The sequence below is a fragment of the Enterocloster aldenensis genome (genome assembly GCF_003434055.1).
Classification (GTDB): domain Bacteria; phylum Bacillota; class Clostridia; order Lachnospirales; family Lachnospiraceae; genus Enterocloster; species Enterocloster aldenensis.
Map to the genome: position 1 here is coordinate 113,470 of NZ_QVEX01000013.1, position 41,328 is coordinate 154,797.

At 52.0% G+C, this 41,328-nt stretch carries 41 protein-coding genes and 1 other RNA gene; 28 read left to right on the top strand and 14 right to left on the bottom strand.

Features of this window, described 5'->3' with window-relative positions; genetic code table 11:
• Positions 1-435: 435 nt before the first annotated feature.
• A complete protein-coding gene (locus tag DWX59_RS21040) occupies positions 436-921 on the bottom strand; it encodes a hypothetical protein (protein WP_117561102.1) in 486 nt (161 codons plus the stop codon).
• A gap of 240 nt (positions 922-1,161) precedes the next feature.
• Between DWX59_RS21040 and DWX59_RS29690 the strand changes: the two genes are divergently transcribed.
• The 4 genes from DWX59_RS29690 (at position 1,162) to DWX59_RS21060 (ending at position 3,447) form a co-directional block, all read left to right on the top strand.
• Positions 1,162-1,296: a hypothetical protein gene (locus tag DWX59_RS29690; RefSeq protein WP_264469857.1), complete on the top strand. Its 135-nt coding sequence runs from the start codon at positions 1,162-1,164 to the stop codon at positions 1,294-1,296.
• A 96-nt stretch (positions 1,297-1,392) separates the two neighbouring features.
• The gene (locus DWX59_RS21045; RefSeq protein ID WP_117561103.1) at positions 1,393-1,761 is read left to right on the top strand and encodes a desulfoferrodoxin family protein; all 369 of its coding nucleotides are present in this window, start codon (positions 1,393-1,395) and stop codon (positions 1,759-1,761) included.
• Between the two features lie 287 nt (positions 1,762-2,048).
• Positions 2,049-2,978, top strand: a complete 930-nt coding sequence (locus DWX59_RS21055; protein WP_117561105.1) for an N-acetylmuramoyl-L-alanine amidase family protein — start codon at positions 2,049-2,051, stop codon at positions 2,976-2,978.
• A 109-nt stretch (positions 2,979-3,087) separates the two neighbouring features.
• Positions 3,088-3,447, top strand: a complete 360-nt coding sequence (locus DWX59_RS21060; protein ID WP_117561150.1) for a hypothetical protein — start codon at positions 3,088-3,090, stop codon at positions 3,445-3,447.
• A 281-nt stretch (positions 3,448-3,728) separates the two neighbouring features.
• On the opposite strand, the gene DWX59_RS21070 is transcribed toward DWX59_RS21060, so the two are convergent.
• Positions 3,729-5,039, bottom strand: a complete 1,311-nt coding sequence (locus DWX59_RS21070) for an O-acetylhomoserine aminocarboxypropyltransferase/cysteine synthase family protein (protein ID WP_117561107.1) — start codon at positions 5,037-5,039, stop codon at positions 3,729-3,731.
• A 176-nt stretch (positions 5,040-5,215) separates the two neighbouring features.
• On the opposite strand from DWX59_RS21070, the gene DWX59_RS21075 reads away from it, so the two are divergent.
• The 6 genes from DWX59_RS21075 (at position 5,216) to ssrA (ending at position 8,965) form a co-directional block, all read left to right on the top strand.
• Positions 5,216-5,821: a hypothetical protein gene (locus DWX59_RS21075; protein ID WP_117561108.1), complete on the top strand. Its 606-nt coding sequence runs from the start codon at positions 5,216-5,218 to the stop codon at positions 5,819-5,821.
• A gap of 275 nt (positions 5,822-6,096) precedes the next feature.
• Entirely contained in the window at positions 6,097-6,438 is a 342-nt protein-coding gene (locus DWX59_RS21080) for a hypothetical protein (RefSeq protein ID WP_117561109.1), read from the top strand.
• Positions 6,439-6,559: 121 nt separating this feature from the next.
• Positions 6,560-7,216 carry a class I SAM-dependent methyltransferase gene (locus DWX59_RS21085; RefSeq protein ID WP_117561110.1) on the top strand — a complete coding sequence of 219 codons (657 nt, stop codon included), beginning with the start codon at positions 6,560-6,562 and terminating at the stop codon, positions 7,214-7,216.
• A 372-nt stretch (positions 7,217-7,588) separates the two neighbouring features.
• Entirely contained in the window at positions 7,589-8,071 is a 483-nt protein-coding gene (locus DWX59_RS21090) for a hypothetical protein (protein WP_117561111.1), read from the top strand.
• 208 nt (positions 8,072-8,279) lie between these two features.
• The gene (locus DWX59_RS21095; protein WP_117561112.1) at positions 8,280-8,546 is read left to right on the top strand and encodes a hypothetical protein; all 267 of its coding nucleotides are present in this window, start codon (positions 8,280-8,282) and stop codon (positions 8,544-8,546) included.
• Between the two features lie 79 nt (positions 8,547-8,625).
• Positions 8,626-8,965, top strand: a transfer-messenger RNA (tmRNA) gene (gene ssrA, locus DWX59_RS21100).
• A 70-nt stretch (positions 8,966-9,035) separates the two neighbouring features.
• On the opposite strand, the gene cutA is transcribed toward ssrA, so the two are convergent.
• Positions 9,036-9,374, bottom strand: a complete 339-nt coding sequence (gene cutA / locus DWX59_RS21105) for a divalent cation tolerance protein CutA (RefSeq protein ID WP_117561113.1) — start codon at positions 9,372-9,374, stop codon at positions 9,036-9,038.
• A 250-nt stretch (positions 9,375-9,624) separates the two neighbouring features.
• Here cutA and DWX59_RS21110 point away from each other — a divergent pair, with 250 nt between their 5' ends.
• A complete protein-coding gene (locus DWX59_RS21110) occupies positions 9,625-10,398 on the top strand; it encodes an SIMPL domain-containing protein (RefSeq protein WP_117561114.1) in 774 nt (257 codons plus the stop codon).
• Between the two features lie 177 nt (positions 10,399-10,575).
• Positions 10,576-11,454, top strand: a complete 879-nt coding sequence (locus DWX59_RS21115) for a DMT family transporter (protein WP_117561115.1) — start codon at positions 10,576-10,578, stop codon at positions 11,452-11,454.
• Between the two features lie 10 nt (positions 11,455-11,464).
• Here the strand turns inward: DWX59_RS21115 and DWX59_RS21120 are convergent, their stop codons facing one another.
• The 9 genes from DWX59_RS21120 to DWX59_RS21160 all read right to left on the bottom strand — a co-directional run bounded on the left by DWX59_RS21120 (position 11,465) and on the right by DWX59_RS21160 (position 20,679).
• Positions 11,465-12,232: an anti-sigma-I factor RsgI family protein gene (locus DWX59_RS21120; protein WP_235845128.1), complete on the bottom strand. Its 768-nt coding sequence runs from the start codon at positions 12,230-12,232 to the stop codon at positions 11,465-11,467.
• Positions 12,207-12,701, bottom strand: a complete 495-nt coding sequence (locus DWX59_RS21125; protein WP_117561117.1) for an RNA polymerase sigma factor — start codon at positions 12,699-12,701, stop codon at positions 12,207-12,209. Before DWX59_RS21125 ends, DWX59_RS21120 begins: the two co-directional genes overlap by 26 nt.
• 35 nt (positions 12,702-12,736) lie before the next feature.
• Positions 12,737-13,096 carry a hypothetical protein gene (locus DWX59_RS21130; protein ID WP_117561118.1) on the bottom strand — a complete coding sequence of 120 codons (360 nt, stop codon included), beginning with the start codon at positions 13,094-13,096 and terminating at the stop codon, positions 12,737-12,739.
• A 222-nt stretch (positions 13,097-13,318) separates the two neighbouring features.
• On the bottom strand, positions 13,319-14,689 hold the full coding sequence (locus DWX59_RS21135) for a uracil-xanthine permease family protein (protein WP_117561119.1): 1,371 nt from the start codon (positions 14,687-14,689) through the stop codon (positions 13,319-13,321).
• Between the two features lie 20 nt (positions 14,690-14,709).
• Positions 14,710-15,657 carry a carbamate kinase gene (gene arcC, locus DWX59_RS21140; protein ID WP_117561120.1) on the bottom strand — a complete coding sequence of 316 codons (948 nt, stop codon included), beginning with the start codon at positions 15,655-15,657 and terminating at the stop codon, positions 14,710-14,712.
• Positions 15,658-15,796: 139 nt separating this feature from the next.
• Positions 15,797-16,990: a knotted carbamoyltransferase YgeW gene (gene ygeW / locus DWX59_RS21145; RefSeq protein ID WP_117561121.1), complete on the bottom strand. Its 1,194-nt coding sequence runs from the start codon at positions 16,988-16,990 to the stop codon at positions 15,797-15,799.
• A gap of 342 nt (positions 16,991-17,332) precedes the next feature.
• On the bottom strand, positions 17,333-18,649 hold the full coding sequence (locus tag DWX59_RS21150) for a YgeY family selenium metabolism-linked hydrolase (protein ID WP_117561122.1): 1,317 nt from the start codon (positions 18,647-18,649) through the stop codon (positions 17,333-17,335).
• Between the two features lie 111 nt (positions 18,650-18,760).
• Complete coding sequence (gene dpaL / locus DWX59_RS21155) at positions 18,761-19,969, bottom strand: diaminopropionate ammonia-lyase (protein WP_117561123.1); 1,209 nt, start codon at positions 19,967-19,969, stop codon at positions 18,761-18,763.
• Positions 19,970-20,016: 47 nt separating this feature from the next.
• Entirely contained in the window at positions 20,017-20,679 is a 663-nt protein-coding gene (locus tag DWX59_RS21160; RefSeq protein WP_008717908.1) for a helix-turn-helix transcriptional regulator, read from the bottom strand.
• A gap of 338 nt (positions 20,680-21,017) precedes the next feature.
• Here DWX59_RS21160 and ssnA point away from each other — a divergent pair, with 338 nt between their 5' ends.
• The 8 genes from ssnA (at position 21,018) to DWX59_RS21200 (ending at position 32,834) form a co-directional block, all read left to right on the top strand.
• Positions 21,018-22,349: a putative aminohydrolase SsnA gene (ssnA, locus tag DWX59_RS21165; protein WP_117561124.1), complete on the top strand. Its 1,332-nt coding sequence runs from the start codon at positions 21,018-21,020 to the stop codon at positions 22,347-22,349.
• Between the two features lie 382 nt (positions 22,350-22,731).
• On the top strand, positions 22,732-25,716 hold the full coding sequence (ygfK, locus tag DWX59_RS21170) for a putative selenate reductase subunit YgfK (protein ID WP_117561125.1): 2,985 nt from the start codon (positions 22,732-22,734) through the stop codon (positions 25,714-25,716).
• 181 nt (positions 25,717-25,897) lie between these two features.
• Entirely contained in the window at positions 25,898-26,137 is a 240-nt protein-coding gene (locus DWX59_RS21175) for a putative Se/S carrier protein (RefSeq protein WP_117561151.1), read from the top strand.
• A gap of 38 nt (positions 26,138-26,175) precedes the next feature.
• Positions 26,176-28,758: a selenium-dependent xanthine dehydrogenase gene (xdh, locus tag DWX59_RS21180; RefSeq protein ID WP_117561126.1), complete on the top strand. Its 2,583-nt coding sequence runs from the start codon at positions 26,176-26,178 to the stop codon at positions 28,756-28,758.
• A gap of 90 nt (positions 28,759-28,848) precedes the next feature.
• The gene (locus DWX59_RS21185; RefSeq protein WP_117561127.1) at positions 28,849-29,364 is read left to right on the top strand and encodes a GNAT family N-acetyltransferase; all 516 of its coding nucleotides are present in this window, start codon (positions 28,849-28,851) and stop codon (positions 29,362-29,364) included.
• Between the two features lie 5 nt (positions 29,365-29,369).
• Complete coding sequence (gene hydA, locus DWX59_RS21190; RefSeq protein WP_117561128.1) at positions 29,370-30,752, top strand: dihydropyrimidinase; 1,383 nt, start codon at positions 29,370-29,372, stop codon at positions 30,750-30,752.
• Between the two features lie 162 nt (positions 30,753-30,914).
• Positions 30,915-31,670 (top strand): 4Fe-4S binding protein, encoded by a 756-nt coding sequence (locus DWX59_RS21195; protein ID WP_117561129.1) that lies wholly within the window; start codon positions 30,915-30,917, stop codon positions 31,668-31,670.
• A 42-nt stretch (positions 31,671-31,712) separates the two neighbouring features.
• A complete protein-coding gene (locus DWX59_RS21200; protein ID WP_117561130.1) occupies positions 31,713-32,834 on the top strand; it encodes a pyrroline-5-carboxylate reductase family protein in 1,122 nt (373 codons plus the stop codon).
• Between the two features lie 16 nt (positions 32,835-32,850).
• On the opposite strand, the gene DWX59_RS21205 is transcribed toward DWX59_RS21200, so the two are convergent.
• Both DWX59_RS21205 and DWX59_RS21210 read right to left on the bottom strand, forming a co-directional pair.
• Positions 32,851-33,438, bottom strand: coding sequence for a dipicolinate synthase subunit B (locus tag DWX59_RS21205; protein ID WP_117561131.1), 588 nt, complete (start codon positions 33,436-33,438; stop codon positions 32,851-32,853).
• Positions 33,439-33,474: 36 nt separating this feature from the next.
• Positions 33,475-34,299, bottom strand: a complete 825-nt coding sequence (locus DWX59_RS21210) for a dipicolinate synthase subunit DpsA (RefSeq protein WP_117561132.1) — start codon at positions 34,297-34,299, stop codon at positions 33,475-33,477.
• Between the two features lie 127 nt (positions 34,300-34,426).
• Between DWX59_RS21210 and dapA the strand changes: the two genes are divergently transcribed.
• The 8 genes from dapA (at position 34,427) to DWX59_RS21250 (ending at position 41,258) form a co-directional block, all read left to right on the top strand.
• The gene (gene dapA, locus DWX59_RS21215) at positions 34,427-35,335 is read left to right on the top strand and encodes a 4-hydroxy-tetrahydrodipicolinate synthase (RefSeq protein WP_117561152.1); all 909 of its coding nucleotides are present in this window, start codon (positions 34,427-34,429) and stop codon (positions 35,333-35,335) included.
• A gap of 173 nt (positions 35,336-35,508) precedes the next feature.
• Positions 35,509-36,570: a YedE family putative selenium transporter gene (gene yedE / locus DWX59_RS21220; RefSeq protein WP_117561133.1), complete on the top strand. Its 1,062-nt coding sequence runs from the start codon at positions 35,509-35,511 to the stop codon at positions 36,568-36,570.
• 18 nt (positions 36,571-36,588) lie between these two features.
• On the top strand, positions 36,589-36,798 hold the full coding sequence (locus tag DWX59_RS21225; RefSeq protein WP_117561134.1) for a sulfurtransferase TusA family protein: 210 nt from the start codon (positions 36,589-36,591) through the stop codon (positions 36,796-36,798).
• A gap of 200 nt (positions 36,799-36,998) precedes the next feature.
• Complete coding sequence (locus DWX59_RS21230; RefSeq protein WP_117561135.1) at positions 36,999-37,376, top strand: winged helix-turn-helix domain-containing protein; 378 nt, start codon at positions 36,999-37,001, stop codon at positions 37,374-37,376.
• Positions 37,343-38,416, top strand: coding sequence for a selenide, water dikinase SelD (gene selD, locus DWX59_RS21235; protein WP_117561136.1), 1,074 nt, complete (start codon positions 37,343-37,345; stop codon positions 38,414-38,416). Before DWX59_RS21230 ends, selD begins: the two co-directional genes overlap by 34 nt.
• Positions 38,417-38,448: 32 nt before the next feature.
• Positions 38,449-39,168, top strand: a complete 720-nt coding sequence (gene yedF, locus DWX59_RS21240) for a sulfurtransferase-like selenium metabolism protein YedF (RefSeq protein ID WP_117561137.1) — start codon at positions 38,449-38,451, stop codon at positions 39,166-39,168.
• 64 nt (positions 39,169-39,232) lie between these two features.
• Entirely contained in the window at positions 39,233-40,060 is an 828-nt protein-coding gene (gene yqeB, locus DWX59_RS21245) for a selenium-dependent molybdenum cofactor biosynthesis protein YqeB (RefSeq protein ID WP_166460277.1), read from the top strand.
• Positions 40,061-40,088: 28 nt separating this feature from the next.
• Positions 40,089-41,258 (top strand): aminotransferase class V-fold PLP-dependent enzyme, encoded by a 1,170-nt coding sequence (locus tag DWX59_RS21250; protein WP_117561139.1) that lies wholly within the window; start codon positions 40,089-40,091, stop codon positions 41,256-41,258.
• Positions 41,259-41,328 lie beyond the last annotated feature (70 nt).

Below are 41,328 nucleotides of genomic sequence, written 5' to 3' on the forward strand. Positions count from 1 at the left end.
TTTAAAAAAAATCAAAAAAGTTTCTGATTCCGGAAATTGAAAAGACCAGTCGGGGAACTGGTCTTTTCAGGAGAAGGTATTTCGTTTCTTATGGGGTGTAGCAAAAACTATATAATGTATTGGGGGGGTTTACGTTAATTATAATAGCATAGGTAATAAAAAAAGTGTGCACAAAGATTCGTTATTTCAAAAAAAGTTTATATGCATTATTACAGGGCCATGGGAAATGTGTCGGCCATGGCTGTACTTTTATAAGGTTTATATGTGAGACTTACCGGACATGGCTGGTAAGTCTCATTATTTTCACCTCGGAGTGTTTCCTTGGCCGGCTGACGGCAATGGGGCAGATGGCATAACAGGCAATGTGGTCACTGTAATTACCGGCCGGATGGAGCAATGGCCATCAGGGCCGGCAGAATACCATCCATATATACCTTAAGTGGCCTGGCACAGCACGATGATGCGTCCCGGGGCTGTCTGCGGGGGAATACTCCTTGTGGTGGCCGTGTAATAAACCAGAAGGTAATGATTGGCAGGTGAACATAGGTAGGCCTGGCCGTTCATGGTGGAAATGACAGTGGACTGGTACAGGTTCAGCTTCAGGGAGTTATCAATGGCGGTAAGGTTTTCATCAAAGTAACCGATGGCCACGTCCTCCTCAGGCCGCAGCACCGCAATCAGGTCAGCGCGGTACTGGGGCGGATAGATAAGAGGAACGGGCTGGGTGCTGTCATAGAAAGCAGCGATGCGCATTCCGGGGAAGAGGCGCATGGTGTCCACAACAAAGGTATCATGGGTCATGATGATATGGATCTGCTGTCCGTCCACGCTGAGGGAGACGAATTGGCTGCAGCAGTCATCATTATAAGCGGTAATGTCGGTGATGGTCCCCATCACAGGGGTAAGATGTTCAAAATTCATAAGGAAAAATCCTTTTTTGTTTATCATATGCAGATGTGGGGGAAAGGGGTACTGGTGTCTTGGGAAAGAACCGGAAAAGCCATAGAAAAAGGAGGAGGCCGGTAAACTATCTTTACCGGCCGAGTATTATGAAAAAAAGTTTTATTAGCATTAACTCTTTACAATATTTAGTATATCGGTAAAATGTGAGGAGAATTTTATCATTCTGTAACAAAATTATGAACAGAGTGTAAGGAGTTTGTGAATACGCAATCCAAGGAACCATGGATGCCAATCATCGGCCGGCCCGAACCGGACGCCTTCCTGTCCGCGGCGCCTCCTGTCCTTTGGTTTAAGGGGCGCCTGAAAATGGACATGGGGCAGGAAAAAGAATGACATTTTTGTTAAATATGGACATATGGCATTGTAAATTGTAATCAATGTGATAGACTTAGAATATATAATAAAATACATAAAGGAAGGAGCAGAAACATGAAATTTTATATTTGCAGTCATTGCGGCAATATTATTGCGTACGTAAAGAGCAGCGGGGTACCGGTTATGTGCTGCGGTGAAAAAATGCAGGAGCTGGTTGCCAACACAACGGATGCGGCAGTTGAGAAGCATGTTCCGGTGGTTACGGTGGACGAACAGAAGGTTACGGTTACCGTTGGGGCGGCAGAGCATCCCATGGCATCGGAGCACTATATCCAGTGGATTGCCCTTGCCACCGCACAGGGCAACCAGAGAAAGGAACTGAAGCCGGGCCAGAAGCCCCAGGCAGAATTCATGATATGCCAGGGCGACGAGGTTGAGGCGGTTTATGCATACTGTAATCTTCACGGGCTTTGGAAAGCATAAGTCTGTCAGGAGCAGAACAGAAGACAGGATTCTTTCGTCCGCAGGCATAAGCGGGCAGTGAAGGCCGGGACGGGGCAGCGGTTTCCGTCCCGGCCTTTTGCGTTCTGTTTTCCCGATGGAAGCTCCCGGCCTGCTGCCCGTCTTCCGTCCCGGACTCCTGCCTGTGCTCTGCCCCGGCCGGCCCCACCCAAACCGCCTTCTAAGCGTTCCCATGCCCTTTGCCTCCCCTTGGGACAATCCCGGATTTCCTGCGTATTATATACCATAATGGAAAGGGGATGTATAGCATGAAGATATGTTTAGACGCGGGTCATTATGGCAGATACAATCAAAGCCCGGCAGACAAGCGTTATTATGAGTCGGAAATTGTATGGAAGCTCCATCTGCTTCAGAAAAAATACCTGGAAGCATATGGAATCGAGGTAATCACTACCAGGGAAGACCGGGACACGGACAGGAGTTTGTATGACAGGGGAGCCGCTTCCAGGGGATGCGACCTGTTTATATCGGACCATACCAATGCAGTGGGGGATTCTGTTAACAATGCAGTGGATTATCCTGCGGCATACTGTGCCATTAACGGGAGCGCGGATGGGATTGGGATGGCCCTGGCACAATGTGTGGAGACGGTCATCGGAACAGGCCAGCCTGCGCGCATTGAACACCGCAGGGGAAGCAATGGGGATTACTATGGCGTGCTGCGCGGGGCAACGGCCGTGGGGACGCCGGGGCTGATTCTGGAGAACTCCTTCCACACCAATAAGGAGACAGTGAAGTGGCTGTTAAATGATGCCAACCTTGAACGTCTTGCCAGCGCCCAGGCCGATACAATAGCCCTGTATTACGGCATAACAGAACCCGTTAAGAAATCCGGCTGGGCGGAGGAAAACGGAGGCTGGAGATTCTATCTGGGCAATACCGGGGATTATGTGGCCAATGATTGGTATAAGGATGGGGATTACTGGTATTGGTTTGACGCTGCAGGCATGATGGTGCACAATGACTGGAAGACAGGCTCGGATGGAAAATGGTATTACCTTCAGGAAAATGGAGCCATGGCAAAGGACCAGTGGGTTATCTGGAAACATGAACTCTACCGCCTGAAAGAGGACGGAAGCATGTTTGAGGGCTGTGTATGTCTTGAAACAGATGAAAAAGGAGCCCTTAAGTTCCCGGACATGGGAACCCTCACGGAATGTGGGAAAATAGAAGAATAGAGGAGGGGATTTTTATTGTCCGGCGTTGAGGGATGGAGTATAATAGAAGGAGAAAATGCCTTCCATTGGCCTGATTATCAGCGGGCATGGAAGAAAAGGGGGATACAGCATGGTACTAAAATGTTTTTCAATGCCGGACGAAACCACCACACTGACATTTTATCCATGTAATGCGGATACCGGGCCAGGCGGCGGGTATGACACGTGTGCAGATACCCTGACCGTGTACCGGACAGACTTTATGAAACTGCTGCTTCCATATCTGCAGCATGTGCAGCCTGGGTTTGATGCCTGCCAGGATAACCGGATGGACAGGAGGCAGTGGAACAATCTGATTCAGGAGATGGAACGCGACATGGGCAATATACGGTTTGATGACACGGCCTTTGATTTCTATACTGGATTTGTGGGATGGATTACAAAGACATTGAGTGAGTATGAGGCCATTGTTGTGGGCAGTGACCATTGACGATATGTAAAGGACCCTTTGGTTCATTCGGTAAATACGTATGAATCTGACAGGACGGGCCGGGAAATGTGATTGGTTTCCCGGCCTGTCCTGTTGGGGTTTATGCTGCCTATGTTTCCTGATTCTGCTGGCCATATCCGTAATGCTGGCCATATCCGTAATGCTGGCAATATCCGCAATGCTGGCCATATCCGAATTACCAGCCATACCCGAATTACCAGCCATACCCGCATTACCAGCCCGCAATGCTGACCCGGCATTATTGACAGCTTCCTAAACAATCATTCAATGGCTTTAAATGCCTCCTCCAGGTCTTCCAGGATATCATCAATATGTTCGGTGCCGATGGACAGACGGATGGTTCCCGGCCGGATTCCCTGCTCCAGAAGCTCGGCCTCATTTAACTGGGAGTGTGTGGTGGAAGCTGGGTGGATGACCAGGGACTTCACGTCAGCCACATTGGCCAGCAGGGAAAACAGTTCCAGGTTGTCGATGAAGTTCCTGGCCTGCTCAGCGCCGCCCTTGATCTCAAAGGTGAAGATGGAACCTCCCCCATGAGGGAAATACTTCCGGTACAGAGCCTGCTGACCAGGATCCCGGCTGACGGACGGATGATGGACCGCTTCCACCAGGGGATGGCTTTTCAGGTAATCAACCACTTCCAGGGCATTCTCCACATGGCGTTCAACCCTGAGGGACAGGGTTTCCAGACCCTGGAGGAACATGAATCCATGGAAGGGGGAGAGGGTTGCGCCCGTGTCCCTTAACAGGATGGCCCTGATGCGGGTGACAAATGCAGCAGCGCCCACATCCTGTGCAAAGCGGATGCCGTGGTAGCTTGCATTGGGTTCTGTAAGTCCGGGGAATTTCCCGGAAGCAGTCCAGTCAAAGCGTCCGCCGTCCACAATGACCCCGCCTACCGTGGTTCCGTGTCCGCCAATGAATTTGGTGGCGGAATGGACCACGATATCAGCGCCATACTCAATGGGGCGTACCAGATAAGGGGTTGCAAAGGTATTATCGATTACCAGCGGGATCTGGTGGCGGTGCGCAATGTCCGCAATGGATTCTATGTCCGCAATGTCTGAGTTGGGGTTGCCGAGGGTTTCGATGAAGATGGCTTTTGTATTGTCCCTGACAGCCTCCTCCAGTCCCTTCAGATCAGCCGGGTCTACAAAGGTGGTTTCAACCCCGTATTCGGGAAATGTATGTGCCAGATAATTATAGGTCCCGCCGTAGATATGGCTGGATGCAACAATATGGTCGCCGGAGCGGGTCAGGTTCTGGAAGGTGTAGGCCAGGGCCGCTGCGCCCGAGGCAGTTGCCAGGGCCGCCACGCCGCCTTCCAGGGCCGCCATCCTTGCCTCAAATACATCCAGGGTAGGATTGGTCAGCCTGCTGTAGATATTGCCTGCATCGCTGAGGTTAAAGCGGGCCTGTGCATGGCTGCAGTCATCAAACACGTAGGAAGATGTCTGGTAAATCGGAACCGCCCTGGAGCCGGTGGCCGTATCCGGATGTTCCTGTCCTGCATGAAGCTGTGTTGTCTCAAATCTGAAATGTCTGTTTTCTCTTCTAAGTCTTTCTCCCATGATTTGTCCTCCATTCCATTCCTACTGTTTCTATAGGTTTAGTTGATGATAGCATGGGAGTTTTTTCCTGTCAAGAGTTTATTTTGCTGATAATATATATTTAAGGAGGGAATGAGGTGGTGGGACAGGGAGAGGTATGGTAAAATAAGGACAGATGAAAGAAAGGGCGGGTGCGGATGAAAGAAATCATAGACTTCATTGAAGAGAATGTGGATGGCAGGACACTGTCCACAAAGGAATTGGTTTACGAGCTGGAAAATGGAGCGCTGCAGGGGGTTTACTCTGACCAGATATCCTTTTCCAACCTGAAATATTCCAAAAGTGGGTTTCAGATGGATATGTTTATTGTATCTAACGAGAAAATCTGGCTGATTGGCAAGGAAGGACAACGGGAGAAATTAAGAAAGGATTTTAGCGCTGTATCCATGTTTCGGTTTGAACTGGCGAAACGGAAGAGTACGGACTCCATAACAGGCTGTTTTCGATTTATTTCAGCTTCAGGGAAACATGTTGCGGCAGAGGCTGTGGTAAGCGGGATTTATGATGTGCGTCTTGAGGACGGTGTGCTGAGGTTATCGGAAGACCAGGTCTTATATCGGGACCAGCCCATACAGGATGGGCGTCATAAGCCGGTTGCTTTTCAAGCGGAGCATTGTTTTTATTGCAGGGGAGGAAAACTGCACTATGAATACGATGGCAGGAGTTTTGATGTGGACGCAAAAACCTTGGAGCGCTGTGACAGCCCTGATACCTTCCCTCCGTTTATATCCGTAGAGCAGTAAGCCTGCCGATATTTAATGTAAGAGGGATGATGACAAGTGGAAGAAGCAGACGATAGTGATTAAAACAAACATAGTCATAAAACAAACCATAGTAATTAAACAGGAACCTGACCGGTATACCTATCACCGGCCAGGCTTTTTTATTTGGCCGGCCAGGAATCCGACATTAATTGACAATTTTCGACATCCGCGCGATGACAACAGAGGGAAGAAAAAAAATAGGAGGGGGATTATTGCACGGTTCATCCGTTCTATAAACATCGGAGGAATTAGGAATGAAAAAGTGTAAAATTTATCTCGCTGCGATATTCATAATGGCTGCCCTGTTTACAGCATATAAAACCTGGAGTCCGGAATACCGGATCTGCCGGTCATTTTCCTATTCATGTACGGATTACAGGGAGACGGAACTGTATGTAATCATCAACAGACCATGGGGAGTGGGGGAAACCATTGAAAAGATAGTAACCCAGTACAATAAAATGAACGGCACGCCGGACCGCCTTGTCATATGGTGCTACCATAATGAAGACGACATGGACCAGGGCAGGGAATTTTACAAGGCAGAGTTTGAGTGCGGGAAGGATATGGTAACGGAACCCCCGGAAGCATATTGATATAAGCCGGGCATCCGGCGCCGGATTCCGGCCTGCATCATGGAATAGGGTAGGAAAATCAAAACAGATGTGATAGAATGTTCTTTATAGTCAGGAGGGACGGTATGAAGAAGGAAAGGATATGCCGTGGGATTACGGCAGGATTGTACGCGGATATCTGAAACGCCATACCAGACTGCTGGATATTGATACGGGAGGCGGGGAGATACTGTTAAGCTTCAGGCATCCTTATGAATATACAAGCGCAACAGAAGGTTATCCCCCTAATGTGGATCTGTGTAAACAGGTATTTCTGCCCCTTGGAATTGATTTTCGGGAAGCTGGCGATGTGAGCCGCCTTCCCTTTGAAGACCGTTCCTTTGATCTGGTCATTAACAGGCATGGGGACTTTGATGCCGGGGAACTATACCGTGTATTAAAGCCTGGAGGCGCGTTTGTCACACAGCAGGTAGGGGCGGAGAATGACCGCGGTTTGGTGAATCTGCTGCTGCCGGACACAGAACTGCCATATCCGGAGCAATACCTGGACAAGGTTACTGAAACATTCCTGTCTGCCGGGTTTGAAATCCTAGAGTCCCAGGAGGCATTTCCTAAAATAAGGTTTTACGATGTAGGGGCGCTGATATGGTTTGCCCGGATCATCCAGTGGGAATTCCCGGGATTTTCCGTGGAATCCTGTTGGGATAACCTGTTGAAGGCACAGAAAGTTTTGGATGAAAATGGCGTGATAGAGGCATCGACCCACAGGTTCCTGCTGACAGCATTAAAAGCAGGATGAATGCAATGAAAAATGACCGGTCGGGGAACCGGTCATTTTAGGAGAAGGTATTTCGTTTCTTATGGGGTGTAGCAAAAACTATATAATGTATTGGGGGGGTTACGTTTATTATAATAGCATATGGCATGAAAAAAGTCTGCACAAACTTTATCAATTATGAAAATCTGTTTTGTGCATTTTGCAAAAAAAGGATGATGCCAAAAGAATGATACCAATAGGATGATGATTCAGGTATAAAAATGTTTCAGGTTTAGGACGGTCAAGGCAACAGCAGAATAGAGGAATACCGGAATAGCAGAATACTGGAATGACAGAATACCGTAATAGCAAAATATCAGGTATCAGAATAGCAAAATACCAGGAGGGATGTACTTGAAGAAGAGCTGTGTGGGGAAATTCTGTATTATGACAATGCTTGCCATGGAAGCGGGAATGATTCAGGCGTATGCCAATTCCCCGGCCCCTGTTAATTACAGGGGATATTTTGCCGGGACAGCCATCATACTGGTTCTGACCGTGCTTTTTAATGCTGGGATTGAAACAGCAGTCGGGGCCGTCATGGGCGTCGGGCCAAAATGGGTGATATTCCTTACGAATGTGGGCACCAACCTGGTTATGAATATTATATTAGGGTATCTGGATTTCACTTTCCGTCTGTATGTCCGGGGATATTATTTTCCCGTGATGTGTGTGTTTGAAATCCTTGTGCTGGCAGCAGAGTACCGGATTTATCTGCGCTTCATGGGGAGAAGGTTTCCGAAGAAGTCCATACTGAAGTATACGGCGGCTGCCAATGCCGTTTCCTTCCTTCTGGGGCTGCTGGCCCTCCAGTTGCTGGGAATGGGTGTTTTTTAAATATTAAGGGGATATATGGCGCAAAAATGAGGAATCTGATTGAACAGCTGTATCAATTAACACAGGACAAAGAAAGGCTGGCTATTAATGCGGCAGCCATTGATATCAGGAAATATAATGCACACGTCCATGACTTTTTCCAATATCCGCTGGGAGTTTCCTTTATTGGCGTGGAAAAGCCCCTGGTGGCTGGCAGGAAGCGTTTCCCGTGCTTTTCATTCTGGATCTGTACTACCAGAATGACTGGATATGCAGTGAGCAGGAGCGGACATCACCGGACCAGCTGGTGGTGGGGCGGATGCCGGAAAATGCCCCTGAGTCCGGGAAAAACCGGCTGGAACAGGAATTAGCGGGCACAAAGTGGGTCTGCTCATTATTTACAGGTGCATTTTATGACAAGTTCTTTGGGGAAACAGGAAATTATTATTTTTTTGCTGAATCAGGAGTATATGATTATTCCAAACTCAGCCCTTGACAACGGCCAAGGAAACTGCTATTATGTAGAAAGTGCAGGATTCGTTAGCATACCAGACACATGGAACACTGATTATTCAGGGGTTGTACTGGTTTCGACGGGGGTCATGCAGCTGGTGAAGCTATCCCCATGCGATGGGTTAAATGGCAAAAATAAATATAAACGCTAACGACGAATTAGCTATCGCTGCCTAATGGCAGCTGTCAGACTTAGAGCACCCGCACTTTAAGACCCTGGCATCGACTATGTGGGAAACGACTTATGCAAAGCTTTGAGCATATGGGCGTATGATGAAGCTACTGAAACCATCCGGGTGTCCTTTCCCTGATGGCAGAGGGAATGTCAAATAAAGGACTATGATAGTAGAAGAACAGGGAATTGGTTTTCGGACAGGGGTTCGATTCCCCTCAGCTCCACGCTGGGCAATGCCGGGTAGTCCTTAGGATATAAGGGCTCCGGCATTGTCTTTTTTTGTTGGGGAGCTGTTTTTCATCCATCCAGACCGGTCATGTACAGCGGGATTACGTGGATGACCGGCTCCTCATAGGGATGGACCTCTTTGATGGCCCGAAGTGTCTCCTTTACCTTTTCGGTCTGGCAGGTCACTTCCGCCTTTATTTCAGGTTCCGTGCTCACTTCCCCCATATGACCGATATAGGGCGTGCTTCCCTGTAATGGCCGCCAGCAGCCTGTTACAGGGCTGTATGACATGCAGCTGTCATATTGTCCGATATGCCCGGCATCCACTGCCTGAAGCGCTTTCTGAAGCGCGGACAGATGGGATGCGGGGATGAAGATCTCCAGCTTGCAGTTTGCAAATGCTTCCATGGTTGGTTCCTCCTTTCTTCTGATATGCCGGAACACGTCTGGTTCTGTTATCTTTTCTGCTTTCCATATAAATATAACACAGCTTGACATGAAAACATAGAATTGCCAGGAGCAATAATTTCGTATAAACTTTGTAAACAAATAAAACTTATTATTTAAGAGAAAAGAAATACCATAACCGGATGTTTCTGGTAATATAAGGGTGTAGAAAAAATATCTTCCATGACATGGAAAAAGGGAGGAATTGAACATGAAGATTAACATGAAGAGGACCATTTATACGGCAGGCCTGTCCGCAGCAGTGGCTGCGGCAGCTTTAGGGCTGGGAGGCTGCGGTACGGGGACACAGATACCGGATACCATTAAGGTACAGAACATGGATGCGGACAGCAATACCATCACAGTCATTGGCAAGGAAGAGGTGAAGGTGGTACCGGACATGGCGGAGATAGAGTATTCCATCTATACCAAAAAGGAAACGGCTGCCGAGTGCCAGTCAGAGAATGCCAAGGACCTGAATGCAGCCATTGAGAAGCTGAAATCCCTTGGGGTGGAGGAGAAGTCCATCCAGACCTCATCTTATGGACTGAATCCCATCCATGACTGGAATTCATCGGATCAGGCGGTTACGGGATACGAGATGACCACAAGGCTGACGGTTTCGGATATCCCCATCGACCAGGCGGGAACCATCCTGTCAGAGTCAGTGTCGGCGGGGGTCAATGGAATTGATTCGGTTACATATTTTTCAAGCGGTTATGATGCAAGCTACCAGGAGGCGTTAAAGGGGGCCATGGCAGTGGCCAGGGCCAAAGCAGACGCGCTGGCAGAGGCCAGCGGCAGGACCGTCGCCGGCGTTTCCCATGTGGAGGAATATGGGTACAATCCCAATGCAAGATATGCGTCCTATAACAGTTCAGGACCAGGCAAAGCCGCGGGGACCGCGGCAGCGGCCGACATGGCTGTCATGCCAGGGGAAGTGAGCGTGGAAGCACAGGTAACAGTGGATTTTACAATCCAATAAGCAAGGTCATGGGGCGGCGCCGGGAACATGGTTTCCCGGCGCTGTTTCTTCCTGGTTCCCTGGCCTTATCCATTGTGAACCACGATTGCAAATTCCATATTGATATTTCCGGACAAATATATTATGATTGCAATTGTTGGCCCCAAAGCAGGATGACGGGGAAAAGGAGGGCGTTTCATGAAAAACCGCATGGGATACTTATATGTCATAATTACATGTTTTATATGGGGAAGCGTTTACATAGCGAGTAAATACGCCCTGGCTTCCATAGGCCCCCTTACCGTGCTGTGCATCCGGTATCTGGTGGCAGGCGCGTGCCTTGCCGTGCTTTTGAACATGAGAAGGACAAGGCGCACCGTAAAGAAGGGGGACTGGAAATACATCTGGATTGTGGGCGGGCTGGGATATTTTGTCTCCATTACGTTCCAGCTGGTGGGAACCAAGCTGCTAGACGCGTCCCTGGCCTCCCTGATTAACGGCATGAACCCCATTACCATTTCCCTCCTGGCGGCTGTTTTCCTGAAGGAAAAGATACATAAACGTCATATTGCCAGCATCTGCATTTCAATTGCAGGGGTTTATATCATCCTGGGAGTGGGGGGCGCGTCAGTGAACGCGGCAGGACTGGGGGCCTCTGTCTGCTCCGTACTCTTATGGTCCTCTGCCTCCGTGGCCATCCGAAAGGTTTCCGGGGGATATGACCCTGTGCAGATTGCGCTGTACGGGCTGGGGGCTGCCCTTATCTTCACGGTTCCATGCGCCATATTGGAATCGGTCAGGACACCGCCAATATTCACCGGGTCCGCTGTCCTTGCATGTATTTATCTGGGGGTAGCGGGAACTGCGGTGGCCCATACACTCTGGAACATGGGGCTTAAGCTTCTGGACGCCAGCGTGTGTTCCATGTTCTACCCCTTACAGCCCCTTACATCGTCCATATTGGGGGTGGTCCTGCTGGGAGAGGTCCTTACATGGAACTTTGTTGTGGGCGGCGTGCTGATCTGTATGGGTATTATTGTCAGCGTAATGAAAAAGGACATGATTGCACATACTTAATTGCACATACTTAATCCTGCCCCTGTCCGTGATGTCCTTTATGATGGCAGTCTTCTGCCGCCTTTTCTTCTGTTTCCTGCGCCTTGTGCCCACAGTGCTCCGTATGCCCTTTAATCTCCTTCATGGACTTATCCCTGAACTCATCCAGGGTGGCCTGTGGGTCTGCGGTGAGCAGTTCCTGTATGGCATAGTATTTTCCTACGGACATGCCAAGGCTGTGGGCTTCCCGGCACATGTGGCCGTCCACGCTGACATATTCTGTCCTGGCCTGGCTGTGACACTTTCTGAGGGTGGTGTCCACACAGATTTGAAGGTTTTCCAGTAAAAGGTCACTGCTGCCCCTGTTTTCCAGTGTAATGGATAGCAGGGCATCTTTTTTCAGATAATCCTGCATGGCTTCACTGCCAATCAGGCGTTCAAGGGCTTCCTCATATTCCAGATGCCGCAGGGAAACCTCACGGAGCACGGTTTCCCCGTCCCTGCCGTAAGGGACTTCCTCAATCACCCTTCCCCACCTGTTAATGCCCAGTTCAATGCTGGGATTCACGTCAATACTGATGGTGGCTGCCTCAGCGTAGTAGAGCTGGTATCCGCCAAAACCGCTTCCGGCAAACACCAGAAGGCAGGCCAGGGACACAATGAGCTTCATCCGGTGCATGGCTGGTTTGGGCTGCCTCTGCCTCATCCTGCCCAGTACATGGCTGCGTGTCCGTTCCTTTAGCCCATCTTGGCACCGCACCGTGTCAAATGCTTTACGGATATCCTGTTTCACCTTCATCACCTCCCAGCATGTCTTTTAATTCTGCCCTGGCCCTTGCCAGATGCGTGTATACGGTATTTACCTTTTTATGCAGGATACCTGCGATTTCCACTGCGGAATATCCCTGGTAATAGTGCAGGTACACCAGAATCTTATATTTTTCAGGAAGCCGGATGACTGCCTCCAGTACATGGGAGAGGTCCCCGCTGTCAGGGGCGGCCACGGCCATGGCCTCCTCCAGGGAACATGTATTCCTGCGGAAAAAGCTTCGGAGCACATCCTTGCACCGGTTAATGGTCACGCGTATGAGCCAGGCCTTCCTGTGTTCTTCCGAATCAAAGGGTTCAGAAAAAAGGGCGTATTTCAAAAATACATCCTGAAACACGTCCTCTGTATCGCTTTCATTTTTCATATAGACAAGGCAGATATGCCTGATCATATCGGCATACTGCGCGATTGCCTGCTCTACATCTGATTCCTGCCGCATTGTTTCTCCATCTGGCTGGTTCTATTAGTATATGATTATCTGCGCAGCGTCCCGCAGCCATGGCTGCCGTGATGTCCCTGGCCGTCCTGCCTGTTTCCGCCGTGATGTCCGCGTCTGCTGCCGGAATCCGAGGATGGGCCGGAAGCGGCGGATGGGCTGGAAGCGGCGGAAGAGGAGCAGCGATAGCTGTGGTTCCCGTCCGGGCATACCCAGTCGCCTTCCTCGGACCAGTGTCCGTCACAGTCCCCATGGTCATGGGTGGTGCAGTATTCATAGCTGGTGCAGTCCCCATATCCCCTTGGACACGTCCAGTCCGCGCCAAAGGCAAGGCTGCTGCCTGCAGCCATCAATATGGTTCCGGTTACCGCTGTTGCTATTATAGTCCTGATTTTCATGATTTTCAATCTCCTTCTTAATTGGTGTCCTACCCATAATACGATATTGATAGGCATATCCTTTCAGAATCAGTGGATTTTTTTGTTTTTTTGCAGGAACATGCTTAAAACGGACATTGGGAATATGAAAACGGAAAATGGAAATGCCTCCGGCCGCAGATACCGGCAGGAGGCATTCCCAAACATTATAAACTAGCTGCACCATTACATACAATTAGAGGATTAATTCTTTTTGGCTGCCGTGTTATCCCTTGGAAGGATTACGTTCAGCAGGATTGCCACACAGGTTGCAACCACAACAGGGGATTTGCCAAAGATGGTGGTGGCCCAGTCAGGGAATGCTGCCAGGGAATTGGCTGCCTGTGTAACGCCCATTCCCAATGCTACGGAAAGGCCTACGATGGAAGTATTGCGGTAGTTCATGTCCTCTGTCATGACTAATTTGATACCGGTCATGGCAATGGATGCGAATACCGTGATGGTAGCGCCGCCCAGCACACACTGTGGAATGGTGGTTAAGACCGCTGAGAACTTTGGAATCAGGCCTGCAACCAGCAGGATGACAGCCGCCATTCCGAGAACAATGCGGTTGATTACCTTTGTGGTCACTACGATTCCTACGTTCTGGCTGTAGGTGGCGGTTGGAAGTCCGCCCAGCACAGCGCCAATGATATTGGAGATACCGTAACCCACAATACCTCCCTGTAACTCCTTGTCTTCCGGCATACGGTCCATGGAGCCGGTAGTGGTTGCTGAAAAGTCACCGATTGCCTGGATTGAATTGATGGCGAATAAAAGGCCGATTGCAATACAGGAAGAAGGATCAAATACCACACCAAAGTGCATCGGTGTCGGGAACTGGAAAAGTCCCGCCGAGGCAACGCCGCTAAAGTCGACCAGTCCAAAGCCCAGGGCGACCACATAACCAACTATCACGCCGATCAGGATGGAGGCCAGCTTCAATATGCCTTTGGTGAAATGATTTAAAACGGTGACAACGGCTAAAGTAATCAACGCAGTTGTCCAGTTCTGCCATGAGCCAAAGCCCAGTTTACCGATTTCGCTTGCCAGGGGCTTACCGGCCCCGCCTGCCATGTAGTTGACGGCAGTGGGATATAAGGAAAGACCGATGGTAAACACAACAGTACCGGCGATTAACGGCGGGAACAGCTTGCGTATCTTCTTAATGGAAAAACCAACAATGATTGCCACCACGCCGCCTACAATCTGGGCGCCTAATATCATCGGAACCCCCAGTCCGCTTTCATGGCCAGCAATGGCCTGCATACTGGGGACATAAGCAAAACTTACACCCATGATGACAGGAAGGGCGGCTCCGATATGGAGTCCGTTCTTATTGCCAATGGGAAATAACTGTAAAAGTGTGGCTAAACCTGCCACGACTAGGGCTGCCTGGATTAAAAAAACTTTATCAGTGGGATTGAGCCCTGCTGCTCCTGATACGATAATGGCGGGGGTTACGCACCCCACGATTGCGGCCACCACATGCTGCATTGCAAGTGGGAACGCCTGGGAAAAACTGGGTTTTCCATAATAGTCAAATAAAGCTGATTGATTACCTGCCTGATTCATATTTAAGTTCCTCCTTGGGCTTATTGATGGATTTGAGTTCCGGTCAGTCCTTGGATTCCCTCTTTTGCTTTTTCAAGCAAGGTTATGAGTGCAGTACGTCCCTCTTTGGACTCTGCGAATTTCACAGCGGCCTGAACCTTTGGCAGCATGGAGCCGGGTGCAAAATGTCCCTCTTCCATATATACCTTGGCCTGGTCCGGTGTGAGATTATCCAACCACTTTTCTTCCGGTTTTCCGAAGTTGATAGCTACCTTTTCCACTGCAGTGAGGATGATTAAGAAATCAGCGTTCAGTTCCTCTGCTAACAGTTCACTGGCAAAATCCTTGTCGATAACAGCGCTGGCGCCCTTTAAATGATTACCCTGACGGGTAACCGGGATTCCGCCGCCCCCGCATGCAATGACCAGCTGACCGGAGTCAACCAGGGAGCGGATAGCGCCGATTTCAACAATTTCAGCAGGCTTTGGAGAAGCAACCACACGTCTGTAACCGCGTCCTGCGTCCTCCTTCATGATATATCCGTATTTTTCGGATGCAATCTTGGCCTGTTCCTCGGTCATGAAGTGGCCGATTGGCTTGCTGGGAGCGTCAAATGCAGGATCTTCTGCATCCACACGCACCTGTGTAATCATGGTAGCAACCGGGATATCGTACATTTCGCGGTTGTAAAGTTCCTCTCTCAGGGCGTTCTGAAGGTCATAGCCGATGTAGGCCTGGCTCATTGCCACACAGACGGAGAGGGGAGTGTTTGGCTGGTTTGCGTCTTCGCGGCTCAGCGCGGCCATGGCATTGTTGATCATGCCGACCTGCGGGCCATTGCCATGGGCTACGATGACTTCGCAACCTTCTTCAATGAGGTCCACGATAGCTTTCGCGGTAATCTTAACAGCTATCATCTGTTCAGGAAGTGTGTTGCCAAGAGCGTTGCCGCCCAATGCGATGACAATACGTTTTTTCTTGTTTTCCATAGTGAAATTCCCCTTTACAGGCGGGATATGAGGGTACCCCGCATTGTTATTTGCACAATACAACTTATTTTGGAGATAAAAAGGGCTGCAGGACCGTTGTCCGGCAGCCCCTACAATGTACTACGAATGAGTTTGGGATTTATTTGAATACTCTTGGTGTTCCTTTTTCTTCCAGTTTCTTTAAGATGTCGGCTGGATCAGCAAACTTAGCTAACATGATCATGGCAGCAATCACATATGGCTTGTAGCTGGCTTCCTTGTACAGTGGGTCGCGGTAACGGTCAAATACAGTTGCCTCAACCTCGCCGTCCTTGCAGCTTACATCGTTGATGTCAGCAGGTAAGCAGTGCAGGTACAGTGCCTTGCCGTCCTTGGTGGTCTTCATCAGTTCTTCGGTACAGCACCAGTCTTTGTGCTCTGCGTTCTGAGCCAGCAGTTCTTTCTCCAGTGCCTTGATGCCGTCGGAATCGCCTTCAGCGTACAGGTTGGTTCTCTTTTCCATGGCTGCAAATGGAGCCCAGCTCTTTGGATATACGATATCGGCATCCTTGAATGCGTCAGCCATGTCATGGGATACGCGGAAGGAACCGCCGGTCTTCTCAGCGTTCTTTCTTGCAACTTCCTCAACCTCAGGCATGATCTCATAGCCTTCCGGATGAGCCAGGACAACTTCCATACCCATACGTGTCATCAGGCCTACAACGCCCTGAGGAACGGAGAGAGGCTTGCCGTAGGAAGGAGAGTAAGCCCATGTCATGGCTAACTTCTTGCCCTTTAAGTTCTCTACGCCGCCGAACTCGTGGATGATGTGCAGCATATCAGCCATACACTGTGTCGGATGGTCGATGTCGCACTGTAAGTTAACCAGGGTTGGTTTCTGCTCAAGGATACCGTCCTTGTGGCCCTGTGTAACAGCGTCAACAACTTCGTGCATGTAAGCATTGCCCTTGCCGATGTACATGTCATCGCGGATACCGATGACGTCAGCCATGAAGGAAATCATGTTAGCTGTCTCGCGGACAGTCTCGCCATGGGCTACCTGGCTCTTACCCTCGTCCAAATCCTGGACTTCCAGGCCTAACAGGTTACATGCGGAAGCAAAGGAGAAACGTGTACGTGTGGAATTGTCACGGAATAAGGAGATGCCAAGGCCGCTCTCAAATACCTTTGTGGAAATGTTGTTCTCCCTCATGTAGCGCAGGGCATCGGCAACCGTCCATACTGCTTCCAGTTCCTCATCGGTCTTCTCCCAGGTCAGGAAGAAGTCGTTCTCGTACATTTCCTTGAAATTAAGGCTGTTTAACTTATCAATGTAATCCTGTAATGTTTTCATTTGATTTACTCCTTTAATATGATTTATTTATATTTTTTGGTTTTAGTATCCGGGTGCCCGGGCCTGCAGTCTTTCGGCGGCTTTCAGCATAAGCCGCCGAAATCGAAACAGGTCACTAGGACTTCATGGAAAATGGTTTACGAATAAGCAGGATGCAATTATATATAATTTTTCATAGGGCGTATGCCCTATGCTTTTTGGCCGCCCCACAGGCCAGGAAGATGGCACTGCGGACCAGCGGGATGGCAAAACCACACTGATGGCAGCCAAAAAATCACCCTGCGGACAATAATCTAAGATAATGATGATTCTTTATGGGTAGTTCCTAAATAATGATGATTCTTACTTGCAATATACAGCAGGCAGCGCCGCATAAACAGCTGCACATGTAACCAGATCCTGCTTCCAGGTAATCTCGTTAGGAGCATGGGCCTGAGCCTCAGCGCCAGGTCCAAAGCCGATGCATGGAATACCATTACGTCCCATGATGGAAACGCCGTTGGTTGAGAAGGTCCACTTATCGGTAAGAGGACGTGCCTTTCTCATCTCCTCGGTGGCAGCAGCGCCGATACGCTCGTTGCCGTACAGGTTCTTGTAAGCATCTTCCAGGGCCTTGGTAACCTCATGGTCTTCCGGAATGACCCAGGTTGGGAAGTAGCACTCGATTGGATATGTAAGACCTTTGTAGGAAGGACGGGAATACTCATACATGGAAACAGTAACATCATCGCCGTACTTTTTAACAGCTGGAAGCGCGCGGATCTCATCCAGGCAGCTTTCCCATGTCTCGCCTGCGGTCATGCGGCGGTCAAGGGATACGGAGCAGGAATCGGCAACTGCACAGCGGCTTGGGGATGTGAAGAAAATCTCGGAGGTGGTAACTGTGCCGCGTCCTAAGAAGTTGGCTTCCTTCCACTGTGAGTTGTATTTCTCATCTAACATCTTAACAAGGCCTTTAACTTCCTTGTCATCAGCAGCGTCATTCTCGTTCAGCGCGCGTACGTCCTGAAGGATGTCAGCCATCTTGTAGATAGCGTTGTCTCCGCGCTCAGGAGCGGAACCGTGGCAGGAAACACCCTTAACGTCAATGCGGATTTCCATACGTCCCCTCTGTCCGCGGTAGATGCCGCCGTCAGTAGGCTCTGTGGATACTACGAAGTCCGGGCGTACCTTGTCTTCGTTGATGATGTACTGCCAGCAAAGACCATCACAATCCTCTTCCTGAACCGTACCGGTTACCAGAACCGTGTACTTGTCGCTTAACAGTCCCAGGTCCTTCATGATTTTTGCGCCGTATACAGCACTTACGATACCGCCGCACTGGTCAGACACGCCGCGTCCGCCGATCTCGGTGTCATTCTCATAACCCTCGTACGGATCGAAGTTCCAGTTGTTCTTATTGCCGATACCAACCGTATCGATGTGGGCGTCAAAGCCGATTAAGGTCTTGCCGGTTCCCATGTAGCCAAGTACGTTGCCCATTGGGTCAATCTCAACCTTGGTGAAGTCAAGCTTCCTCATCTCCTCGGCGATGCGTTCGATGTGTGCCTTCTCATCGCAGCTCTCGCCTGGGAACTTAACGATATCGCGTAAGAACTTGGTCATGTCTTTCTGATAATTCTGTGCAGCTTCTTTGATTTTAGCGTAATCCAGATTCATTGTTTTCATTTCCTCCATATACATTTGTATTCATAATGTGGTGGTGCCGCCCGGCAGGGGTGAACCGCGGGCAGCGGTGGTGATTGGGTTTATTGGATGATGCTTTATTGCTTATTTATCGAGACCTTTCCATACAATGTTCTTGTAACGGTCAGGGTCCGTATCGCCTTCAGTTGAGAAGAGCAGGACTTTGGAAGATGCGTCCAGTCCGATGTCATTTCTCAGATCCTTGTACTCATCCATGGTCATGACGGCTGCCAGTGCGCCGAATGGGGCAGCGCCGGACTCGCCGGATGTAACAGGCGCGTCGCCCTTGATGGGAGCGCCCAGCATACGCATGCCGTTTGCAGCTACCCAGTCCGGGGCAGCGATGAATACTTTTACATGGTTCTTTAAGATATCCCAGGAAATGGTGTTTGGCTCGCCGCATGCAAGACCGGCCATGATGGTTTCCATGTCGCCGTCCACGATGCGGATGTCGCCGTCGCCTGCAGCAGCGCCCTTGTAGAGACATGCGGCTGCTTCTGCTTCCACCACAACAAAGGTTGGCGGGTTATCGGCATAAAGGTTGGAGTAGTATCCCACCACGGCCCCTGCCAGGGAACCGACGCCTGCCTGTACGAAAATGTGGGTCGGACGCTCGCAGCCGTATTCCTTTAACTGCTCGCCGGCTTCCATGGCCATGGTCCCGTAACCCTGCATGATCCAGGCCGGAATCTCTTCGTAGCCGTCCCAGGCCGTATCCTGTACAATCACGCCTCTCTCTGTCTCGTCCGCCTCTTTGGCTGCCAGACGTACACAGTCATCGTAGTTCATCTCCTGGATGTCTACCTGTGCGCCTTCCTTTGCAATGTTCTGAAGACGTGTCTGGGTGGAACCCTTAGGCATATGTACAACAGCCTTCTGGCCCAGGCGGTTGGCTGCCCATGCAACGCCACGGCCGTGGTTGCCGTCTGTGGCTGTGAAGAAGGTTGCCTGGCCAAATTCTTTTCTTAACTGGTCAGAAGTGAGGACGCTGTAGGGAAGCTCGGACACATCCTTGCCTGTCTCGCTGGCAATGTAGCGCGCCATTGCGAAGGAACCGCCCAGTACTTTGAATGCGTTGAGGCCAAAGCGGTAGGACTCATCCTTTAAGTAAATCTCCTTTACTCCCAGATACTCAGCCATGTGGTCCAGCTTTGTAAGTGGTGTCTTGCTGTACTGAGGAAAGCTTTCGTGGAAGGTCCTTGCCTTCCCGATTTCCTCAAGGCCCATGATCGGCAGGTTCTTATCATCTGTCTTTGGCATATGATTGACCGCCCATTGAATCTTCTGATCCATATTACATAATCCTCCTTGTATGTGTGTTGCTGTTTATGATTATAATGTTATTTCTTATCATCTGCCTTGCGGCTGTTAACGTCAATGTAACTGTACAAAGTGAATTTGGAGATTCCGAAGTACTTGGAAACTTTGTCACCCGACTTAGTGATAAGGAAGGCGCCTGCATCGTTTAAGAACTGGATGGCAGTTACTTTTTCCTCCTTATTCATCAGAGCGGCCGGCTTCCCGATAAGGGCCACCGACTGTTCAATCAGGGTGTCTAACAGGTCATTGACATTGTGGACAATCTGTTCGGGCTGCTGCTTCACGTCCGCTTGGGGTTCGGTATCGATGAGAGCTTTGATGGAACGGTCCACGGTCATCAGTCCGGTTATATCATAATTAAGGGAAAGCAGGTAATCAATGGAATCGCCTTCCTTATTACGGATATAAAAGGTACTGGATTTCAGTATCTTGCCGTTGGATGTACGGGTAAGGTATCCAAGATGGTCTTTCAAAGTGGCCGGATCCTTGTGAAGGGTCTCCAGAACTACCTTGGAGGGTCCGTCCCCTTCCTGGCGGTTGGTCACATGCCCATTATTGATATGTACAATGGAGTGTTCCAGGTCATGCCTTGCCAGGTCATGGATCACAATTTCACAGTCTGGTCCGAACTGCCTTGCCAGGCCGTCAGCAAGCTGCTTTAAAAGGTCTAGTGTGTATGCCATAGCTTTCTTCTTCCTTTCTTCGGACTCTTCAAATTCCAATCGGTTTCTGGTTACTTTGTACAATAAACATTTCGCTATATTGTGACGCGTTGTTTATGATTCCATCATAGCACAAAAAAAATGAATTGCAAGAGGTTTTTACAAAAAAATTTAGAATATCTAAAAAATTTTGCATTTTATGCTTGCAAATGGGGGTATAAGGTGTTAGTATAGGGTTACAGGAAGTCCTATCCTATCTTATTAAAGTTTATGGTTTTAAGAATGGTTTTAGGACAAATTGTTTCTGTCTGACACATATAATTATTTTAAAGTATTCTATAAAGAAAAGGAGAGAGGTTATGTTAGTTATTGGGAACGGACGTCTGGTGACAAGGGATGCCGGTAATCCATTCATCGAGAACGGCGCGGTGGCAATGGATGGGAATGTGATTAAGAAAGTAGGTACACTGGAAGAAGTGAAGAAGGAATTCCCGGAGGCTGAGTTCGTTGATGCCAAGGGGGGCGTCATCATGCCGGCATTCATCAATACCCATGAGCACATCTACAGCGCCATGGCCAGGGGACTTTCTATTAAGGGATATAACCCCAAAGGGTTTTTGGATATCCTGGACGGTATGTGGTGGACCATTGACCGCCATCTGACCAATGAGCAGACACGCCAGAGCGCAAGGGCCACTTACCTGGATTCCATTAAGAACGGCGTTACCACTGTGTTTGACCATCATGCCAGCTTTGGTGAGATCCACGACAGTCTTTTCGCCATCGAGGATGCCGCCAAGGAGATGGGAATCAGGACCTGTCTTTGCTACGAGGTTTCAGACAGGGACGGCATGGACAAGGCAAGGGCTGCCGTCATGGAGAATGCGGCCTGGATTAAACATGCCCTGGCGGATGAGACAGACATGCTGGCAGGCATGATGGGCATGCACGCGCAGTTTACCATTTCCGATGAGACCATGGAGCTGGCAGCTGCCAACAAGCCTGCCGAGGTAGGATACCACATCCATGTGGCTGAGGGCATTGAGGACCTTCATGACTGCCTTAAGAAGTATGGCAAGAGGATTGTGGACCGTCTCATGGACAACAATATTTTAGGAAGCAAGACGCTGTTAGGCCACTGCATCTATGTGAATTCCCATGAGATGGATTTAATCAGGGATACGGATACCATGGTCGTACATAACCCCGAGTCCAACATGGGCAATGCCTGCGGATGCCCCCCAACCATGGAGATTGTGCACAGGGGCATTCTGACCGGTCTTGGGACGGACGGTTATACACATGACATGACGGAGTCCATGAAGGTGGCCAACGTACTGCACAAGCACCATCTGTGCGATGCCAACGCAGCATGGGGCGAGGTTCCCCAGATGCTCTTTGAGGGCAATGCAAAGATTGCGGGCCGTTACTTTAAGAAGCCTCTTGGGGTGCTGAAGGAAGGCGCTGCCGCCGATGTGATCGTAACCGACTACATCCCGTTAACACCAATGGACGCTTCCAACATCAACGGACACATCCTGTTCGGCATGACCGGCAGAAGCGTCATAACCACTGTATGTAACGGCAAGGTCCTTATGAAAGACCGTGAACTGGTTGGCCTGGATGAGGAGAAGATCCTTTATGAGGTAAGGGAAGAGGCTAAGAAGCTGGAGCGTTCCATCAACGGTTAAGGATGTGCGGATTAGTGGGACTGCCTTCCAGGTCTGGATAGGCTTTCCCCTATATATAAGAAGACGCAGCATGTATAATTAGGTAAACAACTGATTGCAGGGCGGCGGGAATCAGCACCTCAGGGCAACATTCCCTGGGCGGCTGAGCCGGATAAGATAAATCCCCGGTGTTAAAATCGGGGAACCAAGGAGGACATTGGGCGGCGGGGCTTATGCAGCCCCACGGCCCGTGTATCCGGTGCTGGGACCTGGTCTGGTGCTTATAATAAGGTAACTCCTGGTCTGAACTTAGGAAACGCAAGGCGGATCCTAGGCCGGAACAGGGGAAAAGCAAGGAAAATCCCTGGCATGAACAGGGAAAGGCAAGGAGGATAAGAATAAAATGAGCGATATTATGACACCCATTCCATTTGGAAACCTTATGAACTGGATTCTGGAAGAGCACAGGAAAGGTGCTGTTTTCGGAGTCAGGAAACCTTTTAAGGCAGACCCGGAAAAAAATTATGAGATATTCGGCCGCAAGCTGGAGACACCCTTTGGTCCTGCGGCAGGCCCCCATACCCAGCTGACCCAGAACATTGTTGCCGCTTATGTGGCGGGCAGCCGTTTCTTTGAGCTGAAGACCGTACAGAAGCTGGACGGCGAGGACCTTCCGGTTGCAAAGCCATGCATCAAGGCGGACGACGAGTGCTATAACTGTGAGTGGTCCACGGAGCTGTATGTTCCCCAGGCCTTTGACGAGTATGTGAAGGCATGGTTTGCATGTAAGGTTCTGGCCAAGGAATACGGCCTTGGCGCCATGGATGGATTCCAGTTCAACATGTCAGTTGGATATGACCTGGAAGGCATTAAGCTGGAAAAGATTGACAAGTTCATCGAGGGCATGAAGGATGCATCCGGGACGCCTGTTTTCAATGAGTGCAGGCAGTGGCTTCTTGACAACCTTGATAAGTTTGAGAAGGTGACAAAGGAAGACGTGGAGGGGATTTCCCCTGAGGTCTGCAACTGTGCAACCCTTTCCACCCTTCACGGATGTCCTCCCCAGGAGATTGAGCGCATTGCCCGTTACCTGATTGAGGAGAAGAAAGTACATACCTTCATCAAATGCAACCCAACCCTTCTGGGATATGAGTATGCAAGGAAGCTTATGGACGACATGGGTTATGATTATGTTGCATTCGGCGATTTCCACTTTAAGGATGACCTTCAGTATGAGGACGCGGTTCCCATGCTTCAGAGGCTGCAGGCCCTGGCGGATGAAAAGGGACTGGAATTCGGCGTTAAGATTACCAATACCTTCCCGGTTGACGTTAAGCAGAATGAGCTTCCAAGCGAAGAGATGTACATGTCCGGAAAGTCCCTGTATCCATTATCCATGTCGGTTGCCATGAAGCTGGCCGGTGACTTTGGCGGCAAGCTGCGCATTTCCTATTCAGGCGGAGCTGATTACTTTAATATTGAAGATATCGTGGACGCCGGCATCTGGCCGGTGACCATGGCAACCACCATGTTAAAGCCGGGCGGTTATGAGAGGCTGGAGCAGATCGGCCAGATCTTTGCAGGCAAGGATGCGGCTGTGTTCACAGGCGTGGACGCCCGCAAGGCAGCTGCCCTGGTAGAGGCCGTTAAGAGCGACAAGCATCATGTAAAGGCGGTAAAACCCCTTCCGTCCAGGAAGATTAAGAAGCCTGTCCCCCTGACAGACTGTTTCGTGGCGCCGTGTCAGGAGGGCTGTCCGATCCACCAGGATATTACACGTTACCTGCAGCTGGCTGGCGCGGGTGAGTTTGAACAGGCGCTTAATGTCATCCTGAACAAGAACCCGCTTCCGTTCATCACAGGCACCATCTGTGCACACAACTGTATGAGCAAATGTACCAGGAACTTCTATGAGAGTCCGGTGGATATCAGAAGGACCAAGCTGGAAGCCGCAGAAGGCGGCTTTGAGGCAGTGATGTCCAAGTTCAAGGCACCGGCAGTGACCACGGATAAGAAGGTTGCCGTGGTGGGCGGCGGACCGGCCGGACTGGCAGCTGCCTACTTCCTGGCAAGGGGCGGCGTAAAGGTAACTGTCTTTGAAAAGGAAGCCAGGATGGGCGGCGTTGTCCGCAATGTGATTCCGGGATTCCGTATCTCTGATGAAGCCATTGACAACGATGTGAAGATTGTTGCAGCCATGGGCGTGGAGATGGTGAATGGAAAGGAAATCACTTCCATTGATGAATTAAAGAAAGAATACGATTACGTTGTGCTGGCAGTGGGCGCTTCTGATAAGGGAACCCTTAAGCTGGAAGCAGGGGACACCATGAACGCGCTGGATTTCCTGGCTCAGTTCAAGGCAACGGACGGCAAGCTGGATTTAGGTAAAAACGTGGTTGTCATCGGCGGCGGAAACACTGCCATGGATACGGCAAGGGCAGCCAAGAGGAACGCGGGCGTTGAGAAGGTTTCTTTGGTATACAGAAGGACCAGACGCTTCATGCCTGCCGACGAGGAAGAACTGGTAATGGCAATGGAGGACGGCGTGGAATTTGCCGAGCTTCTGGCGCCGGTTAAGCTGGAAAACAAAACCCTGTACTGCAGGAAGATGGTCCTGGGCGACATAGACGAGAGCGGACGCCGAGGCGTAGTGGAGACGGACGAGGTCGTGACCGTTCCGGCCGACACTGTTATCGCAGCCGTGGGCGAGAAGGTTCCGGGCGCATTCTATGAGGAATGCGGCATTGCCCTGGACAGCAGAAGACGTCCCCAGGTAAACCAGGACACCCTGGAAACCAGCGTGAAGGGCGTGTACGTGGCCGGCGACGGCCTGTACGGGCCAGCCACGGTTGTTGAGGGAATCCGGGACGGCAAGATGGCCGCAGAGGCAATTGTGGGCAAGGTACTGGCAGATGACCTGTTCAAGCTCTCTGACGCCGGCACCATCTATGGCCGCAAGGGCAGATTGGCAGAGGAGAATGACCACATTGTTGACAGCACCAGATGCCTGTCCTGCAACAGCTACTGCGAGAACTGCGTAGAGGTATGCCCCAACAGGGCCAACATTTCCCTGGTGGTACCGGGCATGGAGAAACACCAGATCATCCATGTGGATTATATGTGTAATGAGTGCGGCAACTGTAAGAGCTTCTGTCCGTGGGACAGCGCGCCGTACCTTGACAAGTTCACCCTGTTTGCCAACGAGAAGGATATGGAAAACAGCAAAAACCAGGGCTTCACGGTTCTGGACGCTGTGGCCGGTACCTGTAAAGTAAGGCTTCAGGGCAATGTGATGGATTACACGGTGGGTTCCGGGAACCAGGATGTGCCGGAGGGAATCCAGAAGATAATTGCAGCTGTTATCAAAGACTACTCTTATATGTTATAAATGAAAATGTGCGTGTTTGAAAGTTTATTTCCGCTCCCCCGGGCCATGCCTGGCGGCGGGCGGAAAATGATTTTTAAACACGCGCTGAATTGTTAAAAAAATAACGTTATTTTTTCATGAGAATAAAGGCAGGAACTTCTGTCCGTGACAGGATGACGGCAGATGGATGAGGTGTTTTCAGATGGCTAGGGAAAAGACGGAAAAGGTGGTATTTACGTTCCATACCACAACAATGGCTATGCGGATGGAACAGTGCGTAAAGGATGCAGGCTGCCCGGGAAGGCTGATACCGGTACCCAGACAGATCAGCGCCGGGTGCGGCATGGCCTTGTGCGCCCCGGCAGCGGACCGGGTAAGGCTGGAATCACTGATTCAGGAAAACGGGATAGAGACAGAAGGAATCCATGATCTTTTTTTATAAAGCTATTTTACGCTGGAACGTAAAGGCAGGAGGTAAAGATGGGAGAGAACTATAGTTTTACGGTAAATGGAGTGATGCGCAGCACCAGTGAGGATAAACCTCTTCTGCGTTATCTGCGTGAGGACCTTCACCTGCATTCTGTAAAGGACGGATGCAGCGAAGGCGCCTGCGGCACATGTACGATCGTGGTGGACGGGAAGGCGGTTAAATCCTGTATCCTGACAACCAAGCGTGCGGCGGGGAAGAACATCATTACCACGGAAGGGTTAAGCGATGCTGAAAAGGAAGCGTTTGTATACGCTTTCGGCGCAATGGGTTCCGTGCAGTGCGGATTCTGTACCCCGGGCATGGTCATGGCAGGCAAGGCGCTGATTGACAGGGTGCCGGACCCCACAGAGGAAGAAATCAAGGTTGCCTTAAAGGGAAATATCTGCCGCTGTACCGGATATAAGAAAATCATCGAAGGCATCCAGCTGACCGCAGCCATCCTGAGAGGGGATGCGAAGATAGAGGAGTCCCTGGAAAAGGGCGATTCCTACGGGGTGGGAGAGCGTGCCTTCCGCCTGGATGTGCGGGAAAAGGTGCTGGGATACGGCGAATACCCGGGCGATGTGGAGATGGAAGGCATGGTATATGCATCAGCCGTGCGGTCCATGTATCCGCGTGCAAAGGTGCTGGATATCCACACCGGGGATGCGCTGGCCCTTCCGGGAGTGCTGGCCGTGCTTACGGCCGAGGATGTGCCCAACAACAAGGTGGGCCATCTCCAGCAGGACTGGGATGTAATGATTGCAAAAGGCGACATTACCCGCTGCGTGGGCGATGCTATTTGTCTGGTAGTGGCCGAGACCAGGGATATCCTGGAGGAGGCAAAGAAGCTGGTTAAGATTGACTATGAGGAGCTGACACCGGTTTGTTCTGTCAAAGAGGCCATGGCTGAGGACGCGCCCAAGGTCCATGAAAAGGGAAACCTGTGCCAGAGCCGCCATGTGACGCGTGGCGATGCGAAAAAGGCGCTGGAGAATTCCAAGTATGTGGTGACCCAGACCTATACCACGCCGTTTACAGAGCATGGGTTCCTGGAACCGGAATGCGCAGTGGCATTTCCTTATAAGGACGGCGTCAAGGTTTATACCTCAGACCAGGGCGTATACGATACGCGTAAGGAGATTTCCATCATGCTGGGCTGGGATCCGGACCGCATTGTAGTGGAAAACAAACTGGTCGGCGGCGGTTTTGGCGGAAAAGAGGACGTTTCCACCCAGCATATCGCGGTACTGGCAGCCTTAAAGGTGCAGAAACCGGTTAAAGTCATATTCTCCAGACAGGAGTCCATTAATTTCCATCCAAAGCGCCATGCTATGGAGGGGACCTTTACCCTGGGCTGTGATGAAAATGGAATCTTCACAGGACTTGACTGTGAAATCTACTTTGATACAGGCGCATACGCCTCCCTGTGCGGACCGGTGCTTGAAAGGGCCTGCACCCATTCCGTGGGACCGTACTGCTACCAGAACACGGACATCCGGGGCTTCGGTTATTATACCAACAATCCGCCGGCAGGCGCGTTCCGCGGTTTCGGCGTATGCCAGAGTGAATTTGCGCTGGAATCCAATATCAACCTTCTGGCTGAAAAAGTAGGGATTTCCCCATGGGAGATCCGCTACCGCAATGCAATCGAACCAGGCAAGGTGCTTCCAAACGGACAGATTGCAGACTGTTCCACCGCGCTTAAGGAAACGCTTCTGGCGGTTAAGGACGCATATGAGGGCAATCCGGGAAGGGCCGGCATCGCATGCGCCATGAAGAACGCCGGCGTTGGCGTGGGCCTTCCTGACAAGGGACGTGCAAAGCTTGTGGTCCATGAGGGCAGGGTGGAATTATACGCGGCTGCTTCTGACATCGGTCAGGGGTGCGCAACCGTATTTGTACAGATGATTGCAGAGGTAACAGGGCTTAGGAAGGACCAGATCAAGAACATGGGCGCCAATTCCGAGGTTGCACCGGATTCAGGCACCACCTCCGGATCGCGCCAGACCCTGATTACAGGCGAGGCAGTAAGGATGGCTGCGGCAGACCTTCTGGAAGCCCTTAAGGAAGCAGGCGGGGACATGTCACAGCTGGAGGGCAGGGAGTTCTTTGCTGAATTCTTTGACCCCACCGACAAGCTGGGCGCGGATGTGCCCAATCCAAAGAGCCATGTGGCCTATGGTTTCGCTACCCATGTGGTCATCCTGGATGAGGACGGTAAGGTAAAGGAAGTGTATGCTGCCCATGATTCCGGCAAGGTGGTGAACCCAATCTCCATCCAGGGACAGATTGAGGGTGGCGTGCTTATGGGACTGGGATACGCCCTGACCGAGGACTTCCCATTAAAGAACGGCGTGCCCCAGGCCAAGTACGGCACGCTGGGACTGATGCGTTCCACACAGATTCCGGATATCCATGCCATTTATGTGGAGAAGGAGGAGCAGCTGCCCTTTGCATACGGCGCAAAGGGAATCGGTGAGATTGCCACCATCCCCACGGCTCCGGCGGTCCAGGGCGCTTATTATGCCATGGACCATGTGCTGAGGACAAAGCTTCCCATGGAAAATACATTTTATAAGAAAAAGAAATAGTATAAATATCTGAAACGGACAGCGAAAGGCAGGCACCCTGCTTTTCGCTTGTTCCGCATAAGTCTGAAACATATCATAGGAGGTGGCGGAATGGACGGTTCCATCAGGTTCCGTTTTGCGGGGCGGGAAGATATCCCCCTGATCCTCAGGTTCATAAAGGAACTTGCTGATTACGAGGGGATGCTGGACCAGGTGGTGGCAACAGAGGAACTGCTGGACCAGTGGCTGTTTGAAATGCAGAAGGCGGAGGTGCTTCTTGGGAGCTGTGGCGGGGAAACCGTGGGCTTTGCCCTGTTTTTCCATAATTTTTCCACCTTCCTGGGACGTGCGGGTATTTATCTGGAGGATTTATACGTGTGTCCTGAGTACCGGGACCGCGGATTTGGGAAAGCATTTTTAAACCAGCTGGCATCCATTGCAGTGGAACGTGGCTGCGGCCGCCTGGAGTGGTGGTGTCTGGACTGGAATAAGCCCAGCATTGACTTCTATCTGGGCATGGGCGCCAAGGCCATGGACCAATGGACGGTTTACCGGATTGACGGGGACCGGTTAAACAGGATGGCGGAGGGACAAACGCTTTGTAACAAAGACAGAACAGGAGAGTGAGGATTATGAAGCAGATATTAAGAGGCGGGACAGTGGTGACCGGAAGCGGCAGTTTCCGGGCAGATGTGCTCATTGATGGGGAAAAGGTGGCGGCCGTAGGCAGTACGGAAGAAATCGCGCGCCTGGCGGAACAGGACACACAGGTGGCGGATGTGGCAGGCTGCCTTCTGTTTCCCGGATTTATCGATGCCCATACCCATTTTGACCTGCATGTGGCGGGAACAGTGACCGCAGATGACTTTGCAACAGGAACAAAGGCAGCTGTCAGGGGCGGCACTACCACAATCGTGGATTTCGGCACCCAGTATGCGGGTGAGAGCCTGGCGGACGGGCTGAGGAACTGGCATGAAAAGGCAGACGGCAAGTGCTCCTGCGACTATAGTTTCCACATGTCCATCTCAGACTGGAACCCTTCGGTCAGCAGGGAACTGGATGATATGATGGAAGAAGGCATTACCTCCTTCAAGCTGTATATGACATATGATACCCAGGTGGATGACAGGACCATCTTTGAAATCCTGCGCAGGCTTAAGGAAGTGGGAGGAATCACAGGCGTGCACTGTGAGAACAGCGGCATGATTGCAGCGCTTCAGGCAGAGGCAAAGGCAGAGGGAAGGATGGGCGTTGAAAGCCATCCAGCCACCCGTCCGGCTGCCGCGGAGGCAGAGGCCATTGACCGTCTGCTGCGCCTGGCAGAGGTGGTGGATATCCCTGTCATCGTGGTGCACCTTACCTGTAAGGAAGGTTATGATGTGATTATGGAGGCAAGGAGAAGGGGGCAGAAGGTATACGCGGAAACCTGCCCCCACTACCTGCTTATGGATGACAGCCTTTACAGTCTCCCTGGCTTTGAAGGCGCCAAATACGTGTGCGCGCCTCCTTTAAGGAAAAAGGAAGATTCACAGTGCCTGTGGAAGGCCCTGGCTGACGGCACCATACAGACGGTTTCCACGGACCACTGCAGCTTTACAACGGAGCAGAAAAAACTGGGCATGGATGATTTCACCAAGATACCGGGCGGCATGCCGGGGGTTGAGACAAGGGGAACCCTTCTTTATACATACGGCGTGGATGCGGGAAGGATTACCCGGGAAAAAATGTGTGAACTCCTGTCGGAAAATCCGGCCAAGCTCTACGGCATGTATCCGTTAAAAGGCGCCATTGCGCCGGGAAGTGATGCGGATATCGTGGTGATGCGGACCGGTGTGGACGACGTGGTAACAGCCGGCGGCCAGGCGCAGAACGTGGACTATGCGCCATTTGAGGGCAGTAAGCTGACCGCGCGCATTGAAAGCGTGTATCTGCGTGGAACCCAGGTGGTGAAGGACCATCAGGTGGTGGTGGAGAAGACCGGTAAGTTTGTTAAGCGCGGGAAATATGATTTATAGGTATGGAAACCTGAATGCACAAAGGCAGGGGTATGCGGCGGTAAGGCGGCAGCCCCTGCCTTATTTAACCATGGTATTGAAAAATACAGAAAAGGCTGATACAGTTAAATCCTGGTATCATGTCACAATAATGGAAAAATATAACATACAGGAGGCAGGATCATGAAGAATCTATCAGCAGTTTATTTCAGCCCCACAGGCGGTACAAGAAAAGCAGTCCTAAACCTGGCGGCAGGGATGGGGGGAGACATTGAGGAGGTGGACCTCTGTGCCCTTAAGGGAGAGCGGGGCTTTGGCCCTGAGGACCTTGTGATTGTGGGCATGCCGGTGTTTGGAGGCAGGATTCCCGGGTTTGCGGCAAAGCTGCTTAAGCAGTGCCGGGGCAATGGGGCAACGGCTGTTACCGTGGCTGTTTATGGCAACCGGGCGTTTGAGGATGCCCTGGTGGAATTAAATGACGCCTTAAAAGAACTGGGATTCAAGATTGGGGCAAGCGCCGCCCTTCTGGCCGAGCATTCCATGGCAAGGGAGGTTGCGGCAGGACGCCCGGATAAAAAGGACGAAGAGGATGCCCGCGGATTTGCAGGAAAAATCCTGGAGAAGCTGGCAGGGGATGGCTGGCAGGAACCTAAGGTCCCGGGAGACAGGCCTTACCGCAGCTGGAAGCAGATGCCGGTTGTGCCCCTTGCAGATGATACCTGCATAACCTGTGGCCTTTGTGCGGAGCAATGTCCGACCGGGGCCATACCCGCGGATGCGCCGGGCACCACGGATCCGGGGGCCTGTATGCTGTGCATGCGGTGCATTGCCGTCTGTCCGGTACACGCCAGGTCGCTGCCCTCCCAGGCCCAGGCCATGTTGGAACAGAAACTGGCGCCGGTAAAGGCGGTCCGCAGGGAGAATGAACTGTTCCTTTAAGGCCGCAGTTCAGACAGATTGGATGGAAGAAGGTCAAAACATATGATTGATTATGGCAAAGCAAGACTGGCTGTCATCGGCATGGGATGGATTGGGGAATATATGGTCCCGTGTTATGAACGCCTTCTGGGAAATGGCCATGCGTCCAGGATACTGGCGGTCAAGGCAACGGACAGGCGGCTTGAGGAATTAAGGAAACAGTATGGGTTTGAGGCCATGGCAGGAGACTGCCTGGAACGTCTGAAGGCCTTAAGGCCCTCCTTCCTGGTCCTTTCGGTCCGGCCCTATGAGATGGAAGGCGTGGTGGAAGGCACGGTAAAGCCCTATATAGGTTATTTGAGGGACCAGGGCGCCGCCATGCCCCTGATATTTTCATTTGCCCCGAGCCCGCCTCCAAAATGGTATACCCAGACCCTGGGGGACGATGTGAGGACCGTATGCGTGCTTCCGGCCATGGAGACTTCCATTGGAGGTGTTGACGTATATTCCTTGGCCTGCAGCCAGGTTACATATGACCAGGGGATTCCCCTGTGTGAAGGGCACAGGGAGGCGGTCAGCCGTTTCCTCGGGCCTTTAGGCAGTGTGTTATGGTGTACGCCTGATGAGTCCATGGCTCTTTTATCCATGAATATAACATACCATATGCTGTATCCCCTCTGCTTTGCCCTGGAGCGGCATTACGGCGCAGGGGGATGCGCAAGGGCGGCGGGAATCTTATACGCGCTAAACTGTGAAAGGCTTAGGAGGACAGGGCTTGTAATGCCTGAGCCGGACCCGGATGAGGCGGATAAACGGCAGCTGGCCTGGCTGGAAAAGGGATGGTATGAGGGGGCCCTTGACTTTGCTTCCGGACATGGCAGGATGCCGGACAACGGGCTGTCCCCCAATGCCCGGGTACTTGCACCCCGGGCGTTTGAGCTTCACCTGCTCTCCCTTCGGCTTGAGACCAGGCAGTTCCTGGAGGAGAAGCTGAGGGACCATGCCACGCCCGGCGGCATGACGGAAAAGGCGGTAAAGGAGTTCACGCGCCTGTGGAAGGAAATGCAGGGCAGCGCCCATGGATGCCAGGTGCCCCTTGAGGGCAGTGAATCCATGGCATATGACATTTCCTACAGACTGGCGGAGCAGGTGTATCAGAAAGGGATATCCCTGGAGCGCGGATGAATGACTCGGATGCCCATTACTGATGGCCCCGGATGACAGGCTGTATCTGCCTGCCTTCCAGGGCTTCTTTTAATGTTTCCTCAATCAGTTCGGTCCTGGCTATCATGGAACAGGGCTTTTTTTCCGGGTCATCCTGGCCAAAGGGCACGAAATAGATGTTCTTGGTGTTAAACAGTTCCCCGATATTCTTAAAGTTAATTCCCAGGGCGTCATTGGTGGACACGGAGATGACCAGGGGCTTCCCGTTCCTCAGATGGGCCTTGGCAGCCATGAGCACAGGTGTGTCCGTAATCCCGCAGGCCAGCTTAGCCAGGGTGTTGCCGGTGCAGGGTGCGATGAGAAGCACATCCAGATATGCCTTGGGGCCAATGGGCTCCGCCTCCTCTACGCGCAGGATGGGAGGATTTCCGGCTGTGCCGGTAATCCGCCGTATGAAATCCCCGGTATCCCCGAAGCGGGAATCCGTGGTCTGGACATTGCTGGAAAAGATGGGATAGAGGATGGCCCCGGTTTCTTTCAGCTTCCGGATTTCCTGTTCCATCTTTGCAAACGTACAAAAGGACCCGGTCATGGCCAGGCCGATATTTTTTCCTTTTAATTCCATAAAAAACTCCTTTCTAAAAAGCCGCTCCAATGATTTTCAGATGCGGGAACACAGGGCCTCATACAGGATCCGGGCAGAGGACAAGGGTGAGTATCTGCCGGGCAGGCCGGGGCAGAGCCTGGCCCGGACGCCATGCAGGGCGCAGGCTTCAAAGTCAACCCCGCCAGGAGCCGAGGCAATGTCAATGACAACCGCATCCCTGGCCATGCGGGCCCCAAGACCTGCGTCAAAAACCATGGCCGGTATGGTGTTAAAGATAAATGAATAGCCGTGGACATAGGAATCCAGCTGCGAAAGGGGAACCGTTCCATAGCCGTGGCACCAGGCGCGCGCCAGCTTCTGCGCGTCCCGCCCCGTAAGCGTCACATGGGCGCCCATGCCTGTAAGGGTATCTGCCAGCGCCTCGGCACACCGGCCGCATCCGGCTATCAGGCAGGCGCTTTTACGCAGGTTCACGGGGCTTAGGGAAATGGCCTCGGCCACAGCGCCTTCCGCAGTGGCAACCGCATTTTTACAGGCCACCTCCTCCATTTCCATGAAGTCAAAACAGGGGATGCCATGGGCCGTGCAGTATTCCTTGACTGACAGGGGGATGCTGCCGCCGAACAATGTGTGCGCAGATGTAAGGCGGCTTAAGAAGAGGTCTATATCCAGATCCTTAAGCTGGTTTTCAGCATGGATGGTCTGTTTGTCCTTTGAAAATGGCACAGGGCAGAGGATGATATCGGAAGCCTCCATTGCTTCCTTTAGGGAAAAGGAGGGATTTTCATAGTATAAGGATACTTCCTGACCAGCCTGTTCTAACAGGCCGGACAGGTAAAGCTGTCTGGGGTCGCCTCCCAGAATGAGAAAGTGATGCATAAGGAACTCCTTTCATCTCATTATATTTTGTTATATGTGAAAAGGAAATAATTGGTGAGTGGTACCAATGGCCGATGTTTGTCATATTTTTGATAGTATAAAGAATGAACCGGGGGACAGAGAGGAAATGAAACACAGCATATTTGAAGGCAGCGCGGCTGCCATAGTAACGCCCATGGATGATTACGGCAACCTGGATTATGAAGCAATGGGCAGGCTCCTTGACCGGATTATGGACGGGGGGACGGATGCGGTTGTTGTTAATGGGACCACCGGGGAGTCCGCAACCCTGGATGACAGGGAAAAGCTGTCTGTCATGGAATATGTGATCCGCCATGTGGACGGCAGGATTCCGGTGATTGCCGGTACGGGGAGCAACTGCACCGAGCATGCGGTAAAGCTTTCCAGGGAGGCGGAGAAACTGGGGGCGGATGGGCTTTTGCAGGTAACGCCCTACTATAACAAGGCATCCCAGGAGGGGCTGGTGCGGCATTTCACGGAAGTGGGAGACCATGTGGGGATTCCCATCCTTTTGTATAATGTGCCAAGCCGTACCGGTGTGGATATCCGGCCGGAGACATACCGGATTCTTTCCGAGCACCCCAACATAAGGGGAACAAAAGAGGCCGGAGGCAATATGGCGGCCCTGGCCAGGACGGCCGCGCTCTGCGGGGACGGATTCGATATCTATTCGGGCAATGACGACCAGACCCTGCCCATCATGGCCCTGGGAGGAAAGGGCGTGATATCCGTGCTGGCCAATATCATGCCCAGACAGACCCACGATATGTGCCGCCTGTTCCTGGACGGAAAGATTAAGGAGAGCAGGAAAATGCAGCTGAAGCTTCTGGACATCATGGATGCGCTGTTCTGGGACGTGAATCCCATTCCTGTCAAGGCGGCCCTGTCCATCATGGGGGTGTGCACGGACAGCTGCCGCCTGCCGCTGACGCCCATGGGGCGGGAACAGAAGAAGCGGCTGGCGGCAGTGATGCAGCGGTATGGATTAACCGGTACGGATTCAGCCTCATATTGACTAAAATGGCATTTTATGGTATATTTAACCTCATAAAAGGAATAACAGTTTGGAGCTTTACGCACAAATCCTGAAAAAGCCGGTTTTGACCACAGTCCTAAGTTGGTCAGGCCGGTTTTATTTATTGGAAGCGTTATTCTTTTTGAAAAATAACGAATGGAGGAAATGAAACAATGGAGAGGAAATGGAACCCGAAGACAGGTCTGTTATTATGGGGAGGCGTATTGGGGCTGGTGGCTGCCGCGCTGGCTTTTATGGGCAACCCGGGAAACATGGCATTTTGCATTGCATGCTTCATCAGGGATATTGCAGGTGCATGTAAGCTGCATACGGCTGCGGCGGTCCAATATATGAGACCGGAGATCGCGGGGCTGGCCGCAGGCTCCTTTTTCATATCCCTGCTGGGGAAGGAATACCGCTCCACATCCGGTTCATCCCCCATAATCCGGTTCCTTCTCGGCGTGGTGACCATGATTGGCGCACTTGTATTCCTGGGATGCCCGCTGCGCATGGTGCTCAGGATGGCTGCCGGTGACTGGAACGCGTATGTGGGGCTGGCCGGGTTTGTGCTGGGGGCAGCCACCGGATGCTTTTTCCTGAAAAAGGGATTCAGCCTGGGACGGGCCTATGATACCAGAAAGGAAAGCGGATACATCCTTCCGGCCATCCTGGCTGTCCTGTTTTTGCTGAGCATCCTGACACCCCTGTTTGCAGCAAGCGCCGAAGGCCCGGGCAGCATGCATGCGCCTGTGTTTGCATCCCTGGCAGGGGGACTGATATTCGGAGCCGCGGCGCAGCGGTCAAGGACCTGCTTTGCCGGAGGAATCAGGGATGTGATTCTTATGAAGAATTTTGATCTGCTGACGGTCATCATCGGCCTGTTTGCCGTGATGACGGTCTACAACCTTGCAACAGGAGGATTTAAACCGGGATTTGCAGGACAGCCCGTGGCGCATACAGAGGCGCTGTGGAACATGGCTGGAATGTATGTGGTGGGTTTTGCCGCCGTGCTGGCAGGGGGATGTCCTTTAAGGCAGCTGATCCTGGCCGGACAGGGTTCGGGGGATGCGGCCGTCAATGTGCTGGGGATGCTGGCAGGCGCCGCATTCTGCCATAACTTCGGACTGGCTTCCAGCGGTACGGGTACCACGCCTGCCGGAAGGCTCATGTGTGCTGCATGTATTGCGGTGCTGTTCGTCATTGGTTTTAGCTGTAAACGGAAATCAGATAAATAAAAGCGAGGAGGAGATGGAATGAAGGAGATTGATGTAAGGGGGCTGTCATGCCCGGAGCCGGTGCTGATCGTGATGGATGAGATGGATGCGGATCCGGGGCAGGACCTGGCCGTGCTGGCCGATGCAGCCCATACAAGGGATAATATCGTGAAGCTGGCAGGGGAATATAAACGGGACTGCAGGGTTGGGATGAGAGGCATGGATTTTGAAATCATCATACAGGGCTGATACAGTGCCGGTCTGGAAAAACTATTTGCATATCCAGGGGAATCTGCTATAATAAAAGCAGCGGAAGAATAGCAGTTTGGAGCTTTATGCAGGTAATAGTAAAAGCCAGCAACAGCCATTGTGTTTGGGATGGCCGGAGTGGCTTTTTTATTTGGGGACGTTATTCTTATAAAAACATAACCAAGAGAGGGGCCACTAAGATGAATCAGAACCAGCTTCATTACGGCATATCACTGAAATTGTATTTTGACAATAAGGCATTTGGTCCGGGAATGTCAGCTTTGCTGCGGGGGATTGAGGAAACCGGCTCCCTCCAGGGCGCTGCCCAGTCCATGAACATGGCGTACAGCAAGGCCTGGAAGATGCTAAAGGAGTCGGAGAAAGCCTGGGGCTTCATGCTGACCGATCGGGAGACAGGAGGAAGGGACGGGGGAGGTTCCACCCTTACGCCCCAGGCGGTCCGCCTGCTGGAGGCTTACGATGTTTTCATGAAGGAGAGCAGGCAGGAACTGGACCGGCTGTTTGAAAAGCATTTTTCACGGGAATGGGTGGAGGAATTAAAAAAATCATCGAACTGACAGGAGGAAGGAACGTGGGACAGGAAGAGATTGTATTTTGTAAAGGTGGAGGGTGCACGGCCAAACTGGGGCCGGGAGCGCTTGCAAAGGTGCTGGAGAAGCTGCCCAGGACAAAGGACCCCAATCTGATGATTGGATATGAAGGCTCAGATGATGCGGCTGTCTACAGGCTGACCGATGACCTGGCCATGGTGCAGACCCTGGATTTCTTTCCTCCCATGGTGGAGGACCCTTATATCTTTGGGCAGATAGCCGCAGCCAATGCGCTCAGTGATATCTACGCCATGGGCGGCGATGTGAAGACAGCCCTTAATATTGTCTGTTTCCCGGAAGCCATGGATTTGAATATCCTTGGCCAGATCCTTCTTGGCGGAAGCGAGAAGGTAAGGGAAGCAGGAGGCGTGCTGGCCGGAGGACATTCCATTGCTGATTCAGATGTGAAATATGGGCTTTCGGTAACCGGGACCATACATCCGGACAAGGTATTTGCCAACAGCGGATGCAGGGAAGGAGACCTTTTGATCCTTACCAAGCCCCTGGGCGTGGGAATCGTATGTACGGCTTCCCGGGTAGGAGAGGCATCGGATGCAGCCATGGACCTGGCGGTCCGGTCCATGACTACCCTTAACAAGTATGCTTCTGAAATCGTGCGAAGGTACAGGGTGCACGGATGTACGGACGTGACCGGTTTTGGTTTCCTGGGGCATCTGTGTGAGATGCTGGGGAACAGCTATTCGGCCCTGGTCTACAGGGACAGGATTCCCTTCATAGCGGAGTGCGGGGACTATGTGGAGGAGTTTTACCTGACCGCCGCCGCCCAGCGCAACCGGAATCATGTGGGTGATAAGGTGGAATTTGCAGGCTGCGGTTTTGCCCTGGAGGAAATCCTCTTCGACCCCCAGACCTCGGGAGGGCTGCTGGTATCCATGGACAGGGAGGATGCGGCCCCGGCCCTGGAGGAAATCCAAAAGCTGGGCCTGCCCTGCGCCATTGTTGGGGAAATACGGGCAAGGGAAGAAAAAACAGTGACGGTTAAATAAAAGGGCACACAGAAGAAAGGATAAGGGAAAAGATGAGATTAGATGAACGCGGAAAACAGTGTCCGCTTCCTGTTATCGATACAAAGAAGGCGCTGGGGCGCTGCAATGCAGGGGAGATAGTGGAAGTGACGGTTGATAATGAGATAGCGGTCCAGAACCTGCGCAAGATGGCAGACCATAAGGGGCTTAAGTCCTCCTTTGAGAAAACCGGCGACAGGGAATTCCAGGTAAGGATAACGGCAGGAAATGCGGAGCCGGGCAGATCCGTGAACGGTCAGGCTGCTGAGGGCGGTCAGGCTGGAGTGGGCGGTCAGGCTGCTGAGGGCGGTCAGGCTGGCGTGGGCGGCATGGCTGCTGAGGGCAATGAGGCTGCCGGGGCTGCCCAGGACACCGCCTGCCAGCCTGACTGTCGCAGGAAAGGCATGGTGGTGGTCCTGTCCTCCAATTTGATGGGACAGGGGGACGAAATCCTAGGGAAGCTTCTCATGAAGGGATTTGTATATGCCCTGACAGAGCAGGACAGCCTGCCGGAAACCATACTTTTATATAACAGCGGCGCATACCTGTCCTGTGAAGGCTCGGACAATGTGGAGGATTTAAGGAATCTGGAGGCCCAGGGCGTGGAAATACTTACCTGCGGGACCTGTTTAAACCACTATGGGTTGGGAGATAAGCTGAAGGTGGGCAGTGTCACAAATATGTATGAGATTGCGGAACGCATGACAGGAGCCAGGCTTCTGGTGCGTCCATAGGAGTCAGACGCCGCCGCAGGCCCTTTCCTGCGGCGCGTTTCAGGGAAGGAAATGAATTGCTATGATGACAGACAGAACAAAACAACTGATAATCGTAAGGGGCGGAGGGGATATTGCAACGGGAACCATCCACAGGCTCCACCGCTGCGGTTATCCGGTACTTATATTGGAGACAGGTTTCCCATCCGCTATCCGCAGGTGCGTATCATTTTCGGAAGCAGTGTATGACGGCTCGTCCGAGGTGGAGGGCGTTACCTGCGTCAAGGTTTCCAGCTATGAGGAAGCCTGTTCCATAATGGGACAGGGGGCCGTACCGGTGATGATTGATGAGGAGTGCCAGGTCCTGCAGAAGGTAAGGCCTTGGGCCGTGGTGGATGCCATACTGGCCAAGCGGAATCTGGGGACCAGCCGGGACATGGCGGATAAGACCATTGGACTGGGGCCTGGTTTTACTGCGGGGCAGGATGTGGACCTTGTGATAGAAACCATGAGAGGGCATAACCTGGGCCGGATTATCGGCAATGGCAGCGCCGAACCCAACACCGGTATACCGGGGATTGTGGGCGGCTTTGGGGAGCAGCGGGTCATCCGTTCACCGGCCAAAGGCATTTTCTTTGGAAAGGCAATGATTGGCGATATGGTGGAAAAAGGACAGCCCATCGGGACGGTTGTGACCGGACAGGGAGAGGTGGCGGTTGAGGCCTCCCTGACAGGTCTTTTAAGGGGAATCATAAAAGATGGTTTTCCCGTGGTCAAGGGATTCAAGACAGCGGATATCGACCCGAGGAAGAGCGAGTATGAGAACTGCTTTACCATTTCAGACAAAGCCAGATGCATCGCCGGTTCCGTGGTGGAAGGGCTGATGATGCTGGAGATGAAGCAGGGGCATTAGACAATGATGGAAATGACGGGAGCTTACAATGATTTATTTGGACAATGCGGCCACATCTTTTTACAGGCCTGAGACAGTGGCCCGGGCAGTGGCAGAGGCCATCAACACCATGGGCAACTGTTCCAGGGGCACCTATGAGACGGCCCTGACCAGCGCCAGGACCGTGTATGAGACAAGGGACCTGCTGTCAGGACTGTTCCATGGGGATGGACCGGAGCAGGTTGCATTTACGGCTAATTCCACGGAGAGCCTGAATATTGCCATTAAAGGCGTGCTGGCCCCCGGGGACCGGGTGGTGACCACGGCGCTGGAACATAACAGCGTGCTGCGCCCTCTTTATGAGATGGAGCGCCAGGGCGTGGATCTGGTGGTGGTTGGGTGTACCGGGGAAATGGACCCTAATGGGGGAAATGAAAAGGAAAGGCATAAGGGTGCGTTGGATTACAATGCCCTGAAGGCAGCCATTACCCCGGGAACCAAAGCCGTGGTGTGCACCCATGCTTCCAACCTTACCGGCAATCTGGTGGATATCAGGAGGGTTGGGGGCTGGTGCCGGGAGGCAGGCGCCCTGTTCCTGGTGGACGCGTCCCAGACAGCGGGCGTGTTTTCCATTGATATGGATCGGGATTATATAGACATCCTGTGTTTTACAGGGCATAAGGGACTGATGGGGCCCCAGGGAACCGGGGGGATATGCGTCAGGAAGGGGATTCAGGTGCGCCCGCTGCTGTCGGGAGGAAGCGGCATCATGACCTATTCTAAGACCCATCCAGCAGCCATGCCCACTGCATTGGAGGCCGGCACCCTCAATGCCCACGGACTGGCCGGGCTCAGGGCGGCCCTGCTTTATATCAGGGAGCAGGGCCCCGGCGCCATAAGGGATAAGGAACTGGCATTGATGCGCCGTTTTCATGAGCAGGCAGCCGCCATTCCCGGGGTATGTATATATGGGGATTTTGACCAGGAGGAGAGGGCTGCCATCGTGGCCCTGAACCTGGGGGATGAAGACTCGGGGGAGGTCAGTGATTACCTGGCCCAGGAGCATGGGATCTATACCCGCTCAGGCGGGCACTGCGCGCCTCTGATGCATGAAGCCCTGGGAACCAGGGAACAGGGGGCTGTAAGGTTCAGCTTTTCCCATTTTAACACGGTTCAGGAAGTGGACTTGGCCGCCGCTGCCCTCAGGGCTTACGGATGATTGTACTGCCCTGCGTATGGACAGGTGGATTCAAACACACCCTAGTACCTTGACATAGTTAAAAAGCATT

What these genes read in the sequence shown, in the direction of transcription:
- DWX59_RS21040 (WP_117561102.1), bottom strand. Translation starts at nt 921, where the DNA reads ATGAATTTTGAACATCTTACCCCTGTGATGGGGACCATCACCGACATT.
- DWX59_RS21045 (WP_117561103.1), top strand. Translation starts at nt 1,393, where the DNA reads ATGAAATTTTATATTTGCAGTCATTGCGGCAATATTATTGCGTACGTA.
- DWX59_RS21055 (WP_117561105.1), top strand. Translation starts at nt 2,049, where the DNA reads ATGAAGATATGTTTAGACGCGGGTCATTATGGCAGATACAATCAAAGC.
- DWX59_RS21060 (WP_117561150.1), top strand. Translation starts at nt 3,088, where the DNA reads ATGGTACTAAAATGTTTTTCAATGCCGGACGAAACCACCACACTGACA.
- DWX59_RS21070 (WP_117561107.1), bottom strand. Translation starts at nt 5,039, where the DNA reads ATGGGAGAAAGACTTAGAAGAGAAAACAGACATTTCAGATTTGAGACA.
- DWX59_RS21075 (WP_117561108.1), top strand. Translation starts at nt 5,216, where the DNA reads ATGAAAGAAATCATAGACTTCATTGAAGAGAATGTGGATGGCAGGACA.
- DWX59_RS21080 (WP_117561109.1), top strand. Translation starts at nt 6,097, where the DNA reads ATGAAAAAGTGTAAAATTTATCTCGCTGCGATATTCATAATGGCTGCC.
- DWX59_RS21085 (WP_117561110.1), top strand. Translation starts at nt 6,560, where the DNA reads ATGCCGTGGGATTACGGCAGGATTGTACGCGGATATCTGAAACGCCAT.
- cutA (WP_117561113.1), bottom strand. Translation starts at nt 9,374, where the DNA reads ATGGAAGCATTTGCAAACTGCAAGCTGGAGATCTTCATCCCCGCATCC.
- DWX59_RS21110 (WP_117561114.1), top strand. Translation starts at nt 9,625, where the DNA reads ATGAAGATTAACATGAAGAGGACCATTTATACGGCAGGCCTGTCCGCA.
- DWX59_RS21115 (WP_117561115.1), top strand. Translation starts at nt 10,576, where the DNA reads ATGAAAAACCGCATGGGATACTTATATGTCATAATTACATGTTTTATA.
- DWX59_RS21120 (WP_235845128.1), bottom strand. Translation starts at nt 12,232, where the DNA reads ATGAAGGTGAAACAGGATATCCGTAAAGCATTTGACACGGTGCGGTGC.
- DWX59_RS21125 (WP_117561117.1), bottom strand. Translation starts at nt 12,701, where the DNA reads ATGCGGCAGGAATCAGATGTAGAGCAGGCAATCGCGCAGTATGCCGAT.
- DWX59_RS21130 (WP_117561118.1), bottom strand. Translation starts at nt 13,096, where the DNA reads ATGAAAATCAGGACTATAATAGCAACAGCGGTAACCGGAACCATATTG.
- DWX59_RS21135 (WP_117561119.1), bottom strand. Translation starts at nt 14,689, where the DNA reads ATGAATCAGGCAGGTAATCAATCAGCTTTATTTGACTATTATGGAAAA.
- arcC (WP_117561120.1), bottom strand. Translation starts at nt 15,657, where the DNA reads ATGGAAAACAAGAAAAAACGTATTGTCATCGCATTGGGCGGCAACGCT.
- ygeW (WP_117561121.1), bottom strand. Translation starts at nt 16,990, where the DNA reads ATGAAAACATTACAGGATTACATTGATAAGTTAAACAGCCTTAATTTC.
- DWX59_RS21150 (WP_117561122.1), bottom strand. Translation starts at nt 18,649, where the DNA reads ATGAATCTGGATTACGCTAAAATCAAAGAAGCTGCACAGAATTATCAG.
- dpaL (WP_117561123.1), bottom strand. Translation starts at nt 19,969, where the DNA reads ATGGATCAGAAGATTCAATGGGCGGTCAATCATATGCCAAAGACAGAT.
- DWX59_RS21160 (WP_008717908.1), bottom strand. Translation starts at nt 20,679, where the DNA reads ATGGCATACACACTAGACCTTTTAAAGCAGCTTGCTGACGGCCTGGCA.
- ssnA (WP_117561124.1), top strand. Translation starts at nt 21,018, where the DNA reads ATGTTAGTTATTGGGAACGGACGTCTGGTGACAAGGGATGCCGGTAAT.
- ygfK (WP_117561125.1), top strand. Translation starts at nt 22,732, where the DNA reads ATGAGCGATATTATGACACCCATTCCATTTGGAAACCTTATGAACTGG.
- DWX59_RS21175 (WP_117561151.1), top strand. Translation starts at nt 25,898, where the DNA reads ATGGCTAGGGAAAAGACGGAAAAGGTGGTATTTACGTTCCATACCACA.
- xdh (WP_117561126.1), top strand. Translation starts at nt 26,176, where the DNA reads ATGGGAGAGAACTATAGTTTTACGGTAAATGGAGTGATGCGCAGCACC.
- DWX59_RS21185 (WP_117561127.1), top strand. Translation starts at nt 28,849, where the DNA reads ATGGACGGTTCCATCAGGTTCCGTTTTGCGGGGCGGGAAGATATCCCC.
- hydA (WP_117561128.1), top strand. Translation starts at nt 29,370, where the DNA reads ATGAAGCAGATATTAAGAGGCGGGACAGTGGTGACCGGAAGCGGCAGT.
- DWX59_RS21195 (WP_117561129.1), top strand. Translation starts at nt 30,915, where the DNA reads ATGAAGAATCTATCAGCAGTTTATTTCAGCCCCACAGGCGGTACAAGA.
- DWX59_RS21200 (WP_117561130.1), top strand. Translation starts at nt 31,713, where the DNA reads ATGATTGATTATGGCAAAGCAAGACTGGCTGTCATCGGCATGGGATGG.
- DWX59_RS21205 (WP_117561131.1), bottom strand. Translation starts at nt 33,438, where the DNA reads ATGGAATTAAAAGGAAAAAATATCGGCCTGGCCATGACCGGGTCCTTT.
- DWX59_RS21210 (WP_117561132.1), bottom strand. Translation starts at nt 34,299, where the DNA reads ATGCATCACTTTCTCATTCTGGGAGGCGACCCCAGACAGCTTTACCTG.
- dapA (WP_117561152.1), top strand. Translation starts at nt 34,427, where the DNA reads ATGAAACACAGCATATTTGAAGGCAGCGCGGCTGCCATAGTAACGCCC.
- yedE (WP_117561133.1), top strand. Translation starts at nt 35,509, where the DNA reads ATGGAGAGGAAATGGAACCCGAAGACAGGTCTGTTATTATGGGGAGGC.
- DWX59_RS21225 (WP_117561134.1), top strand. Translation starts at nt 36,589, where the DNA reads ATGAAGGAGATTGATGTAAGGGGGCTGTCATGCCCGGAGCCGGTGCTG.
- DWX59_RS21230 (WP_117561135.1), top strand. Translation starts at nt 36,999, where the DNA reads ATGAATCAGAACCAGCTTCATTACGGCATATCACTGAAATTGTATTTT.
- selD (WP_117561136.1), top strand. Translation starts at nt 37,343, where the DNA reads ATGGGTGGAGGAATTAAAAAAATCATCGAACTGACAGGAGGAAGGAAC.
- yedF (WP_117561137.1), top strand. Translation starts at nt 38,449, where the DNA reads ATGAGATTAGATGAACGCGGAAAACAGTGTCCGCTTCCTGTTATCGAT.
- yqeB (WP_166460277.1), top strand. Translation starts at nt 39,233, where the DNA reads ATGACAGACAGAACAAAACAACTGATAATCGTAAGGGGCGGAGGGGAT.
- DWX59_RS21250 (WP_117561139.1), top strand. Translation starts at nt 40,089, where the DNA reads ATGATTTATTTGGACAATGCGGCCACATCTTTTTACAGGCCTGAGACA.